The organism is Pullulanibacillus sp. KACC 23026 (assembly GCF_029094525.1).
Taxonomy (GTDB): domain Bacteria; phylum Bacillota; class Bacilli; order Bacillales; family Sporolactobacillaceae; genus KACC-23026.
In genome coordinates, this window is record NZ_CP119107.1 from 3,344,949 (window position 1) to 3,402,619 (window position 57,671).

Genomic DNA, 57,671 nt, shown 5'->3' on the forward strand with positions numbered 1-57,671 from the left:
TGATGAGTCTCATTTAGTTCATTTTGTCTTTTTATATAATTGTTATACCCTTCAAGATTACGCGTCCCGCTATGTGAAAAGAGCTCGTACCGGCGTTCCATCTCCGAAACCACTTTCTTGATCGCTTGTGCCGCTTTTCTTGGCTCCGTCACAACAGGTGTTAAAAGATGGGGGACACCGTTATAGACATTCAATTCCACCATTTTCGGGTCAACCATAAGCAGTTTGACTTCATGCGGCTTGGTTCGCATCAACAGACTCGTAATAATCCCGTTGATACACACACTCTTCCCGCTCCCAGTTGCCCCCGCCACTAAAAGGTGAGGCATCTTTCCGAGATCAGCGAGAACCGGTTCACCGGAAATATCACGGCCCAAACCAACTGAAAGCCTTGAAGCCTGTCTTTGAGCTTCTTCTGACTCTAAGATCTCCCGCAAATTAACCATCGCTACTTCTTGGTTAGGCACCTCAATACCAACTGCTGACTTTCCTGGGATCGGCGCCTCAATCCGGATTTCCTTAGCTGCTAACGCGAGAGCCAAATCATCATTCAAATTCACAATACGACTCACTTTTACCCCAACATCGGGATACACTTCATATTTTGTAACAGCGGGTCCTAAATGAACCTTCTTGACCTTTGCTTTAACCCCAAAGCTTTCAAACGTTTGCTCTAATTTTTTCACATTTGCTGAAATATGCTGACGTTCGTTTGATTGGGAATTTTTTTGCGGCTTATTCAATAACGAAATTGGCGGTAATTGATAATCCTCATTTTCTAGTTCTGGCTCGGTAAATTCAGGCTCAGGTCCCTCATCCGAATCAGTCCCTTTATTAGGATCTCCCTCCGGCTCGGCGGGTGGAGTCTCAGCTTGCGTCGATAAGCGATCACTAAAGTCATGGATAACCGGTTCGACAATCGGCTCATTGCTCTCCCCTTCAGCCTCTTGAAGGTCTAGCTGCTGTTGAATCTCTCTCTCCCTTTGGGCTGTCTGTTTGGCCTCTCGCTTTTCTCTCCGCTGTTCCTTAGCCTTTTCAACCTTATTCGACGCGGCTTGGTTTAGCGATCTTCCGGCTCTGCCAAAGCGATTGCCCCATTTTTTGAGATATTCACGAAGCGATTTCCCTGTTATTAGCATAAGTCCAATTATGATTAAAAAAATAGCCATGAACATGGCACCGGTCGCATCAAATAATTTAAAAAAGAAGGCAAATCCAACCGCACCGATCATGCCCCCGCCTATGGAGATCGGCTCGGTTCCATAAAATTGTTCACGATAAAGCTGCCAAGTATTCAAAATAACCGATCCATTAGGCCATTTGTTATAAGCCGATAACTTCTCAAATAAAACAATATGGTTTAATAGGAGGATGGCAAAACATAAAAGATAAACCCCTACTAGTCGTCTTGAAAAGAAAGCAGGCTGCTGCCTGGACCATATGTAATAAATCGATAACGCTAATGTTCCGATAAAAATGATAAAATTCCAATCTCCAGCAAAAAACTTGGTGATTTGGACGAGCATGTCGCCAACTACGCCCATTCTAGATATCCCGATACAAGTGAGAGCGAAGATAAGCAGGCCGACTATTTCAAAAATGACCGTCTGTTTCCAGCCCTTCCTTGTTTTCTGACGTTTTCTCCTCTTTCTTGTAGCCATTCTTGACACCTCTTTAAAGGCTTGGATTTCAGGTTCAAACAATCTGATAGATAAGGACAAGGTCCCGTCTGAATGGATGTTGCTCGTCCAAACAGATAAGGACCTCGTGATTTCCCTATAGTTATACTGTACCTTAACTTCCCATCTAGAGTAAAGGTCTTAATGAAAGGGTCTTTCCAGGTTGATAGTGATCATCCAGATAATGAGAAGGATTTGAACTGATGAGTTGTACGATCTCATAAGTGGAAGAATCTCTCTCCGCAACAATCAATTTGACCCCATTTATTTCGATTTCCCGTGTCTTTGAGGGAGCGGCTTCGTCTTCCTCAAATATCCATTCAATGGGGACGGCCGTGTAAAGCATTATTGCACCACCTGCTCTTGTTTAGCTGGCTTTTGGCCAATTAGCTCATTCAGCTTTTTCAGAGCCTCGCTGATTCCGCCGATCTCATTGATCAAACCGCTCTTCACCGCTTCCTCACTATTTAAACTTGTTCCGATATCGCGCGTTAAATCGCCTCGATTGAACATCAATTCTTTAAATTTATCTTCGGTCACTTTTGAGTGGGAAACGACAAACCGCACGATTCTTTCTTGAATTTTTTCAATGTAATCAAAGCTTTGCGGAACCCCGATTACTAGACCATTGAGACGGACAGGGTGAATGAGCATCGTGGCACTCTCGGCAATAAAAGAGTAACTGGATGAAACGGCAATGGGAACCCCGATTGAATGACCGCCTCCAATAACAAGTGTAACCGTCGGCTTCGATAAGGTCGCAATCATTTCAGCAATAGCGAGACCAGCTTCTACATCCCCACCGACAGTATTTAGCATGACAAGCAAGCCCTCGATTTGCTCATTCTGCTCAATCGCAATCAATTGAGGGATTAAGTGTTCGTATTTGGTCGTTTTATTTTTAGGCGGCAAGGCCATATGCCCTTCAATTTGACCAATGATCGTCAAGCAGTGAATATTGGAGACAGCAGCGGGAGCCGTGGTTTGACCCAGCTTCTGAATTTGATTTAAGATTGAATTCTGTGTGGAATTCTCCTCCATTTCCTCTTCCTCAAGCTCATGCTCTTCATTTGACATACAGATGTCTCTCCTTTCTTTTGTGAACAAATAAACAAGGTAAGAAACTATCCGTAGTATTCAACGAGAGGAAAGGTTTGATACAAAATGTATGTTTAAACAGAAATTTCTCCTTCGTTAACAGGAGCGCCAATAAAAAACTCCCGAGTGTACGGGACTCTCGGGAGTTGAACAGGTTGATTAAATTTCCATTAATATAGGTAAAATCATTGGACGGCGTTTTGTTTTATCATACAAATAACGGTTTAATGCATCGCGGATCCCATTCTTCAAGGCTGACCATTCTGAGATTTTCTGGGTTAACGCATTTGTCAGAACCTCTGTCACGATCTTGGCAGAATCCTCAATAAGCGCTTCAGATTCCCTCACATAAACAAACCCTCTTGTGATGATTTCTGGCCCTGCTAGAATCGCCTTCGTTTCCCGGGAGAGGGTGACCACAACAATGACCGTCCCATCTTCTGCCAACAAACGGCGATCTCTTAGCACAATATTTCCGACATCTCCCACGCCAAGACCATCCACGAGAATGTGACCAGCCGGAACACGTTCGGCTGAACGGGCTTGTTGATCGATAAATTCAACAACATCTCCTTTATCGACAAGGAAAACATTAGAAGCGGGAATCCCCATTGCCTTTGCGAGATCCATATGAGCTTTCTGCAGACGAAATTCTCCCCTAATTGGAATGAAATAGCGCGGCTTAGCGAGCTCTAAAACCAACTTCAAATCTTCCTGTGAGCCATGACCTGACACATGAACCGAATCTCCATAGACAACATTAACCCCAAGGCGCATTAAAGAATCAATAGCTCGAGTCACATTTCGCTCATCAGCAGGTGTTGCAGAGGAGGCATAGACAAATAAGTCCGTATCCTTTGGCTGGATTTTTTTATGGGCATATTGAGCTATTTTCGTAAATGGTGTCATTGGATCACCATCAGGACCCGATGTGATAATCGCCCATTCACGTTCTTTAACTTGATCCATTTTGTCGAGGGTGATTAACACATTCTTAGGGATGTCCAAATAGCCCAGCTTGACCGCAAGTCCCACGACCTTCTCCAAATAACGGCCATCCAAAGCCACTTTGCGATTCGTCTTAACAGCGGCATTTACGACCTGCTGAATTCTATGTATATTGGATGCATAGAGGGCCGTAATCACTCTTCCGTTGTTAAAGTAGAAAAGCTCTTCTAAATGATCTTGTATGTCTGATTCTGAAAGGGTTTTACCTCTGCGTTCAGCATTATAGCTATCTGACAGCAAGCAGAGGACGCCCTCATTTCCTAAGCGAGTCAGTTTATTCAGATCGAATTTTCTTCCATCGACAGGCGTATAGTCAATCTTAAAATCCCCTGTGTGAACAATGGCTCCTTGCGCCGTATGAATCGAGATGCCAATGGAATCAGGGATATCATGGGTCGTTCTAAAAAAGGTTAATCGATGCCTGCCTATTTTTAACGTGCGATCTGGGTCGATCACATTAAGCTTAACTTGTCGATTCAGACCATGCTCTTTTAATAAAAGCTCAAGCATGCCAATTGTAAAAGCGGAACCATAGATAGGGACTTTGATCGACTTGAGTAGATAAGGAATACCGCCGATCTGTTCTTGGTGGGCATGAGTTAAAAATAACCCTTTAATTCGCTCCTTACGATCGACCAAATAAGTGAAATCAGGAATCACTCGGTCAATTCCAAGCATATCATCTTTTGGAAGCATGACACCGGCATCGACCAAGAAAATAGCTTCGTCGATTTCGATTACCGTCATGTTCTTCCCGTTTTCACCAACGCCGCCCATCGCATAAATCTTAATTTTTTCGTCTCTCTCAGTTTGCAATGGACATTCCTCCTAAATTTTAAAAGCATAAAAGTCCGACAATACTTTCCCCCGTACCAACGCTTTCCTCCATTATACTCGAAGCAATGAACATTGAACAAGATGAGAGTCAAACAACTCTAATAGTCATAAAGACAAAAGCACTAAAGCCGGACTCTTGTTTCAAAATATAAACTTAACCCAAAAGTCTTTCTTGACACTGTTTTCTGTTTAAACGTTTAACAAATAGAGGTGATTGTCTAACCAATGTGGAAAATCGTCCCATTTTAACATAAGAAGCGTAACTAGGATAAGTTACTGGTCAACTTCCTGGGTAAAATGGGCCGTTCCGAGTTAAATAGAGAATGCTCGTTACGCCTAACGACTCAAATGGGCAATTGGGAGAGGGATAGCGTATTCTGGTTACGCTCAACCGAAATAGGCGTAACGACATTTCCTTATTTCGGCATTCCAGCCCCGTTTAGCGGCGGATAGCGTAGCCTCGTTACGCTCTACCGAAATAGGCGTAACGGCATTCCTTTATTTCCGCATTTCAGCCCATTTCGCGGAGGTTAGCGTAGCCTCGTTACACTCAATCAAAATAGGTGTAACGCCATTCCCTTATTTCGACATTCCAGCCCCATTTAGCGGCGGATAGCGAATCCTCGTTACGCTCTACCGAAATAGGCGTAACGGCATTCCTTTATTTCGGCATTCCGGCCCGTTTAGCGGCGGATAGCGAATCCATGTTACGCTCATCCGAATTAGGCGTAACGGCATTTCCTTATTTCGACATTCCAGCCCCGTTTAGCGGCGAATAACGTATTCTCGTTACGCTCAATCGAAATAGGCGTAACGCCATTTCCTTATTTCGGCATTCCAGCCCCGTTTAGCGGCGGATAGCGTAGCCTCGTTACGCTCTACCGAAATAGGCGTAACGGCATTCCTTTATTTCGGCATTCCGGCCCGTTTAGCGGCGGATAGCGAATCCTCGTTACGCTCAATCAAAATAGGCGTAACGGCATTCCTTTATTTCGGCATTCCAGCCGGATTCGCGGCGGATAGCGTAGCCTCGTTACGCTCAACAGAAATAGGCGTAACGGCATTCCTTTATTTCGGCATTCCGGCCGGATTCGCGGCGGATAGCGTGTTCTCGTTACGCTCAACTGAAATAGGCGTAACGGCATTCCCTTATTTCGGCATTCCGTCCCATTTCGCGGAGGTTAGGGTATCCTTGTTACGCTCAACCGAAATAGGCGTAACGTCAATCCGTTATTTCGGCATTCCGGCCGGATTCGCGGCGGATAGCGTGTTCTCGTTACGCTCAACTGAAATAGGCGTAACGGCATTCCTTTATTTCGGCATTCCGGCCGGATTCGCGGCGGATAGCGAATCCTCGTTACGCTCAATCAAAATAGGCGTAACGGCATTCCTTTATTTCGGCATTCCAGCCGGATTCGCGGCGGATAGCGAATCCATGTTACGCTCAACCGAAATAGGCGTAACGGCATTCCTTTATTTCGGCATTTCAGCCCCGTTTAGCGGCGGATAGCGTATTCTGGTTACGCCTAATCGTTTTACGTGTAACGACGATTCCCTCGCTTTGCGCGGACGTATTGCCGTGCCCGCGCAAAGCGAGGTTATTTTCGCACAAAAAACGACGTTTCAATGTCGATGTATCCAAAAGTCGGGATTTTTTAATTTCAAAAAAAAAAAAAGAGCCCATTAGTTGGCTCCTTCTACAACCTTATCATAAACACGCTGCAAATCGACGCGCGCTTCATCAGTTAATGGGACCAACGGCAAGCGGACACCACCAACTTTTATATCTAACCCATTTAAAAGGGTCTTAATTGGTACTGGACTTGGTTCAACAAATAACTGACGCATCAATGGCAAGAGACGTCTATGTTCAGCTGCTGCTTCACTTAAGCGGCCTTCTTGAAACGCTTGAATAAGCCCCGATAGTTCGCGACCGATAACGTGAGAGGCAACGGATACGACTCCATAGCCGCCAATCGCAAGGGTTGGCAGCGTCAACCCGTCATCTCCTGTATAGAGAATGAAATCATCAGGTGCCTTCTCAATGATTTGCGCCATTTGATCAAGGTCGCCGCTCGCTTCTTTAACACAAGTGATATTATCGATTTGGGCGAGTCTCACTATCGTATCAGTCGATATATTAACAGCGGAACGTCCTGGAATATTGTAAATCATAACAGGTAAATGAACAGACGTCGCGATCGCTTCAAAATGGCGATATAAGCCTTCTTGGTTAGGCTTACTGTAATAAGGCGCCACCAGCATAATCCCGTCCACCCCGAGTGTCTCCGCCTCTTTTGTGAGGTTAATCGAGGCATTCGTATTATTACTGCCTGTTCCAGCTATGACGGGAACACGTCCTTCTGCTGCGTCAATAACACGTTTAAAAAGCTCAATTTTCTCTTCATGAGAAAGGGTTGGTGATTCACCTGTCGTTCCTGCAACGACAAGTCCTTCTGTACCTGTATTAATTAAGTGATCTACTAAACCTTTAATTTTCGTAACATCCAGATGACCTTCTTGGTCAAATGGAGTTACCATAGCGGTCAACATACGACCAAAAGTCATGACGACTCCTCCTTAAGCTTTTCTCGAGCACTAAAACAACTGTTCTTTTTCTTGATCGGGTTTATCTAGTTCAAACACATCATGAAGGGCATTGACCGCTTCATTCAAATGCTGATTAGAGATTAAGACCCATATCGTTGTATGAGAATCGGCGGATTGAAGAATCTGAATGCCGAGATCTGTTAAACTTTGGACAATCTTGGATGTCACACCTGGAACGCCAGCAATGTTTGCTCCAACTGCTGAGACTTTTGCACATCCTCTTTTGACAGCCGGGTCAAACCCAAGCTCATTTAATAGCTGGATGGCAAGATTTGTGGCCGATTCGCTGACCGTATAAATGACAGACTTTGGACTTATGTTAATAAAATCAACACTAATTTGATGCTCAGCCATGGCTTTAAAGACGCGATTTTGAAATTCAAAGTCACCTTCAACTGCCGTTACCTCAATTTGCGTCACATTATCCACATAAGTGATTCCTGTAATCAGCCGTTCTTGTACATCATGCACTTCTTTAAGCTCTCGATTAGAGGTCACAAGTGTCCCTGGATCATCTGAGTAAGTCGACCGAATGCGAAGCGGTACTTTTGCGTGCATGGCAATTTCAACAGCGCGCGGATGAATCACTTTGGCACCCTGATAAGCGAGATTACAAATCTCTTGGTAAGTGAGAACACTTAATTGACGCGCGCCTTCTACGATTCTCGGATCGGCTGTCATAACCCCTTCAACGTCAGTAAAGATATCAATCCACTCAGCCTGAAGTGCCGCTCCAAGGGCTGCCGCTGAGGTATCACTGCCGCCCCGGCCAAGTGTCGTAATCTCCCCTGTTTCGGTCTGACCTTGAAAGCCTGCCACGACGATTACATTTAGAGAGTCGTCTTTGAACATCTCCCTAATTCGTTCCACACGCATTTCTGTAATTTTGGCAGAATTAAAATTGGCACTCGTTCTGAAACCAGCCTGCCCGCCAGTCAGGGCTTCTGCGTTCAACCCTTGTTGTTTAAGCAAATTCGAAAAAACAACAGACGAAATCGTTTCGCCGCAAGACATGAGAAGATCCAATTCTCTCTTAGAGGCTTCATCTTGTTTGATTAAGCTTAATAGTGTATCGGTCGCATACGGATCACCCATACGTCCCATTGCCGACACCACTGTAACGACTTTGTAGCCCTCTTGTGTTGCTTTTTTTATTTGTCTAATAGCTTGAAGGCGATCCTCAACATTCCGAACCGATGTTCCTCCAAATTTTTGTACAACGATCTTCATTAACCAAATCTCCTTAATCAATCAGCGCTTCATCTCGGATGATTGACATTACCCATTCGTTTTGATAAGTCCTAATTTGATAAGACTGTGTGCAATTTGAATTGAATTCCATGCCGCACCTTTTAATAAGTTATCCGAGACAATCCATAAATGATAGCCACTCGCAACATCAAGGTCTCTCCGAACTCTGCCGACAAAGACATCTGTCTTTCCAACACTATTAATTGGCATCGGGTAAGTTTGCGTAGCCGGATCATCTTCTACAATGACTCCTGGCGCCTCACTTAGCACATTTAGAATCTCTTCAACACTGAGATCAGCTTTGCCGAGTTCAACATAAACGGATTCAGCGTGCCCGGAATGAACCGGCAATCTGACACAAGTCGCCGCGACTTTAATCGATGCGTCGCCCATAATTTTGCGCGTTTCGTTTATCATTTTCATTTCTTCAAACGTATAGCGATTATCTTGAAATTTATCGATCTGAGGGATCGCATTAAAGGCAATTTGATAGTGCTTTTCACCACTCTTCACAGGAAGAAAGGATGGGTTAACCGGCTCTCCGTTTAAAGCGGCTTGTGATTCACGCTTCATCTCTTCAATCGCGGTCATTCCAGCACCTGAGACAGCCTGATAAGTTGAGACAATAATTCTTGACAGTCCGAATTTTTCACGGAGCGGTTGAAGCGCCGCTACCATTTGAATGGTTGAACAGTTTGGATTCGCAATAATGCCATTATGATCAAACAGTGCCTGTTCATTGACTTCAGGAACAACTAGCGGAACTTCAGGATCCATTCGAAAAGCACTCGTATTATCTATAACGATGGCACCGTGTTTGGCTGCTTCTGGAGCTAATTCTTTTGATACAGCTCCTCCAGCGCTAAACAACGCGATATCGACACCTTTAAAGGATTCTGGCAATGCCTCTTCTACAGTTACAGAGGTTCCTCTAAACTCAACCTGTTTTCCAGCAGACCTTTTGGAGGCTAAAACCTTCAATTGTTTAATAGGTAGCACTGTATCATTTTCAAGTAAATGAAGCATTTGTTGGCCAACAGCACCTGTTGCACCAACAACAGCTACCGTTATTCCGTCTTTTTCCGTCACGTCTGTTCCTCCTCCATGGCAAACCTCTTTAAAATTAAATGACTTTCTGTTTCACCCTAAACTATGAGCACTCGTTTCTAATAGAATCCATGCCCTACCCATCTATAAATAGACGAGTCGAATGACAACTAACGGGTATCCTTAAATAAGGAGAAACACATTGTTTCTCCTTTTTTGAAATTCCTTATTATTTTAGCATACTTCCAGTGAAGGGACATTACATTAAATCACGAAATTTTTCAATGAGCACTGGCTGGATCTGTTTTCCTTCAAGGGCGCACTCAACAGTTGCCTTCAGATCGTCCATTCGGGCAACAAGGGATTGCGGTTTGGTATCTGGCATATCTTGACCAAAAGGAATAAAATAAATGTTTTTCGCTGCCATAAGGGCCGCAATATTAGCCATATTCAGTCCTAAACCATCATTTGTTGATATCCCAAGAACGACTGGGCAAAGGTTACGCATCGTTGCTTTCGCAGCCATTAGCACAGGACTATCGGTTTGAGCTCTTGCAAATTTACTCATTGAATTACCGGTTAACGGAGCAATGACCATGCAATCCAAAGGTTTTTTGGGCCCGTAAGGCTCTGCCTCAACGATCGAGTCTACTACTTTATTTCCTGTTATTTCTTCCACTTTCTTGACCCAGTCACGGCCATCGCCAAACCGTGTGACGGTGTTTTTGACCGTATAGGTCACAAAGCACGTCACGTTTGCCCCTGCATCTACTAACTCTTGTACTTGCGGGACGACCTGACTATAGGTGCAATGTGAGCCGGTTATGCCAAAGCCAATATGTTTTCCTTTCAAATCCATTCAGAATACATCCTCCTTCTAATTGTCGGTCTTTTCAAACCGTTCGAGCAAAAGCTCTGAAAGAACATTCGCTATGATTCTTCCGGCCGTTTTCGGCGCGACAATTCCCGGAATCCCAGGAGCAAGAATGGCTTTAATGCCTCGCCTTTCTGCATAGCGGAAATCGGTTCCTCCTGGTTTAGAAGCCACGTCAACGACCAAAGCACGCGAAGGCATTTGGGAGAGGACTAAGCTTGTGATAATTTTAGCCGGAACCGTATTGATCACCACATCCACATCCGACACTTTATTTTCAAGATCCTTTATGTGAAAGGGCTCTAATCCCATTTCAGTTATACGAGCCATGTGTTCTGGCCGTCTTGCTCCCACTTTCACATGTGCCCCTAAGGCATCAAATGTGCGAGCGAGCGACATCCCTGTTCGACCGAGCCCTAGAATAATTACATTTGATCCATGGATGGTTATGTCCGTGTTTTGGATGACCATCATAATCGTGCCCTCAACGGTTGGAATCGAATTGTAAATGGCGACATCATCTCGTTCAAATAACTTGACGAGTGTGCATTTGCAGTCTCTCTCACATTCCAAAAGAAATGCGGTAGGAATACCTGAATAAATTACACAGTTTTCAGGTGTCTCGGAAAGCCATTCTTTCGTCAGTTGAATCTTCTTTTCTGTAAAAATAGATTCAACATAACCTTCGTTATTAGCCCCGCTGACTGGAAGAACGATCACATCAACGGTTGTTGGATCAATATCCTCCAAATCCATTTTGTTCACACCATGAAAATACTGATCCAGTCGATCAAACCCAACTAAATCAAGCTGTGCATCCAGGTTGTTTAACTTGTCAATGACCTCTAACTGCCGAGCATCGCCACCTATAATCACTATATGAATACCTGTTAACATGTCATCTTTTCTCTCCTTTCTAAGATGGATGACACGTGCATACACCTAGGCTTTCTTTGCCTAACGTATACTATGAGGAAAAAGAGAAAGTGGTGAAAAGGAATCCGAAAAGATTCTCCTCGGGCACCTCTATAAAGACGCTTAATCTAGTAAATAAGCAAAAGAAAAAAGCCCTACACAATTTGTGTAAGACTTAAAATAGCTTAATCAAATGATCTTAATGGACCTTTGATTTAGGAAGATCGCCGGTCGGACTAATGATTGAACAGGAAAAATCAGAGGTGAACAGGCGCTCTGCCATTTGTTTCACATCGCTTAGGCTGACCCGGTCAATGAGCTCTGTCAGCTCATCAAAAGGACGATGACGGCCTAACATCAACTCATTCTTGGCATTACGGCTCATGCGACTGGATGTGCTCTCTAAGCTTAGCATCATACTGCCTTTCATCTGTTCCTTACTGTTTCGTAATTCTTTCTCGCTTATCCCAGAGGCAACAAGCGTATCTAGTGTCATAAAAATGGTATCGTAAAGGGTTTGAATTTGCTCAGCACCTGTCCCTCCATATATAGTGAGAAGGCCGCTGTCTTTGTGAGCGGTATGAAAAGAGAAGATCGAATAAGCAAGGCCGCGCTCTTCACGTACTTCTTGGAATAAACGGCTGCTCATAGATCCGCCTAAAATATTGTTCATGACCGTTAAGGTGTAAAGGTCCTCATCACCAAGAGCCAGACCATTAAACCCAAGACACAGATGGGCCTGTTCCGTTTCTTTTTTTCGGCCGATCTTCCCAGTAAAAAACTTTGGAGTTTGTTCATCAAGAACCTTTTGATCGGCTTGGTAGCTGCTAAATATCTCATCCACTTGAGCAAGGATGCTTTCATCGACGTTTCCAGCAATTGAAACAACGATTTCACCTGGCAAATAGTGAGTGGACATATACTCCCTGAGGCTCTCTGGACTAAACTCAGAAAGTGTCGCTTCCGTCCCTAGAATCGGAAGTCCAAGCGGATGATGACCATAGCTTGCCTCGCTAAGCAAATCATGGACGCGATCATCAGGCGTATCTTCATACATCTTGATTTCCTCATAGACAACCTGTTTCTCACGATTTAATTCCTCTTTGTCAAACGTTGAGTGAAACAGCATATCCGATAAAACATCAATCGCATAAGGCGCGTGCTGATCTAGAACTTTAGCGTATAGGCAGGTATATTCCTTTGACGTAAAAGCATTGACCTGACCGCCTACTTGATCAAAAGCTTCGGCAATCTCACGGGCAGAGCGCGTCTCCGTCCCTTTAAAGAGCATGTGTTCAATAAAGTGAGAAATGCCATTTGTTTCTTTCGTTTCATTGCGCGAACCGGTGCCAATCCAAATTCCAATTGTCACGGAACGCACTGTTGGAATGGTTTCCAATACCACTCGAATACCATTTGCACATGTATGTTTTTTTATCAAAGAACTTCCTCCTATAGAACCTCTCAGTAGTTTCCTTGGAATCTTCTACCTATGGATTACTATAACATTTTAGGCAATTAAGGAACAAATTTTGTTAGACAGGTTGTCAACATTAATTATTATAATGAATTCCAGTTTTTAAACCTTTTTAACAGTTAATCCCCAATTCGTTCTTCACTTAATAGTTCTGGGACCGTTCCAAGGGTGTATCCTTTTTGTTCGATGGATTCGATCATTGATCCAATGCTCTCAGCGGTTCCTTTTGAAGCGCGCATCACGACCATGGAGCCCGATTCCACTTCTGTGTTCACAATCTCAAGCATATCATTGGGGTCTGGGTTCTTCCAATCAAGCGTATCCACTGACCACAAGACGGTTCTCATGCCTAGTTTATTCGTTGCTTCTAGTGTTTGTTCATTAAAAGAGCCTTGCGGCGGAAAAAAATAATGCGGCTTGATATCTAACACTGCTTCAAGGACGTCATTGGTTTTTTTGATTTGTGCCGTTTGCTTTGCCTTAGATAAAGTCTTCATATTTTCTTGGTTATAACCAAAATTACCGATCGCATGCCCTTCTTCACAAATGAGCATGGCAAGACGCGGATTATCCTTCACCCATTGGCCATCCAGAAAAAAGGTCGCACTTACACCGAATTGGTCAAGGGTCTTTAAAATCTGCGGCAAATACTCATTGCTGCCTGTTGAAACATTAATCAACAGCGCGACCATTGGTTTATTTGGGTTGCCATGATAAATCGGATGGGGGGCGAGATCCTTCAAGTGGACTTTTGGAGGGACTTCTTGATACACCACTTTGGAGGGATCAAAGGTCTTTGTGTCTTCCATATTGTGATACGAAGCCATTATATTAACTTCTCGCCCATTATAACCTGGAACAGCTTTCCAAACAGGATCGAGCTTTGCATCGATCGGCTTCACATTATGCGTACCTGCATACGTTTTAATTTTATTCAATAATGGATGATAAACCCCTGCAGCGGTTTGATCAAGGGCATTCAATTGAGGGATGAATTGTGATAAGAATAAGCCGCGATAAGAGCTAATCGAACCGAACGTCATCCAAACTAAGCATGCAAAGACGAGCCCGCTTAAAATCATGCGCTTCATCAGACCCATCACTCCTTTGTACCAACCTATGCGAGAGATTGTCCAAATTAGAACAGGATGTTAAAAAGGCAAAAATAAAAAAGGTTGCTTAATTGAGAGCCTCAACTAATAACCTTTTTAAATAGCTTATTTATTGGAAACAGGGTCTTTATCTTCGGCTTTCTCCATCGCTTGCTTGCGAGAGAGCTTAACCCGCCCTTGCTTATCAATATCAATTACTTTTACTAAAACCTCATCTCCAAGATTGACAACATCTTCAACCTTAGCAATGCGCTTTTGATCCAACTCAGAAATATGAACAAGACCATCTTTTCCGTTAAAGATTTCAACAAAGGCGCCGAATTTCTCAATGCGCTTAACCTTACCAAGGTAAACTTCGCCCACTTTAACTTCTCTAACAATATCTTCAATAATCTTCTTGGCTTTTTCGTTTCCTTGTTGGTCGGTCGATGAAATGTAAATCATTCCATCTTGCTCAATGTCGATCTTAACGCCTGTTTCATCAATAATCTTATTAATAATCTTACCGCCCGGTCCAATAACATCTCTGATTTTATCTGGATCAATAGACATGATAAGAATTTTTGGTGCATATTTGGAAAGTTCTTTTCTTGGCTCAGCAATCGTCGAAAGCATGTGATCCAATATCTTCATGCGGCCTTCGCGTGCTTGAGTTAAGGCAGTCTTCAGAATATCACGGGTAATACCCGAGATCTTGATGTCCATTTGAAGAGCCGTGACTCCCTTGTTCGTTCCTGCAACCTTAAAGTCCATGTCACCAAGAGCATCTTCCATACCTTGGATGTCTGTCAGTACACATACATCCTCACCGTGCTTGACAAGCCCCATTGCAATACCGGCAACTGGTGATTTAATTGGAACACCCGCGTGCATCATGGCCATTGTGCTGGCACAAATACTTGCCTGCGAAGTCGAACCGTTGGATTCAAGAACTTCAGAAACAAGGCGAATCGTATAAGGAAATGCTTTTTCATCAGGAATAACCGGCTCCAAAGCTCGTTCACCTAAGGCGCCATGTCCAATTTCACGACGGCCTGGCCCGCGCATAGGACGCGCTTCACCGACACTGAATGGAGGGAAGTTATAGTGATGCATAAACCGCTTGGACTCTTCCATATCGAGACCATCGAGAATTTGCACATCCCCAAGTGCTCCTAATGTACAAATACTTAAAGCTTGTGTTTGACCGCGTGTAAATAAAGCGGAGCCGTGCGTTCTTGGTAAAAGATCAACCGCAGATGAAAGCGGACGAATTTCATCAATGTCTCGGCCATCTGGACGTACATGATCCACAACGATCGAACGTCTCACTTCTTCTTTTACAATTTTGTAAAGGACTTCATTAATTTGACCGATTTTGTCTGCATAAGCTTCGTCGGATTCATAACGAGCGATGACTTCTGCTTTAACTTCGTCAATCGCCGCTTCACGCGCTTTCTTTTCTTCTATATGGATGGCTTCTTTTAATTTTTCGGTAGCTTCCTCGCGAATTTTAGCCTCTATTTCCGCTTCAGGCTTAAATAAAACAACCTCACGCTTAGGCTTACCAATTTCAGAAGCGATCTCTTCTTGGAAGGCCACTAATTTTTTGATGTAATCATGACCAAACATGATCGCATCAAGCATGACTTCTTCAGGAACCTCATCAGCACCCGCTTCAACCATGTTAATAGCATCCTTAGTTCCTGCAACGGTTAAGTGGAGATCACTCTTCTCAGCTTGTTCAACTGTCGGATTAATGATCAGTTCACCGTCGACTCTTCCCACGATAACGCCTGCAATAGGTCCTTCAAATGGAATATCCGAGATCGAAAGCGCTAAGGAAGAACCAAACATAGCGGCCATTTCAGAAGAACAATCCTGGTCGGCACTCATTACAATGCTGACAACTTGGACCTCATTTCGAAACCCATCTTCAAACAACGGTCGAATCGGGCGGTCAATTAAACGGCTAGCAAGAATCGCCTTTTCGCTTGGACGTCCTTCGCGTTTAATAAACCCGCCAGGAATTTTCCCAACCGCATAAAGTCGTTCTTCATAGTTTACTGTCAAAGGGAAGAAAGGAAGATCCTTTGGCTCTTGTGACGCTGTTACCGTCGAAAGAACCGCCGTCTCCCCGTATCTCACCATGACTGCACCGCTTGCCTGTTTCGCTAATTCGCCAATTTCAAGCGTTAGCGTACGGCCTGCCCAGTCCATGGTGTACACATGTTTTTTTTGTTGTTCCATGCAAGGGAACCCCTTCCATTAATTAAGATTCATTCCCACAAATTAGGGAACATAGAAATAAGTCGATCCTATTGTTTACCTATCTTGTCATCAATGACAACACATGTCTAAAGAGGCGATTGCTTGGACCATATGTATGTAGAAGGTCTCTTAAGTCTAGGATATCCGCCTAAGAGCCCATTAAACAAAAAAATCTCTTTATAGTACAAAAAAGCGGGAAGAGTCTTCCCGCTTCGCTTGTTCTTATCGACGTAAACCAAGTTTATTAATCAACTCGCGATAACGTTGAACATCACTGTTACGTAGGTAAGCAAGAAGATTACGACGTTTCCCAACCATTTTCAACAAACCGCGACGTGAAGCATGATCCTTCTTATGATCGCGTAAATGCTCGTTTAACGTGTTAATTTGCTCAGTTAGGATAGCAACCTGTACTTCTGGAGAACCTGTATCGCCTTCATGAGTGCGGAATTCGTTCACAAGTTCCGTTTTGCGTTCTTTTGTCAAAGCCATCCTTTTCACCTCCTTCATAAAATCCCCTTCAGCCCAGCAAACGATGGTGAGCCGTTATGCCACGCTGAGGTTCGCGTACATTCACTAGCATACAACTATTTCTATTAAATATCAAGTCCATGTCCAATTGTTGATCTATTTCCAACCATTAAACCGTAAGTTGAGTATTAAAAAAAGCAATGGCTTCTCGTTTATCTTTTTCTAATTGGGCTTTTAATTCTTCTGTTTCCGTGATTGCTCGCTCATCGCGAAGCTTTTTGTACCAAAAAACGGTGACGGTCTCTCCATAACTATCTCCATTAAAATCAAAAAGATAGATTTCAATTAGAGGCTTGATCTCCTGTTCATTGAAGGCTGTACGTTCGCTAACGGTAGACACACCTTGGCGACGTCCGATCTTTGTCTCAACCTCGACCGCATAGACTCCGCTTTGTGGATAAACATACGGCTCATCCGTGTTGACGTTCGCGATTGGAAAGCCAATTGTTCTTCCCTTAGGGTCACCTTCTATCACTTTGCCTTTAATACTATAAGGTCTGCCAAGCATTGGGATAACACGGTCAACCTGTCCTTCTAAAATATGGTCGCGGATAAGCGTGGTACTTACCTTTACCTCCGTCAGTTCCACCTTAGGAACGACAGTCACTTTAAACATATTTCTTGATTCTTCTAATAGTGTTGTCATATTTCCTTTTGCCATCCGGCCATAGGTAAAATCAAAACCAGCAACGACATGCTTCACATCGAGCATAATCAGGTAAGTATCCACAAATTCCTGTGGTGTCAGCTGACTGAACGCTTGACTGAATGTGACAATATAAAGTTCGTCCACACCTAAGTCTGCAATTAACCTTGCTTTTTCCTCTACCGGCGTTAAATAATCATCCCGTTTCTTCAATTGTTTCAAAACAACGGAAGGGTGAGGATGAAACGTCATAACTGCGGCTTTTTGCCCCTTCTCACGTGCACTTTCAACCGCCGTTTGGATCACCTTTTGATGCCCAATATGCACACCGTCAAAGTAACCTAGCGCCATCACTTTTTCGCCAGAGGTTTTAAGTCGATGATCGATCGGATGCGTTAAGTGTATAATTTCCATTTAAAGACACCTTCTTCTAATGTTCGAATCCCAAAAGGACTTTTGATCCCATGTGTAAAATTTCACTAGAAAGACTTAAGCTTACCGAATAACCTCTCGATGTGACTTTCAAACGTGTCACAAAAAAAATGAGGGTCGCTCAAGTCCTTATTGGCAAAAAGCTTAGTCTTTCTTATCCAATCATCTATAAATCAGCATGAGTGAAATTCTTTTTAATAAGATCAGTCGGCCGATGAAAAAACCTTCATCGGCTTTATAAAGCCCTCTTTTTGCGGATGTAATTGATAGAGCGCTAAACAATGACCTTTTCTATTATAAACTGCAATAGGCTCATTGTTAAAGTTTAAGTCTTCTGAAAGAGGAAGAACAGCCCCATTTTGAATTTTCGACTCTTCCTCATTGGAAACGATCCATTTCTGGAAGTCTTGAAGAGCCTTTTCAATAGGGGCTAGCAAGTCTTGCAGCTTCTCCGTCTCTACGGCCTTTTCAATGTCAGAAAACGTGTAACAATCCTCTAATGAATAGCCTCCTGAAACGGTCCGTGTCAGGCTTTCCAAATGGGCGGGATATCCTAGCTGTTCACCAATTTCAACGGCCAATGTTCGAACATAGGTTCCTTTACCGCACACAACTTCAAATGGAATTTTATTCATATAAGAAGACGCCTCATCCCTTAATTGCAAGGTATAAATGATAATTTGTCTTGTCGGACGTTCGACTGGAATGCCTTCACGTGCGTACTCATAAAGCCTTTTCCCTCTTACTTTAACGGCAGAATACATCGGCGGGGTTTGCTGTCTTTCCCCAAGGAAGCCTTGAAGAACGGTCAAAACCTTTTCCCGAGGTATAGGCTTTTCCACTTCCTTTTCGCTAACAATTTCACCAGAAGCATCTTCGGTGGTGGTGGAAGTTCCTAAAGCAACGGTCCCCTCATAGGCCTTTATCCCATTTGTAATGTATTCGGCAACACGTGTTGCTCGCCCTAAGCAAATCGGTAACACACCGTCCACATCCGGGTCAAGCGTCCCCGTATGCCCGATACGCTTCATGTGGAGCAGTTTTCTAAGTTTATATATGGCATCATGGGAGGTCATCCCTCTTGGTTTGTATAATGGTAAAATACCGTCGTACATGACCCTGCCCCCTTATCTATCATTCATGCTCATTCTCTCAAGCTTATGGCTCTCGGGTCAAATGAGTTCATTCACCTTACTCGAACCTCTAAATCGCCCGTTTTTGTGCTTTTAGCGCATCCTCTTGATACACCTGTTTATTAACTCGTTACGCGTTAACATTTGGCTCCTTGAAGCAACCGTCGAATGGCTACGTTTTCCAATGTACATACAGAAAGGATAGACCGTTGTCTATCCTTTCTGTACTCAAATCTTAAAAATCGCGTTCGAGGTCGTGAAGCAGTTTATTTATACGGTTGCCATATTCCGTTGATTCATCAATCATAAAACGAATCTCTGGTGTTTTGCGGAGGCGAATTCGCTGACCAATTTCAGATCTTATAAATCCCTTCGCCTTATTTAGCCCGTCTAACGAGTCCGATTTATTTTTTTCGTCACCTAACACCGTGACATAGACGGTAGCCTGCTGCAAATCGCCCGTTACGTCAACTCCTGTAACTGTAACGAAACCCACTCTCGGATCTTTTATTCGGTTAGAAATAATATCCGTCATTTCTTTCTTCATTTGCTCAGCTACTCGATTGGCACGAACATTTGCCATTCTCTACACCTCAATCCATTTTTCCCTTGACTTCTTTAATACGTCTTTCTGACAGGCTTTCATAAGCTGGAAGCACTTAAATGAAGTCGAATCTTCTTAGAGCCATTCATACAACGTTTCTGCTCTTTCTATTTCGGGGCGTTGGTCGATCAGGGCTAAGGCTGCTTGCAGTTCGTTTTCGACGACTTTGCGTGAAGAAGAGACGGCTATAAAAGCCATTTTGGTACGCTGCCACTGATCTTGAAAGCCAATCTCACTTGCAGATACGTTAAACCTTTGCCTAGCGCGAGTTAAAATACTTTGCAATATAGTACGTTTTTCTTTTAAAGAGTGTGTTTCATAAAGCAAGCATTCACACGTTACTAGGCCAATGATCAACGTTTAATCTCTTCCATCACATAGGCTTCCATTATGTCGCCTTCTTTAACGTCATTAAAGTTTTCTAGCGTGATCCCACATTCGTAACCCGCAGCCACTTCTCTTGCATCATCTTTGAAGCGTTTAAGTGTATCGACTTTCCCTTCATAAATGACAATGCCGTCACGAATTAGACGAATCCCTGCATCACGAGAGACTTTCCCCTCTGTAACATAGCAGCCGGCAATGGTTCCCACTTTTGAAACCTTAAAGATCGTTCTCACTTCGACTTGACCAATCACTTTTTCACGGAATTCAGGGTCAAGCATCCCTTTCATTGCCGCTTCCATTTCGTTGATCGCATCATAGATAACGCGATAAAGGCGAATGTCTACCTTTTCAGCTTCGGCTGTCCGCTTAGCATTGACATCAGGGCGAACGTTAAATCCAATAATAATCGCGTTCGAGGCAGAAGCAAGAATAACATCTGATTCAGTAATTCCGCCCGCTCCTGTATGGATAATGTTGACGCGAGCCCCTTCCACATCAATCTTCTGAAGAGAACCGGCCAATGCTTCTACTGAACCTTGAACGTCTGCTTTTACAATGACATTAAGATCTTTAATGTTGCCTTCTTTAATCTTATCGAAGAGGTCATCTAAGCTGACTTTCGTGTTCGCATTTCGGTCTGCGACAATCTGCTTTTCAGCCCGTGCTTCACCAACAGAACGCGCGGTTTTCTCGTCCTCAAAGACGACGAATTGGTCGCCTGCATTCGGCACTTCATTCAATCCCGTAATTTCTACAGGCGTGGATGGACCAGCTGTTTTAACCCGTCTTCCTAAATCATTGACCATGGCACGAATACGGCCGAAGGAATTACCGACGACAATCGGGTCGCCCACCTTAAGTGTTCCGTTTTGAACAAGTAATGTGGCAACAGGACCACGGCCTTTGTCAAGCTCAGCCTCAACGACTGAACCCGTTGCTAATTGATCCGGATTGGCTTTATATTCTTCGACTTCAGAAACGAGTGTAATCATTTCTAGAAGATCGTCAATTCCTTCTCCATTAATAGCAGAAAGCTTTACAAAAATCGTGTCGCCGCCCCAATCTTCAGGAATGAGACCATGTTCAGTTAATTCCTGCATCACGCGGTCAGGGTTTGCCCCTTCTTTGTCCATTTTATTGACAGCTACAATAATTGGTACCCCAGCTGCTTTAGCATGGTTAATCGCTTCAACCGTTTGCGGCATCACGCCATCATCAGCTGCCACGACAAGAACTGTAATGTCAGTGATTTGAGCTCCTCTGGCACGCATGGTTGTAAAAGCAGCATGTCCTGGTGTATCTAGGAAAGTGATTTTTTTACCATTGTGCGTGACTTGGTATGCCCCAATATGTTGAGTGATACCACCCGCTTCTCCTTCTGTTACCTTCGTATTCCGGATGGAATCAAGCAGTGTGGTTTTCCCATGGTCGACGTGACCCATGATCGTAACAACAGGCGGTCTTACCACTGCTGTTTTCTCATTGACATCCATCTTGTACTCATCAAGAGATGTTTTATCAACAAAGACTTCTTCTTCGACTTCAACACCATAGTCGGTCGCAATTAATTCAATGGTGTCTTTGTCAATTTCTTGGTTCTTAGTAGCCATAATCCCAAGCAAGAAGAGCTTTTTGATAATTTCTGAGGATTCTCTTCCTAATTTTTCAGCTAAACCACTGACAAGAAGAGGGCCGTTAATTGTAATTTTCTGTGGAAGCGGCTTTTGCTGTTTTTGCTGAGGCTGATTCGAACGACCGCCTCTTTTGCGTTTTCCATTTCCGCGGCGTTCGTTGTTACCTTGATTAAAGCGTTTCCCCCCGCGACCATCTTCCTGGTCACTGCGGCCGCGCACATGTTCATTGGTCGTCTTGTTCTTCGGATTAGCTTTTCTATTCTGTTGCGGTTGTATAGGTGAACTTGTAGTTGTTGTTTTTTTCTCTACCACTTGTTTTTGTCCTTTATTGTGTATTGGTGTCTTATCTCGATCAGTTTGTTGATGTCTCGGATTCCCCTGCCCAGACACTGGTCTAGAATGACCCTGTTGATGTTGACCGGAACGCGTATTGTTCGGTCTCTGTTGGTGTTGAGGTCTTGATGAGGTTGAATGTGGCCTTTTTGAATCGTTCTGTCCGCCTCTTGACTCATTCGTCCCTCTTGGTGAAGAGTGTCCTGTGCGTTCGGTCATCTTTTGATTCAATTTCTTTATGGACTCTTCCTCTATAACCGCCATGTGACTGGAGACGGTTTCGCCCATATCTTCTAACATTTTGATAACGTCTTTACTCGATAGTTTCTTTTCTTTAGCGTATTCATATACACGCATTTTACTCATATAGTCACCCCCGAATGGTTTAATCGATCATTGCGATTAACTTGTCACCGAAACCTTTTTCTGTGATGGCGACACAAACCCGTTCTGCTTTTCCAATGGCATGACCTAAAGTAGCTCGATCAACGACTTCCTTATACGGAACCTTATAATAGGTACACTTATCTGCGATGGTTTTCTTGGTGCGCGCGGAAGCATCATTTGATAAAAGCACTAAAAACGCTTTATTTTGCCGTATGGCTTGTATGACCATCTCTTCTCCCGTGATCACTTTTCTTGCCCGAGCAGCAAGGCCTAGAAAGGAAATCCATTGCTTTCGTTTTTGATCCATTTATCGATCCCCTGCCATTTCCCTTAGAGATGTATAAACAGAGGAATCAACTGTTGCTTTTAATTGTTTCCCTAAAAGATTTTTTGACTCAGAGAGGTCGATACATGACAGGTCCAAACAGAGATAAGCACCGCGCCCATTGGCTCTTCCTGTCGGATCAACAGAAACGATACCTTCGGGAGAGCGAACGACTCGAATAAGTGCTTTTTTTTCCTTATTTTCCTGACAAGCCACGCATTTTCGCATGGGAATTTTTCGCTGTTTCATGTCACCAATCCCCTTCTCTTAGCCCCTCATCTTATTCTTCATCCAAATCTAGAAGAACTCTTGATTCAGTCTGTGCCTCTTCTTCATAGATTTCATCGCGATCGGTATCCGCCTGTGCTTGACTTTGAATAGCGCCTGCCTCATCCAGCAAACCAAGCTCATTCGCTTCTGTCTCACTCTTTATATCAATCTTCCAGCCTGTTAATTTGGCAGCTAGTCGTGCGTTCTGTCCGCGTTTTCCAATTGCCAATGATAATTGATAATCAGGAACAATCACGGTTGTTGCCTTATCAGCTTCATTGACTAAGACATCGACCACTTTTGATGGGCTTAAAGAATTCGCCACATATTCAACCGGATCCTCAGACCAGCGTACGATATCAATTTTCTCACCCTTTAATTCATCGACAATCGCCTGAACCCGTGTTCCTTTTTGTCCGACACAGGACCCAACCGGATCGACTTCAGGATCTTCGGCATAAACGGCAATTTTGGAACGCTCGCCTGCTTCTCTAGAAATGGACTTAATCTCTACCGTTCCGTCATAAATTTCAGGAACCTCTAATTCAAAAAGACGTTTTAAAAGACCAGGATGAGTTCGAGAAACCATAACAGATGGGCCCTTAGAAGTGTTTTCAACCTTCGTAATATATACTTTAATTCTATCATGTGTGTGATACGTTTCATTCGGCATTTGTTCGGTTGTTGGAAGCAAGGCTTCGACCCGGCCTAAGTCCACATAAATAAAACGGTGATCTTGGCGCTGAACAATCCCCGTCATGATATCTTCTTCACGATCAATAAATTCATTATAAATGACACCACGCTCGGCTTCTCTTACACGTTGGGTCACCACTTGCTTAGCGGTTTGGGCTGCAATGCGGCCAAAGTTGCGAGGCGTTACTTCTTCCTCAAACACATCACCAAGCTCATATTGCGGATTGATTTTCTTTGCATCTTCAAGCGATAATTGAAGTCGAGGATCCTGAACTTCTTCGACTATCTCTTTTTGAGCCAGCACTTTAAACTGACCGGTTGTTTCATTCATATCAACACGAACATTCTGTGCTTGATTAAAATTCCGCTTATAAGCAGAAATAAGAGCTGCTTCTAGCGCTTCGATAATAATTTCCTTCTTTATACCCTTGTCTCTTTCAAGTGCCACTAAGGCTTCTAAGAGATCATTGCTCATGAGTTATCTCCCCTTTCAAATCCGGCTTGAAACCTGCTGCGGCGTGCACTATTAAAGTCACATTTTCATAGAGCCTTTTGCAAGTCAAGTCATTGCTTCCTATTCATTAAGCTGCCGCTTTAGCCGAAAAGCTCCACACTTTGTTATTTTAAAAAATAACAGCAAGGCGAGCACTCGCGATCTTTTCAAATGGAATGGTGACGTCCTTGGTTTGTGTCTTAATCCTGACCGTCACAACTAAAAAATCTTCCGCCACTTCCTTTAAAATGCCTTCAAAGACCTTTGCTTTGTCAATCATCTCGTAGGTTGTGATACGTACATTTTTACCTTTAGCCTTTTGATAATCCTGCACATTCTTAAGCGGCCGCTCAGCGCCTGGTGAAGAGACCTCCAAAAAGTATGGATCTTTAATAGGGTCGTGTTCATCTAGTGCCTCGCTTAATTGTTCACTTACCCTTGAACACATATCAAGATCGACGCCGATAGGTGAGTCAATAAAGACGCGCAAGAACATATTCTTGCCTTCTTTTACATACTCGACATCCACTAATTCTAAATCTAAGCTGTCCAATATAGGCTTGCAAATCTCGGTTGTTAATTCAACTATTCGACCGGCCAAAGTACCGTCCTCCTTTCTAGCACATGTCTAGTTCGTTCGTACAGGGAACCGTGTCTTAGCTATGTAGGTGTGTTCAAATTAACACGAATATGAAAACGAAAGAGTGGGAATCTCCCACTCTTTTGTCAAAGCTATTCAACAGTATTTCCAAAACTAATATATCATACCCCTTACAAACTGGCAACTTACACCTTTTTTCTAGCTGGGATCCTTGGCTCTCTTTTTCCTTTCACGAGAAGGATGGAACCATTAGAAAAGGGATAATTGATTCGATTCTGGCAAGCCTGCCAAGCAGCCATGCTGATCGAGATAATCCACAACCGTCCGTGATAGCTTCGCACGTTTTTGCAAATCTTCTTTTGATAAAAATTCACCATCTTCACGGGCCTTCACGATGTTAATCGCTGCATTAGTTCCCACCCCTGATAAGGCATTAAAAGGAGGGATGAGGCGATTGCCATCAATGACAAATTCAGTTGCTTTCGACCGGTAAAGGTCAATCGATGAAAAGGAAAATCCACGTTGACACATCTCTAAAGCAATTTCTAATACAGTTAACAAGTTCTTCTCTTTAGTAGAAGCATCCAGACCTTTTCCTTCAATCTCTTCTATCTTGGCAAGAATGCCTGTTGCGCCGCGCTTCATAATGTCAATGTCAAGGTCGTCTGCGCGTACAGAGAAATACGTCGCATAAAAAAGGATCGGATGATGAACTTTGAAATAGGCAATCCGAATCGCCATCAACACATAAGCGGTCGCATGGGCTTTCGGGAACATGTATTTTATTTTCAAACATGAATCAATGTACCACTGCGGCACTCCATGTTCTTTCATTATGCCAATCCATTCATCATTGAGCCCTTTCCCCTTACGAACGGATTCCATGATTTTAAACGCCATCGAAGGGTCTAAGCCTTTATGCATCAAATAGACCATAATATCATCACGACAGCCGATAACTTCTTTCAGTACACAAGTCCCGTTATTAACAAGCTCTTGCGCATTTCCTAACCACACATCCGTTCCATGAGAAAGCCCCGAAATTTGCACCAATTCGGCAAACGTCGTCGGACGAGTGTCCTCAAGCATTTGGCGGACAAATCGTGTCCCAAACTCAGGGATCCCTAAGGTACCTGTTTTTGAACGGATCTGCTCTTCGGTGACACCAAGGCTTTCGGTCGTGCTGAATATCTTCATCACTTCTGGGTCCGATGTCGGGATTTCTTTCGGATCAATCCCGCTCAAGTCTTGAAGCATTCGGATAGCGGTCGGATCGTCGTGTCCCAGAATATCAAGCTTAAGCAAATTGTCATGAATCGAGTGGAAATCAAAGTGCGTCGTCCGCCACTCGGATGACTGATCATCTGCCGGATATTGGATCGGTGAAAAGTCATAAATGTCCATATAATCCGGGACAACTATGATCCCGCCCGGATGCTGACCAGTGGTTCGTTTAACACCGGTAAAGCCTGACGCTAACCGATCAATCTCTGCACCGCGCAAATGCAAATTAAAATCACTTTCGTAGCCTTTTACGTACCCATAAGCCGTCTTATCTGCCACCGTACCGATTGTTCCAGCACGATAGACATAATCCTCTCCGAAAAGCTCTTTAGTGTAGTTATGAGCAACCGGCTGATATTCACCCGAAAAGTTCAAATCGATATCGGGAACCTTATCTCCTTTAAAGCCTAAGAAGGTTTCAAATGGAATATCATGACCATCCCGCGTATAGACTGTCCCACATTCTGAACACGTTTTTTCAGGAAGGTCAAAGCCGCAGGCCACACTACCGTCTAAGAAGAATTCGGAGTGCTTACAATTTGGACACACATAGTGCGGCGGCAACGGATTAACCTCTGTAATAGACATCATGGTGGCAACAAGCGAGGAACCAACTGAACCCCTTGAACCGACCAGGTACCCATCGTTAAGGGATTTGACCACGAGTTTATGTGAAATCAAATAAATGACCGCAAAGCCGTGGCCAATAATACTATTCAGTTCCTTCTCAAGCCGTTTTTCAACAACCTCTGGCAGCGTCTCTCCATAACGGCGATGGGCTTCGCGATAGCTCATATCCCGAACTTCTTCGTCTGCCCCTTCAATTTTCGGTGTAAAGAGTTCATCCTGCACAGGCCTGATTTCTTCGATAAGCTCAGCAATATGATGTGTATTCGTCACCACAATTTGCTTAGCTCGTTCTTCGCCTAAGAAAGAAAATTCCTCAAGCATCTCATCCGTTGTTCGAAAATGAACAGGCGGCTGTTTCTGTCTGTTCAATGGATTTCCGGATTGTGAAGCAATCAAGATTTTACGATAAAGAAAATCGTTCTCATCTAGATAATGGACATTACCTGTTGCGACAACCGGTTTATCCATTTTATCGCCTAAGTCGACTAATTTGCGGATGATATCTCTTAAAGCGAGCTCATCATTGACTAGTTCGCGTTCAATTAAATGCTGTAAGATAGCAGGAGGCTGAACTTCAATATAATCATAAAATTCAGCTGCCTTTTCGGCCTCCTCAGCCGATTTTTGCATCATCGCCTCAAAGACGTCCCCTTGGGAACATCCAGAGCCAATGATTAGACCTTCCCGATATTTTCCCAATAACGACCGCGGGATCCGGGGAACTCGGTAAAAATGATCAATATGAGAAAAAGACACAAGTTTGTACAAATTTTTCAGCCCTGTTTGATTTTGGGCGAGAATCGTGCAATGGCTTGGTCGAATCCGTTTCATGTTTCCTTTACCCATATTATCGTTTAACTGGGAGTGTAAAACAATCCCGCGTTCAATCACATCTTTTACCATCTTCCATAGTAAATACCCGGTCGCTTCCGTATCATAGATCGCTCGGTGATGCTGGGTTAAATCAATATTAAAGGCTTTACATAAAGTATTCAGCCGGTGGTTCTTCATATCAGGATAGAGAAAACGAGCCAATTCTAATGTGTCAATTACAGGATTAGGTGATTTGTCTAACCCCATCTTGATATAGCCCGTATTTAAGAAGCCCATATCAAATTGAGCGTTGTGCGCAACAAGAATCGCATCGCCGACGAACTCATGAAAATCCCTCAGTACCTCATCAATTTCCGGGGCGTTCGCGATCATGTCATCGGTTATCCCGGTTAAGTCGATAATGGTTTGCGAAAGTGGTTCATGGGGATTGGAAAACCTTTCAAATCGTTCAATGATATCCCCATTTTTTATTTTGACAGCCGCAAGTTCTATGATTTTATTATAAACCGCTGATAGACCTGTTGTCTCAACGTCAAAAACAACATAGGTTGCCTCTGCCAATTCAATCGGTTGTTCATTAAAAGCAATCGGAACACCATCATCCACAAGGTTGGCCTCAAGCCCATAGAGAATCTTAACCCCGTGTTTCTTGCCTGCTGAGTAGGCTTCTGGAAAAGATTGAACGACACCATGATCGGTAATCGCAATCGCACTATGTCCATAGGATTTAGCCCGCTGAACAAGATCTGAAGCTGTCGCAATCGCATCCATTTGGCTCATGGTCGTATGAGCGTGAAGCTCGACACGTTTTTCGCCTTCAGGAGCTAGATCTTTCTTAATTAGCGGATTGACTTCTTCAATATCACGAGCCATTAGAACTAAATCTCTGACAAAGGTATCATTTTGGACTCCGCCTCTTACTTTCAGCCACATGCCTTTTTTCAGATGTGAAAAACGCTCAGCTTCTTCTTTATCTTTTAAGAACACCTTACAAAGAATGGAATCCGTATAATCCGTGATTTTAAATAAAGCTAGTGTTCGCCCACTGCGCAGCTCACGAATTTCCACATCAAAAACAAGACCTTGAATGGTGATCCGGCGTTCTTCTTCCTGAATACTTTTAATGATCACAGGGTCTTCAGGGATATCGTAACCGATCTTAAGAGGACCAACTGGTTGAGTCGTCTGTGTTTGCTGCTCAGCCTTTTTCTTAAGCTCCTCCATCGCTTGAAGGGCCTTGGTCTCCGATTCCTCATCTCTTTGCTTAATAAAATCGTTAAGTTCCTCCTCAATATCGCGGTGCTGATAAGTCAACTCAGGACACGCAAGCCCTAACTGAGGAACGATATCTTGCAAGAGTGCAGGAAGCTTCCGTTTTAATGCCGTCGCTTCCGTTTCATTCGCCACTTCTAAAACAAGGCGGTTATCCATGAGTTTCAGAGATTGGGACCTTAGTCTTTGCGATAAGGCAGGTGAATGATCTTCAAGCCGTCTAACAATCTCCGGCCAGTAAGACACAAACAATTCGGGATCGGGTGACTGCCTTTGAGTTAATATCGTAAAAGTAACCGAGGCAATCTGTTGAAACGCCGCGGTTAATTGATCATGAAACCATTTATAGACATGAAAAGGAAGCGGCGTCTCGAGTTGAAAATGAAAATGCCATTTCTTCTCTTTTTGGTGGACCACAAGGCGCTCAATATTCCCGTTCTTTAAATAATTTTCAACAACTTCTTCAGGGGCATTTAATTGGTTGAGAAGAATTCTGAATCGATCCTGCTTTGTTTTTCCTTCCACAACTCTTCTCCTTTCTTTCATTTACTTTTTCCCGTTCATTAACTTAAGATAAAAGTCGAATGAGGTCAGTTTATGACTAAATGAACTCGTCTTTTTATAGTTTAACAGTCTCCTAGTGAAAATGTAAGCCAAAAAATATTGTAAAAAAAAGACCGGCCTATTCGTAATCGTAGGACGAACAGGACCGGTCTTTGTATAAGGCTGTTTTCGTAAACTTTGTTGTTTTCTTAGCTCCAATAAGCTCGCTTTTCGCGGGCAAACCGTGAGTTTCCTCGGCAAAATACGCCTGCGGTTTCTCACCTGGCTTGCTATTCCAGCAGGCGTCTCGCCTATTTCCACCTATTTTTTATTAAATAGCAACAATCTCAATCTTTTAGAAAAGAGCCTTGTATAAAGCTTACTTTAAATGTTCTTTAATAAATTCAGGAAGCTGTTCGATCGATACTTCTTCCTTGTCACCTTTTGACCGAAGAGAGACCTCGACAATTCCTTCAGATGCTCTTTTTCCAACCGTTATGCGAACGGGACAGCCGATTAACTCAGCTTCGGCAAACTTCACACCGGCTCGTTCGTCACGGTCATCAAGGAGTACCTCATATTGGCCGGATAACGTGTTATATAAGGAAACCGCTAATTGCTTTTGTTCCTCATTTTTCACATTAACAGGCACAATGTGAACTTGAAAAGGCGCAATAGAAGCTGGCCAAATCAAACCGCGATCATCATGGTACTGCTCGGCAACAGCGGATAAAGTCCGAGAAATGCCAATTCCATAACAGCCCATAATCATTGGATGGCTCCGTCCGTTCTCATCTAAGAAATTTGCTCCCATAGATTCACTGTACTTGGTGCCTAATTTGAAGACTTGTCCGATTTCAATGCCTTCTGTGAAGTGAATGGTACCTTCGCCATCAGGAGAAGGATCACCTTCTTTAATAAAACGGAAATCTCCAAACGTAACAGCCTTTAAGTCGCGGTCAGCATTCACGTTAAAGTGTGCAACCTGTTCGCCCTCTTTTATGACGCCATTAACAACGTTTTGGACACCGTTGTCTGCTAGAAGGATGACATCCTTATTTTTCAGTTCACTCAAATTAAAAGCAGGATGTCCTTCAAAAGCGTCGACCATCGTCGCATTAAGATGATTCTTTACTTTGACGTCATTAATTTCATCACCTGCTCGATGAAGCACCGCTGCAGCTTGGTCATTGACTTTAAACCATTGCACCATGATCAATCGGTCATCACCAGAGATCGCCTGACCTTTATCCAAAGGAAGCTCATCTTCATCGGATTGAGTCGGAATATGTTTAACCTCTGCCATCTCAATGTTTGCCGCATAGTTCGAAACATCTGAATAAGCGATCGTATCTTCACCAATATCCGCAAACGCCATAAATTCATGTGTATCCTTTCCGCCGATCGCCCCTGAATCAGCGATGACCGGACGGAAATTCAAGCCGCAGCGGCTAAAGACACGCGTATACGCATCATACATAATCTGATAACGCTCATCTAACCCTTCCTGAGTCGCGTGAAAAGAATAAGCATCCTTCATGATGAATTCTCTTCCACGAAGCAAACCAAAGCGAGGACGTCGTTCATCGCGGTATTTGGTTTGAATTTGGTAAAGCGTCATTGGCAACTTTTTATAGCTGTTCAATTCATCACGCACGAGACTGGTTATGATCTCCTCATGGGTTGCCCCAAGAGCAAAATCGCGGCCATGGCGATCTTTTAAACGCATGAGCTCAGGCCCATAGACTTCCCAGCGCCCCGATTGCTGCCAAAGTTCTGCCGGCTGAATCGCTGGCATTAACAACTCGACAGCACCGGCTCGCTCCATCTCTTCTCTGACTATCTCTTCTATTTTCCGTAACACACGGTAGCCTAATGGAAGGTAAGAATAGATGCCCGCCGCGTTTTGCCGAATGAAGCCCGCCCTTAGAAGCAGTTTGTGACTAATCGATTCAGCATCAGCCGGCGTTTCTTTCATTGTTGGAATCAATAATTGACTTTGTTTCATTTAAAACACCCTCTCCGCAGGACTATTGGAGGAAGATTTTTTGAATATCGTTCCACGTCACCACGATCATTAATAACATTAAAAAAGCAAATCCAATAAAATGTACGAGTGTTTCCCGTTTCGGATCCACTGGTTTTCCCCTGAGTCCTTCAACGAATAGGAAGATCAACCGTCCTCCATCCAGAGCTGGCAGGGGCAATAGATTAACAATTCCAAGATTAATACTTAAAACGGCGGTCCAATTCATCACCCATAAAAAGCCATGTTTGACAACTTGACCTGTCAGATCATAAATACCAACTGGACCTGCTAATTGATTCAATCCAACCTGACCCGTCACAAGCATTTTAAAACCAATGACCTCTTGCTTAATCCAATAATAGGTTTGGGTAAATCCGCCCTTCAATGAACCGACAACACTCTTATCAGTCGGACCATAGACACCTATATACCCGCTCTTATGCCCTTTTGTTTCCTCACGAGAGCCGGTTTTAACCGCGACCTTCATTATCTTTCCATCTCTCGAAATCATAAAAGCAAGCGATTTATTTGGATTTTTGCTGACAATCTTCGTAATATCATCCCAGCTCGTGACGGATTGGTCACCAATTTTAAGGATTTCGTCGCCTTGTTTGAGTCCATATGAATAAGCCGGTTCACCTTTAATAAGCTCTCCAAGGACAGGCTTTTCAGACGGCACACCTTGGAACATGAAATAGAGTACAAAGACGATAAAAGCCAATAAGAAATTCATGAAAGGACCTGCAAAAATGGTAAGTATCCGATCAAGAAGCGGTTTAGAACCAAATTGGCGATCAATAGGTGCAATCTGATAGGCAACCCCGTCCATCACATAATTAGCGGTACGATTGATAGGGTATGTGTGAGACTGCCCCTCTTCATCGACAGCCCGAATAAAAAGTTCTCGTTCGAGGTCGCAAGCTTCAGCTGTCAGGATTATCGCGTCGTGATGCTTATCTGTCTGATTAACAATAAGCGTATCAACTTCTCCTGCTTGATTAAATCGCAGACCAATGGGTTGTCCTGGCTTAATCTCAACAATTTCAGGGTCTTCACCCGCCATCCGAACAAAGCCGCCAATGGGCAATAAACGAAGGGTGTAGACCGTCTCTCCTTTTTTAAACGAGAAAATTTTCGGACCAAATCCAATAGCGTATTCACGGCATAGGATTCCCGCTCTTTTCGCTAATAAGAGATGGCCAAGTTCATGAAATGATATGAGCAACCCAAAAATAATGACTACAGCTATAAAGGTTTGCATCTCATCACCATCCTTTGATCAGGGTTGATTGAAACTTATCTTCTCATCACTCAGGGTCTAAAGTACAGCTTGCTTTCAATCATTACTCTTCTAGCATTGAAGAAGCTGTCTATCTTCTAGCTTATGCAAGTCCACACGCCTTATTTCAAAACGTCTTATACGCTCATTTTGTTAATAAAGGCAAGCGTCCAGTCACGAGTCTCTCTGTCAACGGATTGAATGGTCTCCAAATCTGGCATTTGGATCACTTGATGGTGATCCAGGGCGGCTTTAACCACTTCTTCAATTTCTAAAAAAGCAAGCTTCCCCTTCAGAAAAGCATCGACCGCTACTTCATTAGCTGCATTTAAAACCGTCGGCATGGTGCCAGATGCTCGTCCCGCTTCATAGGCCAATTTAAGACAGCCATACCGCTCTTCATCCCACGCCTCAAAATGAAGCGCGCCAATTTCCCATAAGTTGAGCCGTTTTGGAGGATGGAATTCAAGGCGTTCTGGATAACTGAGGGCGTGCTGAATTGGCCCCCGCATATCTGGCAATCCCAGTTCAGCGATCACACTATAATCGATAAATTCAACCATCGAATGCACAATGCTTTCTCTGTGAATCACCACATCAATTTGGTCATAAGGCACATCAAACAACCATCTTGCCTCGATCACTTCAAGCCCCTTATTCATCATCGTTGCAGAATCAATCGTAATCTTAGCGCCCATTGACCAATTGGGATGCTTTAAAGCCTCCTCAACCGTTACGTCAACAAGCTCCGATTTCGTGCGATCGCGGAAGCTTCCGCCCGATGCGGTAATAATGAGACGGTTGACCGCTTTTTTCGGCTCATTTTTCAAACACTGAAAAATAGCAGCATGTTCACTATCAACCGGTAAAATATCAACACCATGCCTTTTGGCCAAATCCATAACTAAATGGCCGGCAGTCACTAAGGTTTCCTTATTAGCAAGAGCAATTGTTTTTCCGGTCTTGATTGCTTCTAAAGTCGGTAACAGCCCCCTGCTCCCAAGAATGGCATTTAATACAAGGCTTGTATCCGGATAGGTACTGACCGCAATCAGCCCTTCCATTCCTGTCAAAACCTCAATTGAAGAAGGAATGACTTGTTCAATCGCTGTTTTAACCGTTTCATCTGCCACTGCAACAAGTTTTGGCTGAACTTGTCGGATGATCTCAATCCCCTTTTGAACATTCCGCCCGAACGCAAGGGCTGCAATGTTAAATTGATCGGGATGTGCCATAACAACATCTATGGTTTGAGTGCCGATCGATCCGGTCGCTCCTAAAAGACTAATCTGTTTCAGAAGTTAAACCTCCTTATGAAAAACCACGAAATAGCTCATGTGTAATTGAAAATCAACTAACTAAAGCATATGCAGCATATGTAAGACAGGAAGAACAAAAATAAGACTATCAAACCGGTCCAAGATTCCCCCATGTCCTGGTAAGATCCGACCCGAATCTTTAACATTATAATGACGTTTGAGCGCTGACTCCGCCAAATCCCCTAATTGACCAAACACACTGATTAATAAGGTGATCAAGATGAGATGCGTGGTAGTTCCAAGAGCATGCTCTCCCACCACAAATTGATAGATAAAAGCAGCAACAAGAGCAAGGCCAATCCCACCAAAAGTCCCTTCAATAGTCTTATTCGGACTGATCGCTGGTGCGAGCTTATGTTTGCCGAATTGACGTCCAACAAAATAAGCACCTGAGTCGGTTGCCCAAATCATGATTTGAACAAAGAGAACTAGGACAAGTCCGTTAAACCGGAGTGACACCAAATATTCAAATCCATATCCGACGTACAAAACGGCAAACACAATATAAGTAGCCTGATCTATATTGACCCGATTCTTTGAAAAAACCGTCATTAAGAGAAGCAGTAAAACAAGGCCCATGAACAGTTCGGTAGGATGTACCCAATTCATCCAAGGGGTTTTCCATCCCTTAAGAACGAGTAAGAAGACGACAATCACACCTAAAATACTTTCAATAGATGTCGGCTTAATTTTCTTCATGGAAATTAATTCTAAAAACGCTATAACGGAAAGAGCTCCAATAAATAGAGCAAATGGCCATCCTCCAATTAATAAAAAGAATAAGAAGAGGAATCCTGCCCAGATACCGGTTAGAATACGTAAAAGCATGAGGACCCTCCTTATCCTTTAAACGCCTCCAAATCTTCTGGAACGACGATTATAATGTTGAATGGCTTGTTGAAGATGACTTTCTGAAAAATCCGGCCAATAGACATCTGTAAAAATCAACTCTGTATAGGCAAGCTGCCAAAGCATAAAATTACTGAGACGCAATTCACCGCTTGTTCGGATGAGCAGATCCGGATCGGGATAGGCATGGGATAACAAGGCGCCCGAAATCTTGCTTTCATCGATTTCTTCAGGCTTCAGTTCACCAATTTGCACCTCTGCGGCAAGGGTTCTCATTGCCATTGTCAATTCATGCCGGCTTCCATAATTCAAAGCAAAATTAAGGATCAGTCCCGTATTATTGGCCGTCTGTTCTTTTGCTTGATTCACGGCAGCCCTTGTATGCTCAGGCAGTCGGCTTTCATCTCCCATAACTCTAACTTGCACATTTTTTTCAATCAGTTCTTTTAGATAGCTTGTAAGAAACTGTCCAGGCAGTTTCATCAGAAAATCAACTTCATCCTTAGGCCTTTTCCAATTTTCTGTAGAAAATGCATATAACGTTAGAATCTCAATGCCGAGTCGGTCTGCTTCACGAACAATTTTCTTGACCACTTTCATGCCTTCATGATGGCCAGCAACGCGAGGTAAATTTTTGTTTTTGGCCCACCGCCCGTTTCCATCCATAATAATGGCGACATGCGACGGGATTTCCAGATTATCTTCTATATTGAATTGGTCTGTTGCTTTTGTTTTTCTAAATCCTAATTTATCAAGCATTGGAGATCCTCCAAAGTAGTGCTTATACTCCGATAATAATCTTCTTCTCAAGGCAATGAAAGACTTCCTATTACTTCTGCAATTAATCAGGAAGTATAGGTCATCTAATTCAAGGATGCGAAGTCACAGATCAAAGCCACTGTAATGTTGTATAAGATTGATTCCCATTCATCTTATTAGAATTCCCATATCGAAACTTGTTTAGACGATTATTAGTAGATTCTCTTAAACGAATGCTTATCTCTCTTACTCCTATAATACATGATATGCGCAAACTTACATAGTTTTAATTCAACTTTTAAATATAACAAAAGAACCCCTTAAAAGGGGTTGTTTTTGTTAATGATTAAACCTCCATGATTTCCTTTTCTTTATTCGCAGCCACTTCGTCAATTTTAGAAATGGTTTGATCGGTTACTTTTTGAACCTCATCCGTCCAGCCTCTTAAATCATCTTCTGTTATAGTTCCTTCTTTTTCAGCTTTCTTTAATGAATCATTCGCGTCACGGCGTACATTTCGAACGGCAACTTTAGCCTCTTCCGCCGACTTCTTCACTTGTTTCACTAAATCTTTGCGGCGTTCTTCCGTTAATGGCGGGATCGCCAATCGAATCACGGATCCATCATTAGAAGGGGTGAGTCCAAGATCTGCTTTTAAAATGGCGCGTTCAATATCACTCATGATTGATTTATCAAAAGGCTGAATGATGAGCATCCGTGCTTCTGGGGTTGTAATACCCGCCAACTGATTCAATGGGGTAGGCGCCCCGTAGTAATCTACTTGAACACGATTTAAAAGCGATGGATTGGCACGACCAGCTCGAATGGCCATCAAATCATTAGCCAGTACATCAATCGCTTTATTCATTCTTTGTTTAGCATCATTAATAATCTCTTGTGTCATTTTTATTTCCCCCTGACAATTGTTCCGATTTCCTCACCAAGAACAACGCGTTTAATATTACCTGGTTCTGTAATCGAAAAGACGATAAGCGGAATATTATTATCCATACATAAAGAAGAGGCGGTTGAATCCATAACAGCTAACCCTTCGTTTAATACTTCAAGGTATGAAAGTTTTTCATATTTGGTCGCTGATTTATCCACTTTTGGATCGGCTGTATAGACGCCGTCCACGTTATTTTTCGCCATTAAAATGACATCGGCTTCAATTTCTGCTGCCCGAAGCGCTGCTGTCGTATCTGTTGAAAAATATGGATTCCCAGTACCTGCTGCAAAGATCACGACTCGTTTTTTCTCTAAGTGGCGAATAGCTCGACGACGTATGTACGGTTCAGCGACTTGGCGCATTTCAATGGACGTTTGAACACGTGTCCCTACATCAAGCTTTTCTAAGCCATCCTGTAAGGCGAGTGCGTTCATGACGGTTGCGAGCATTCCCATGTAATCAGCCGTTGCACGATCCATTCCCATCTCACTGCCCGTTTTGCCGCGCCAAATATTTCCTGCGCCGACGACGACCGCTACTTCTACGTCTAATTCTACTATTTCCTTAATCTGTCTGGCAATGGAATCGATAATTTTCGGATCAATACCAAAACCATTTTCTCCCGCTAGCGCTTCGCCGCTTAGTTTGAGAACAACTCGTTTATAACTGGATTCTCCTGCCATGATTCAATCGACGCTCCTTTATTTTGCTTTACAACTCGATCGGAAGTTAATCACACTGTCTAACTCGAGTCATTAAGAAGGCTGACCATTCAGATGATGGAGTCAGCTTCTAATAAGAATTCGATCATTCTAAGTATAACCGAATTCGCTTAGAAACACGTCATCTAACGTGAGTCAGCCTTATTATGCTTATTAATTAATTTTTCAATTGAGCTTGAACTTCTTCTGCAAAGTTCTCAGAGCGTTTTTCCATTCCTTCGCCGACTTCATAGCGAACGAATGTTTGAATGGCAAGCCCTTTGTCGCTCAAGAATTTCTTCACTTTTTGATCTGGATCTTTTACAAATGGCTGCTCGACAAGGCAAATTTCTTGCAAGAATTTGTTAAGACGGCCTTCAACCATTTTCTCAACAATATTAGCAGGTTTTCCTTCGTTAAGAGCTTGCTGAGTTAAAACTTCTTTCTCATGAGCAATCTCTTCTTGTGACACTTGGTCAGTTGTTGCATAACGAGGGTTAACAGCGGCAACGTGCATAGCAATGTCTTTTGCTGCTTCTTCATCTTGACCAGCAAGTTTAGTTAGAACCGCAATGCGTCCACCCATATGAAGATAAGCGCCAAATACTTCATTGTCGGCTTTTTCAACAATTTGGAAACGACGCAATGAAATTTTTTCACCAATTTTAGCGATGGCTTCGTTGATTGTTTCACCCAATGTTTGACCTGCCCCTTGAAGCGGTTGGTCAAGAGACTCTTCAACTGAAGCTGGTTTAGCCTCAATTAAATGATTTAAAATGGTATCAATCAAATTGGTAAACAGTTCATTTTTTGCAACAAAGTCCGTTTCAGAGTTAACCTCTGCAATAACCGCTGCATTCCCTGCTACTTTAATTTGAGCAAGCCCTTCAGCTGCAATACGATCTGATTTTTTAGCTGCTTTTGCAATCCCTTTTTCTCTCAAAAGGTCAATGGCTTTATCAATATTACCATCCGTTTCAGTTAAAGCTTTTTTACAATCCATCATCCCTGCACCCGTTTTTTCACGGAGCTCTTTTACTAACTTAGCATCAATTGCCATTTGAATGGCCTCCTTGTATGTTATGTATAGTGAGAACCTTCATTCATTCTGTTTATCTCGTATTCATTCTGTAAGGATTTCCAAAATAGAAAGGAAACATCCTTTTTAAAAAAGGGCGATAAGGGTTATCCGCCCTTTATCACCCTTTAAGCATGAATTATTCAGCTGCTACTTCTTCCTCTTCCACAACCGCTTCTGCTTGTGGTTCTTCAACAACAGCAGCGCCTTCGGATTCACCTTGGTTGGCTTCGATAATCGCATCAGCAATTTTGCCTGTTAAAAGTTTAACAGCGCGGATGGCATCATCGTTACCAGGAATAAGTACGTCAATTTCATCAGGGTCACAGTTCGTGTCAACGATTGAAATGACGGGAATATTTAATTTATGAGCTTCAGCAATCGCAATGCGCTCTTTTCTTGGGTCAACGATGAAGAGGGCATCTGGAAGAGTTTCCATATCCTTAATACCGCCCAAGAATTTTTCAAGACGCTCTTGCTCTTTTTTCAAGCCGATTACTTCTTTTTTAGGTAGAACATCAAATGTTCCGTTCTCTTCCATTTTTTCGATTTCTTTCAAACGCGCAATACGTTGACGAATCGTTTGGAAGTTCGTTAAAGTACCGCCTAACCAACGTTGGTTAACGAAGTACATTCCGCAACGAATAGCTTCGGACTGAACGGATTCTTGTGCTTGCTTTTTAGTTCCTACAAAAAGGATTTTCCCGCCTTCTTGAGCGAGATTGCGAACATAGTTATAAGCCTCTTCGACTTTCTTCACTGTCTTTTGAAGATCAATGATGTAGATCCCGTTTCTTTCAGTAAAGATATAAGGCTTCATTTTTGGGTTCCAACGGCGAGTTTGATGACCGAAGTGAACACCGGATTCAAGCAATTGTTTCATAGAGATAACTGCCATGTGTGTTAATCCTCCTAATATGGTTTTAATGCCTCCGCTCAACATCATCTACTAACATGACTTAAATGTCTTTAAGCACCCATGAAAAGTATCCGTTAAACGTGTGTGATGACACCAATGGATAATATAACATACCCTTTCTTAAATGGCAAGAGGGCAATGCGAAAAAACTGTTTTTATGCCGAAACATATATTCTCTCGAAACAAAAACAAGCGCCCACAAAAGTGAGCGCCTGTCTATTGATCAATTGCCTTATCGGCTCGAATTTGATTAATTCTTTAAGCGTTCAAGCTCAACAAGGAATTTATCATTTAATACTTTAATGTAAGTCCCTTTCATACCGAGTGAACGAGATTCAATAACACCAGCACTTTCAAGCTTTCTAAGTGCATTTACAATCACTGAACGAGTGATTCCAACGCGGTCAGCAATTTTACTTGCAACTAAAAGACCTTCTTTACCTTCAAGCTCATTGAAAATGTGCTCAATGGCTTCAAGCTCACTGTAAGACAGACTGCTGATTGCCATTTGTACAACTGCTTTTTCGCGTGCTTCTTCTTCGATTTCTTCCGTTTTCTCACGAAGGATTTCCATTCCGACAACGGTTGCTCCATACTCTGCAAGAATGAGATCCCCTTCATCAAAGGATTGAGTCATACGGGATAGAACTAACGTACCGAGACGTTCGCCGCCGCCAACAATTGGAACGATCGTTGTGAGACCGCTTTGGAACAAATCTTTGTTTTCTTCTGGGAAGGCTGTGAAAGGACTATTAACGTCTAAGTTAGCCGATGTTTCAGAAATGCTGAACAGGCTCTGAGTGTACTCCTCAGGAAATTGACGTTTTTCAAACATCTCTTTCATTCTTTCGTTTTCAATTTCAAGATTCAATGCCATCCCTAATAATTTACCGCGTCTGCTTAACACAAATGTGTTGCAACCAATGACTTCGCTCAGTGTGTTCGCCATGTCGTTAAAATTAACGGGAGTTACGGTCCTTTGCAGCATGTTATTGATTCGTCTAGTCTTGTCTAATAGCGTCATTGAGTATTTCCTCCTAATGATTATAAAATATATTGGCTTAAATCACGATTTTTTGCAATTGTGGATAGCTTTTCATCCACATATTGCGAGGTGATTTGAATTTTCTCCATGGTGATATCCGGTGCTTCGAATAGCAGATCTTCTAAAAGTTTCTCAAGAATTGTATGGAGGCGTCTTGCCCCAATATTATCAGTCTCTTGATTCACTTCATGAGCTATGTTAGCCAATCTATGGATAGCATCGTCAGAAAATTCAACATCTATACCTTCCGTTTTTAATAATGCTTGATATTGTTTAAGTAAAGCATTGTTTGGCTTCACTAAGATGTTAACAAAATCGTCAACCGATAGGCTGCTTAGCTCGACCCGAATTGGGAAGCGGCCTTGGAGCTCTGGTATAAGATCAGATGGTTTTGACATGTGAAAGGCACCCGCTGCTATGAAGAGAATATGATCTGTTTTAACCGAACCATACTTGGTCATTACTGTTGAACCTTCTACAATCGGCAAGATATCACGCTGAACCCCTTCTCTCGAAACATCTGCAGAGTTTTGGCTTTTTCCAGCGATCTTATCAATTTCATCTAAAAAGATAATTCCTGATTGCTCGGCTCGAGTAACAGCCTCTTGAGTCACCTCATCCATATCAATTAATTTCTGGGCTTCATCTTGAATCAACACCTTTCGAGCTTCTCTAACGGTTAGTTTTCTCTTTTTCCGTCGTTTAGGCATCACACTGCCGAGCATATCCTGCATATTCATTCCGAATTGCTCCATGCCGGCTCCTTGGAGAAGATCGAACATTCCAGATTGCGTTTGTTCTTCTACCTCAACAGTCACCATATGATCCTCCAGCTCACCTAACTGCAGGAGTTTCTTCGTTTGGGCACGTTTATCTTTTAACGACTGATCAGAGTCCTCATAGTCATCCAACACATCATCGTCATTTTGATTTTGGCCGCCAAAGATTAATTCAAATGGGTTTTTCTGAGGAGAAGTTCGTTTGCGTGAAGGAACTAACAGCTCCACTAAACGATCATTGGCGAGTTGTTCCGCTTTTGATTGAACGGTAGCCATTTTTTCTTCACGCACAAGACGAATCGAGGTTTCAACCAAGTCTCTGACCATTGACTCGACGTCACGCCCCACATAACCGACTTCCGTGAATTTAGTGGCTTCCAACTTGACGAATGGCGCCCCAACTAGTTTGGCTAATCGCCGAGCAATTTCGGTTTTCCCAACACCTGTTGGTCCAATCATTAAAATATTCTTAGGGACAATCTCCTCACGCAACTTCTCATCGAGCTGCATGCGTCGATAACGATTTCTTAATGCAATGGCAACAGACCTCTTGGCATCCTTTTGCCCAATGATGTATTGATCGAGCTTTTCAACAATCTCACGTGGCGTCAGTGCTTTTTCCATTAAAGTAGCCCCCTTGTTGTCTTCCCGTTCAATAAAATGTTGGTCAATCTATTTCTTCCCTTAAAGCTCTTCTAAAATGATGTTGTCATTAGTAAACACACAAATTTCGCTTGCAATGGTCAACGCATTCTTGGCAATTTCTCCGGCAGTGAGTTCACCGCCATATCGCTTCATGGCACGGCCCGCCGACAACGCATAATTCCCGCCAGAACCGATGGCAAGAATGCCATCATCCGGTTCGATCACTTCACCAGTTCCCGATACGAGCAGCAATTCCTCGGCGTTCATAACGATGAGCATCGCCTCAAGTTGTCTTAGGACTTTATCACTTCGCCATTCTTTTGCAAGTTCTACAGCGGCTCGTTTTAAATTCCCATTATACTCTTCAAGGCGTCCCTCAAATTTCTCAAATAGCGTAAAAGCATCCGCAACAGATCCAGCGAAACCTGCAATAACCTTTCCGCCGAATAAACGCCGAACCTTTCGAGCAGTTTGTTTCATAATGACAGACTGACCTAAAGTGACCTGCCCATCTCCTGCCATAGCACTTCTTCCATTGTGTTGAACAGCAAATATTGTAGTTGCATGAAACGTATTCTGTGAAGTCAATTCGGTCGCCCCTTTTTCTCAATATTAAGTGGGTATCTCATCTAAATAAACTTGTTTTATGTATATTCACTCGACTCTATGCCATGAAAAAAAGTTTTTAGCGTACATCCCCCGAACGATAATATAGAAGTATTAATTCGAGCGAACTGACTTTAGTGTCAATTAACCCAGACCATTTCGCCATTATAAGGTTTTAGTCAGTGAAACCAAAATAAAGCGACAGAAAACGACAAAATTATCACATGAGCCATTACACCTGCTTCTAAGGATAAGAACCAGAACATTAGAGTGCCTTAGTCTAAGTATGCACATTTTATTCATTCTTGATCGAAGCCTCTTACACTCTATCTTCTCAGGACCAGCCTATTGGCCCAACCAATCGGCGGCATGAAGACTTCATAAGAAAGCCCCCTAAATAGTAACACAATTTAGGGGCCTAAGCAAGAAAATTCGCATTTTTGTAACAAATTCTGAATTGTATAAGATGGCCGCTATTAGTATGCGCCACTTTTACTTAGATGTCAAGCAAAAGTCTACAAACTCGGGATTCATTGCGCCTCTTCTTTATAATCACACTCAGAACATTGAACAACCATGCCTTTTTTCTGTTTCTTTTCTACTAAATAAGATTGACATTTTGGACAGTTGCGTGCGAGCGGTTTATCCCATGAAATAAAATCGCATTCCGGATAGTGGTCGCAACCATAAAACTTCCGGCGTTTTTTGCTTTTTCGTTCAACAATATTGCCCTCTTTACATTTTGGACAGGTGACCCCAACTTCTTTCAAAATCGGTTTGGTATTGCGACAGTCTGGAAAATTGGAGCAGGCCAGGAATTTGCCATAACGCCCCATCTTATAGACCATTTCATGTCCACACTTCTCACAGTCGATCCCAGCCGGTTCATCTTTAATTTCAACGGCTTGCATTTCCTTTTCCGCTTTCTCCAAGCGTTTCTCAAACTCTTCATAGAAAGATGAAATAATCTTAATCCAATCCGTCTTCCCGTCCTCTATTGCATCGAGATCATCTTCCATTTTGGCGGTAAAGGCTACATCGATAATTTCTGGAAAAAACTCTTCCATTATTTGATGAACCACTTCACCAAGTTCGGTCGGAACAAATTTCTTATCCTCCAAAACGACATAATTACGACGCTGAATGGTATCGATCGTTGGCGCATACGTAGAAGGACGACCAATGCCGATCTCTTCCATCGTCCGAACAAGACGCGCTTCTGTATAGCGTGGCGGCGGCTGTGTAAAATGTTGTTTCGGCTCTGCCTCATCCATCTTTACGGACTCATTTTCAACGAGCTCAGGCAAATAGTTTTCTTTCTCTTCCGTATTATCATCATTTCCCTCGATATAGACTTTCATAAATCCAGGAAACTTAATTTTGGATCCTGTTGCTCTAAAAAAGACACCGTTATTGACAAGGTCAGCACGCACTGTATCCATCACAGCCGGTGCCATAAGGCTCGCGACAAACCGTTCCCAAATCAATTTATACAAACGGAACTGATCTTTTGATAAAAACTCTTTCACTTCATCAGGATGATAGTGAACCGATGTCGGACGAATCGCTTCGTGCGCATCCTGGGCATTCTCATTCTTACTCTTCTGCCCACCTTTACCAACATACGCCTTTCCATATTTCTCTTCTATAAAGGCATGCGTTTCTGTACGAGCCACTTCGGAAATCCGGGTTGAGTCAGTACGCATATAAGTGATTAAACCGGTTGTCCCTTGTCTCCCCATATCAACACCTTCATATAACTGTTGGGCGACCATCATCGTCTTCCTGGCTCTAAAATTAAGTTTGCGTGCAGCCTCTTGCTGTAAGGAAGAAGTAATAAACGGAGCAACCGGATTCCGGAGGCGTTCCTTTTTCGTAACCGATTCAATGTTAAAAGCGGTTCCTTTAATTTGTTCGAGAACTTGTTTAACCTCTTCTTCTGTTTTGAGTTCCAGCTTCTTCCCATTAATTCCATAAAAAGCCGCCTCAAATGTTTCACCGTCTCCAGAAAACTGACTTGTAATCGTCCAATACTCTTCCGGAATAAACGACTGAATTTCTTTCTCGCGTTCAATGATCAATTTTAGAGCGACAGATTGAACACGTCCGGCACTCAAACCTTTTTTAACTTTTTTCCATAAAAGCGGGCTGATGTTATAGCCGACTAAGCGGTCAAGAACACGGCGCGCTTGTTGGGCATCAACCAAATCCATATTAATGGGACGCGGTTTTTTAAACGCATCTTTTATCGCTTGCTTCGTAATCTCGTTAAAGACAACGCGGCAATCTGAAGCTTCATCAATCTCTAAACTGTGTGCCAAGTGCCAAGCAATGGCCTCTCCTTCACGGTCAGGGTCAGCTGCAAGATACACTTTCTTAACTTTTTTGGCCGCTTGTTTCAGTTCTTTAAGAACGGGTCCTTTACCCCGAATGGTTATATAACTCGGATTGAAATCACCCTCTATATCGACTCCCATTTTACTCTTTGGGAGATCACGTACATGCCCCATTGAGGCTTTGACTTCATATTTATTTCCAAGATAACGCTTAATTGTTTTAGCTTTTGCTGGTGATTCAACGATGACCAGATAATCTTCCATAAAGAGGTGACTCCTCTCTTGATTTAATTTCCGTATATATGAAGGCATCTCTACAAAATGGTCCACCCATGTTTGCTAATGGTAATTTTACAATAAATTACCATTTATAGGGTGTGATTACCATCCTATTTTACAGAGAATCATAACCTTAGCTAACAGATAGAATATAAAATAAAATCTTCACTTATCGTAATGATTGAAATCGTGTTTGTCAAACTATACTCATTAGTATTTCAACAATCCACACTCTTCTAAACACGCATGAGCCACTTTTTTTCTTATAAGAGAAAGGATTTATCCTTATTTTTAAGACTATATTACATCTGTTTAAAGTTTAGAATTTTTTTATAATGAAATGGAGAGCGAGAGGAGACAGGAGGCTTTCATTTTAGAAGGTTTATATCTAATAAATCTTGATAGGACGCAACAAGGCTCGCTCCTTGTTTGATCAGCCCGTTTGTCCCATTTGCATTTTCATTTAATAGGCTGCCTGGAACAGCCAACACATCTCTTCCTTGTTCAAGAGCTTGGTCTGCGGTAATCAGCGACCCGCTTTTTTCTTTGGCCTCCACAACAAGTGTAGCCGGAGTTAAACCGCTTATAAGACGATTTCGTTCCGGAAATTGCCACCTTTGCGGCGGAATAGATGGGGGATACTCAGAGAGGGCTAAATGATCGCGGGCAATTGTCTTAAATAAAACTTGATGAACGCGCGGATACACATGATAAAACCCAGAACCTAAGACAGCAATCGTCTGAGAGGCAAGGCCAAGCTTATGTGCATGTCCATCCACTCCTGTGGCAAGACCGCTTACTAAGGTCCACCCTCTTTCAACAAGCGGTCTAAGTAACCGAGTCATAACTTCGAGCCCCTCTGAAGTTGGCGTCCTGGTCCCGACAACACTCAATGATTGGGGAAAGTGGCTAATTTCAAGATGTCCCATATAGTAAAGGAAAAGCGGCGGATCCGGAATGGTTTTCAGCAAAGGGGGAAATTCGGGGTCTTCTGAGGTAATAAAACCTACTGCCTGTTGACTATAGGATTCCAAGGCTTTTTTTTCATCAAACCGACACCAATCTTTAAGAAAAAGTTCGATTTTCTTTTCTGGAACACGAAGCCATGACTGAAGCTCATAGATCGATAAACTCGTCAATTCGACATTTTCTTCTATTAAATATGACATCAGCCGTCTAATCGATCGCCTGCCAAGTCCCCGGCAATGTGAACACCGAAAAAGCCACGCCTTATAATCCATTTTAACGTCACCATCCTTTTTTTCATCTATCCACTATAATTCACCTTATTTCCGCAAAAATCCTCCATTTTAAAAAAACCTCCACTACATCAAGTAATGGAGGTTTTATCATCTATTATTTAATCAAGCATTTTTCGTAGATGCCTTTTTCCTTTAAGACACCAATTAAGGTTTCACCGATGACGGCTGGTGTTTCGGCAACTTTAATGCCATTTTCATTAAGCGTTTTAATTTTGGCAGCAGCTGTCCCTTGACCGCCGGATACAATGGCACCAGCGTGTCCCATACGTTTTCCTGGAGGTGCTGATTGACCGCCGATAAAGCCGATCACTGGCTTTGTCATGTTAGCTTTGACCCATGCAGCTGCTTGCTCCTCTGCATCTCCGCCAATTTCACCAATCATGATTACAGCATAAGTGTCTTCATCTTCATTGAACGCCTTAAGCACATCGATGAAGTTCGTTCCATTGACCGGGTCTCCGCCGATACCTACCGCAGTCGATTGGCCGATGCCAGCTTGAGTCAATTGATGAACAGCTTCATAAGTCAATGTACCAGAGCGGGAGACAATCCCAACATGACCTTTTTCATGAATATAACCAGGCATAATCCCGATTTTGGTTTCACCAGGAGTGATGACACCAGGGCAGTTCGGTCCGATTAAACGCGTTTTCTTGCCTTCCATGTAGCGCTTAACTTTAACCATGTCCATGATCGGAATACCTTCAGTGATACAAATGACTAGATCAAGATCAGCATCAACCGCTTCAACAATAGCGTCCGCTGCAAAAGCAGGTGGAACGTAGATGATGGAAACGTTTGCCCCTGTCTTTTCAACACACTCAGCAAGTGTATTAAATACAGGTACGCCTTCTACCTCAGTTCCGCCTTTACCAGGAGTAACGCCACCGACAACTTGTGTTCCATAAGCTAACATTTGAGTTGTATGAAAAAGGCCTTGGGAGCCGGTAATCCCTTGTACAACTACTTTTGTATCCTTATTAACAAAGACACTCATTCCGAATTCCCACCTTTCTTATTTAACTAATGCAACGATTTTTTGAGCACCATCAGCCATTGAATCAGCTGCAGTAATATCTAATCCGGATTCATTAAGAAGCTTCTTCCCAAGCTCAACGTTGGTTCCTTCAAGACGAACAACAAGCGGTAAAGAAAGACCGACTTGTTTCGAGGCTTCGATAACACCTGTAGCAATATCATCACACTTCATAATACCGCCAAAAATGTTAACAAAGATCCCTTTAACGTTTGGATCTGAAAGAATAATCTTAAATGCTGCCGCTACCTTCTCAGCCGTTGCACCGCCCCCAACGTCAAGGAAGTTAGCGGGATCGCCGCCATAGTGTTTGATGATATCCATAGTGGCCATAGCAAGACCAGCCCCGTTGACCATCATCCCAATGTTACCGTCAAGAGCTGTATAGTTAAGATCATATTTAGATGCTTCGATTTCTTTCTCGTCTTCTTCACTCAAGTCGCGAAGTTCTTGGATGTCTTTGTGACGATAGAGAGCGTTATCATCAAAGTTCATTTTGGCGTCAAGAGCCATAACTTGTCCATCACCTGTCGTAACAAGCGGGTTAATTTCAGCAATCGAACAATCTTTTTCAACGAATACTGTATAAAGACCAAGCATGAACTTAACAGCTTTGTTAACCAATTCTTTAGGAATGTTCATGTTAAACGCAAGACGACGTGCTTGGAACGGTTGAAGACCAATAGCTGGGTCAACGGTTTCACGGAAGATTTTTTCCGGTGTATTCGCTGCCACTTCTTCAATTTCCATACCGCCTTCTTCAGAACCCATTACCACAATGCGTGATTTGGCACGGTCAAGAACAAGACCAACATAGTACTCTTTTAAAATATTGCTGCCTTCTTCAATATAAAGGCGCTTAACTTCTTTACCTTCTGGACCAGTTTGGTGTGTGACCAAAACTTTTCCAAGAATTTCTTCAGCGTATGTACGCACTTCATCGAGGTTCTTTGCAATCTTAACACCGCCTGCTTTACCGCGGCCCCCAGCATGAATTTGCGCCTTGACTACTTTGACTTCGGTGCTCAATGATTTTGCTGCTTCAACGGCTTCTTCAACTGTAAAAGCAACTTTACCATTAGGTACTGCCACACCGTATTGTCTCAAGAGTTCTTTGCCTTGATACTCATGAATATTCACGATTACAAACCTCCTATCGTCTTAGGTGAAGCCCATTACTCTCTAATTGTAAAAAAGTGAAACGATTTTGTCTACTATTTCACAAACTAATTCATTTTGGGTTGATATTATTAGAATTATTGTAAAATTTAACTAATTAGCAAGGGTTTGTCTTTAAAACATTTTACCCTACTTTAAATGGGGCAAAACTTAAGCGATGCTCCGGACACGGGCCAAATTTTCCAACCGCCTCCAGGTGAGCTTTTGTGCCATATCCAGCATGGTCTGCAAAATGATAGCCTGGGTATATGTCATCAAGCTTTGCCATGAGATCATCGCGGAATTCCTTTGCCAAAATAGAGGCAGCGGCAATACTCAGACTTCGGGCATCCCCTTTTATAAGGGGTGTTTGAGCCACCTCTATTGGTAAATTAAGGGCATCAATGAGCAAATGATCTGGCTTCACATTCAACCTTTCAATGGCACGAGTCATCGCAAGCTTAGTAGCTTGATAAATATTGACTTCATCAATCTCTTTTGCGGTAGCAATCCCTATTCCGTACGCTAATGCATTGCTTTTGATCAGCGAGACAAAATGAGCACGCTTTTCATGGGAAAGCTGTTTGGAATCATTCAATCCCACTAAACCAGACTCCGGTAAAAAGGCCTCCCGTGTTAAAATGACCGCCCCTGCAACAACTGGGCCGGCGAGCGGTCCTCTCCCCACTTCATCCACCCCGGCGATCGCTTCAAACCCCGCCTCATGGAGATGTTTTTCAAACTCTTGTAATTCAAAAAAATGGGAAACCTCTGCGTCACGCTTTGCCTTTTGGCGTTCCCATTTTTCTAAGGCAAGAATGACCCCTTTTCGTTTATCTGCCTTGAGAAGATTTATTTCATTAGCGGACAGCGTTTCCTGCTCTTTAAGATAGAGCGTAATTTTCTGAATCGACCAATCCTTCATCCCCGACCATCCTTTATGTATGACTCACATAACTTCCATCCTCTTAGTGTAACGAAACCCTTAAACACTTGTAAATGTTAAATGATGGAGCAAACCTACGACTTGAAGTAACTTCATGATTAGCTCCATGAGGTATATCGAGTTGCTTTACCTAAAATCCGTTGTTTTGGATAAGGATTTTAGGTAATGTTCAAACTGCAAGCCACAAATCTGAATACCAAAAATAGTCTAGCCAATGTGGTTTACCTAAAATCCGTTGTTTTGGATAAGGATTTTAGGGCGATTTTCAAAATGCAGAGTCCACTCCTCCAAATTAAGACATACAGGCCTTATTTAACCATCACTTATCCTCGCAAAATTCGGTAGAAGGTTCAATAATTGTCCTAAAAGTGTTATAATAGTTTTAATCTTTTGATCCCCCCCTCTCCCTCCCCTTTTTTATTTAACAATGAACACCTCCCGTATTCTACCTTTTCAGAAACACTTTTCTCTCAAATTCCAAGATTTACTGGCCAAACAAATTTTCCATTAAGAAAGGAAGTGCTCTATGATATTGAAGCACCGAACAGAATCGAACGAATTACTTACCCTGCGATCTTTAAACTGGAGATCGGAATTGTCTGAAAAGGATAAAGGTTATTATATAAACCTTGAACGAGGTTATGAAGGGGAGGTTAAATTTGATGAACTGATTGAGGACCTTAAAGAAGAGCATTACATAATTAATGACCTGTTACTTGAAGTTAATCACTCACTCTTTCAAATTGATTCAGTGATTATTTCACAAAGGATGATTAACCTTGTTGATGTGAAGAACTTTCAAGGCGACTATTACTTGGATTCAGATAACCTTTATACCGTTTTAACCAAACGAGAGTATAAAAACCCCGTTATACAGCTCAAAAGAAGCCATTCCCTCTTTCGACAGCTTCTCCAATCCTTAAGACTCCATTACCTTATTGATGCCACTATCATTTTTATTAACCCTGAGTTCACCCTTTATCAAGCCCCTATAGACCAACCTCTTATCTTACCAACTCAAGTCAATAAATTTATAAAGAATTTAAACGAGACACCCTCCCAGCTGAACGATGGTCATAAACAGCTTGCTCAAAAATTAATGACCTTGCACTTACCTAAAAATCCCTATAGTTCTTTGCCTAAGTATAATTATGAACAATTGCGAAAGGGAATCCTGTGTAAAAAGTGTCTGTTAAATTCAATTACTGTTGACGGAAATAAGTGCATCTGCCAAGAATGCGGCTTTGTTGAGCCCCTCACATCTGCAGTCTTACGCAGCGTAGATGAATTTAAGCTTCTTTTTCCCGACAAAAAAATTACCACTACTAATATTTTCGACTGGTGCAAGGTGGTTTCAAAAGAAAGAATTGGTAAAATACTTAGAGCTAACTTTAATATTGTTGGCTCTCATCAATGGGCATATTACGAGTAAAACTACCTTTTTTTGCCGGCTCATCTATTTATTTTTGCATCATCCCCTCGATGAACGCCTTTCCAGCTGCCTCACCCACGCATTTTGGCGTTCATACCCTCAATGAACGCCCTTACAGCTGCCCCACTCCCTCTTTTCGGCGTTCATCCCCTTGATGAACGCCTTTCCAGCAGCCTCACCCACTCATTTTGGCGTTCGCCCCCTCGATGAACGCCTTTCCAGCTGCCTCACCCACGCATTTTGGCGTTCATCCCCTCGATGAACGCCTTTCCGGATGCCTATTCCACGCATTTTGGCGTTCATTCCCTTGATGAACGCCCTTACAGCTGCCTCTTCCACGCATTTTGGCGTTCATCCCCTCGATGAACGCCTTTCCGGCTGCCTCACTCCCTCTTTTTGGCGTTCATCCCCCCGATGAACGCCCTTACAGCTGCCTCTTCCACGCATTTTGGCGTTCATCCCCTCGATGAACGGCTTTCCAGATGCCTCACCCACGCATTTTGGCATTCATCCCCTCGATGAACGCCTTTCCGGATGCCTATTCCACGCATTTTGGCGTTCATCCCCTCGATGAACGCCTTTCCAGCTGCCTCACTCCCTCTTTTTGGCGTTCATCCCCTCGATGAACGCCTTTCCGGATGCCTATTCCACGCATTTTGGCGTTCATCCCCTCGATGAACGCCTTTCCAGCTGCCTCACCCACTCATTTTGGCGTTCATCCCCTCAATGAACGCCCTTACAGCTGCCTCACCCACTCATTTTGGCGTTCATCCCCTCGATGAACGCCTTTCCAGCTGCCTCACTCCCTCTTTTTGGCGTTCATCCCCTCAATGAACGCCCTTACAGCTGCCTCACTCCCTCTTTTTGGCGTTCATCCCCTCGATGAACGCCCTTACAGCTGCCTCACTCCCTCTTTTTGGCGTTCATCCCCTCGATGAACGCCTTTTCAACTGCCTCACCCACGCATTTTGGCGTTCATCCCCTCAATGAACGCCCTTACAGCTGCCTCACCCACGCATTTTGGCGTTCATCCCCTCGATGAACGCCCTTTCAGCTGCCTCACCCACGCATTTTGGCGTTCATCCCCTCGATGAACGCCTTTCCGGATGCCTCACTCCCTCTTTTTGGCGTTCATCCCCCCGATGAACGCCCTTACAGTTGCCTCTTCCACGCATTTTGGCGTTCATCCCCCCGATGAACGCCCTTACAGCTGCCCCACTCCCTCTTTTTGGCGTTCATTCCCTCGATGAACGCCTTTCCAGATGCCTCACCCACGCATTTTGGCATTCATCCCCTCGATGAACGCCTTTCCGGATGCCTCACTCCCTCTTTTTGGCGTTCATTCCCTTGATGAACGCCTTTCCAGCTGCCTCACTCCCTCTTTTTGGCGTTCATCCCCTCGATGAACGCCTTTCCAGCTGCCTCACCCACGCATTTTGGCGTTCATTCCCTCGATGAACGCCCTTACAGCTGCCCCACCCACGCATTTTGGCGTTCATCCCCTCGATGAACGCCCTTACAGTTGCCTCACCCACTCTTTTTGGCGTTCATCCCCTCGATGAACGCCTTTCCAACTGCCTCACCCACGCATTTTGGCGTTCATCCCCTCGATGAACGCCTTTCCGGATGCCTATTCCACGCATTTTGGCGTTCATCCCCTCGATGAACGCCTTTCCAGCTGCCTCACTCCCTCTTTTTGGCGTTCATCCCCCCGATGAACGCCCTTACAGTTGCCTCTTCCACGCATTTTAGCGTTCATCCCTCTCTCGCTTTAGTATAAAAAAACAGGCTCCTATCGTCACCCACAATGGGTGCAGATAAGAGCCTCTCTTCTGTTGATTTTTTAAATTTAGCTGTTAGTTACTCTGGTGTCTCCAAAGTAACATGGCCAATTTTTAAGGAGCGGAATTCTCGAACAATCATTTCAGAAGTTCGGTCCATATCGATGTGTCCACCGCTTCGTACCATTCCGCGGGAGCGGCCGATGCCTTCAAGCAAATTCCATAGGTCATCATCTAATGGTGCCTCGAGCTTATAGCGGTCCATTAAAAGGTCAGGATATCGCTCGCTTAAGACACGAACAATAAAGCCCGCTACCTCTGTCAAATCGATAATTTCATCCTTTATCGCCCCTGTTGCTGCAAGCTTCAGTCCAACGGTTTCATCTTCAAACTTTGGCCAGAGAATTCCTGGTGTATCAAGCAGCTCCATTGTTTTACCGACTTTAATCCATTGCTGCTGCTTGGTGATTCCAGGACGATCGCCAATTTTGGCAATCCGCTTATTTGCCAGACGATTGATCAAAGTCGATTTCCCAACATTGGGAATACCCAAAATCAAGGCGCGATCAGCCCTTGGATTCATTCCTTTTGCCTCTGCCCGCTGCCGCTTTTCTTCTGTCAATTCACGCACTGCCTTAGGGATCAATGACGTGCCATCACCATCCTGTGAATTGACCGCCAGCACCCTTTGATTCTCACCGCTCAGAGCCTTCTGCCAGGCACGTGTTTGTTCAGGGTCTGCCATATCACTTTTATTTAATATGAGTACCCGCGGCTTATTGCCAACGATCTCATCAATCATCGGGTTACGTGAAGCCATTGGGGCACGTGCATCAAGAAGTTCAATGACCACATCGATCAGCTTCATCTTTTCAATCATTTGCCGCTTCGCTTTGGCCATATGTCCAGGATACCATTGTATCGTTGCCACAGGCTCACCTCCTTTTCTAAAAACAATATGTATACTTCTCTTAATGTGAGCAAAAAAGGAGCTTGGTAACCAAGCTCCTTTTGCTTTACATCATGTTTAATTAAACGAGACGTTAAGTATGGACTATAAGGCCAACTATTAACGGCTTTTAATACGAGCGGCTTTTCCGCGAAGATTGCGCAAGTAGTAAAGCTTCGCACGACGAACTTTACCACGACGAATCACTTCAAGCTTCTCGATTTTTGGCGTATGAACTGGGAATGTACGCTCAACACCCACACTGTAAGAAATCTTACGAACTGTGAAAGTTTCGCTAATTCCACCACCACGACGCTTAATAACTACACCTTCGAACAATTGGATACGTTCGCGTGAGCCTTCGACAACCTTAACGTGAACACGTACAGTGTCCCCAGGGCGAAATTCAGGGAGATCAGTTCTGAGTTGTTCTTTTGTGATCTCATCAATAATATGCTGCATGAATGCCCCTCCTTCCACAGAATGCTCTTACAAGGGATCAAAAGATTCGCTCAAGCTCATCTTCTCGCACTTGCAGCGGAACATCGTAATCAAATGGCCGTAAGCCACTTAAATAGTTTATATGATTTGCATAGAGAAATCAAGTTGAATCTTGATTATATATGAATAGTTAGGCCACTTTTTTAATGAAGCAGCTTAGATTATTTCTTAATTTTAGGTGCTAATTGATAAATTTCAGCTTATATTTGTTTCTTAAGCTCCCACTTTAACCATTAGATGGAAATTACTGCTTCTAAATTCTCATGAAAAAACTTAGAAAAAACACTCCCTAACCAATTTGTGTCGGGCAAGGTGTTTGTCACTTACTTTTATTCAGGCTTCTCTTTATACGCCTCTAATAAGTCCGGCCTTCGTTCGCGTGTTCGCCGCAAGGATTCAGCCTTCCGCCATTCCTCGATTTTCGCATGATTGCCTGATAGGAGGACGTCTGGAACTTTAAACCCGCGGAAGTTCGCAGGCCTCGTATATTGCGGGTGCTCTAACAACCCGCTTGAGAAGGAATCTGTAACAGCTGAAACGTCGTTGCCGAGTGCTCCAGGAAGCAGACGAACCACACTATCAATGATCACCATCGCTGCAAGCTCACCGCCTGTTAACACGTAGTCGCCAATCGACAGCTCGTCCGTGACAAGCTGCTCGCGAATGCGCTCATCATAGCCTTCATAATGTCCGCATAGAAAAATAAGATGATCTTCCTTTGCAAGCTCCTCAGCATGTCGCTGCGTGTAGCGGTCGCCCTGTGGTGTCATCAGAATGATACGCGGCGGCTTTGCTTCTGGGGCGACTTGTTGTTTGAGGGAATCAACAGCATCAAAGATCGGCTGCGGCATGAGTACCATGCCGGCGCCACCGCCATATGGATAATCATCCACTTTATTATGCTTGTTATCAGCAAAATCACGAAAATTGGTGACCTTGTAGCTGGCAACTCCTTTTTCCTTCGCCTTTTTTAAAATGGACTGTTCAAACACCCCTGTAAACATGTCTGGAAATAAGGACAGAACATCAATTTTCATCGTCGATAAGACCTTCCATCACATGAATGATAACCTTCTTGGTCTCAAGATCAACGTCTTTAACCACATCCTCAATATAAGGAATGAGAAGGTCCTTCTTCTTAGGACGCTGGATCACCCAGACATCGTTCGCCCCTGTCGATAAAATCTCTTTAATTTTCCCGAGAACTTTCCCTTCTTCCGTCTCGACAACACAGCCAATAATCTCGTGATAATAATATTCATTCTCCTCAAGTTCGCGAAGCAAATCCTCTGACACGAACAGATATTGGCCTTTAAATCCTTGGACCTCATTAATCGTTGGATATCCCTCAAAAGTAAGGAGATCAAAGTTCTTATGACGGCGGTGACTCGCGACCGTGACTTCAGTCATTGGAGCATTCGGAGAGTCGGCAATCGCTAAACGGCTCCCCTTTTGGTAACGTTCATCAGCGAAATCCGTCTGACTAATCACACGCACCTCTCCGCGGATACCATGTGTATTCACAATTTTCCCTACTTGATACCATTCTTTCATCTTGTTCACCCTTAACTAGTGACTAAATTTTGTATTTACCCCGCCTGAATCGTCCATTACTTTTGGGCCATCTCAACCCTTTTAAAGCTCTGATACGGGGTTTAAATGCCTTTTACATTTGAATTAATGTATGTATGAGTTTGTTAATAGTTTTGACGAAAAAAAGCTGAAACATCCTTAGTGCTTTTAATGACGATTCATACCGGCACATTAAAATCTAAGTAAGAAAAAAGAGAGGCGGATCCCCGCCCCCCTCTTAATCTCTGATTGTAAGACTTGCTTGTTCGTGATGAGCCAAACCCGCTGCATGAATGATATGGCGGATAGCTTGAGCGGTACGGCCGCGCTTACCAATCACTTTTCCCATATCTTCTTTGTTGACCGACAAGATGTAAATGGTACGCTCACCGCTTTGTTCCTTGATAACCTGAATGTCTTCAGGGTGGTCGACGAACGGGGTCACGATGATCCGAATGAGCTCATCCATATATGTGATCCCTTACTTGGAAAGCTTTGAGTTGTGGAATTTTTCCATTAAGCCTTCTTTTGAGAACAAGTTGCGAACTGTGTCAGATGGCTTCGCACCTTTAGTTAACCACTCAAGAGCTTTTGACTCGTCAAGGTTGACAACGGCTGGCTCAGCAACTGGATTGTAAGTACCAATTTGCTCGATGATACGGCCATCACGAGGTGAACGAGAATCTGCCACTACTACACGGTAAAATGGGCGTTTTTTATTACCCATGCGCTTTAAACGAATTTTTACTGCCATTGTTAAAACATCTCCTTAATATCTGTTGTTAGATTGATTTATGGTTGGCTCTGTTAAGTAATGCTTTTGATTCTAGACAGGTGAACTGATTGCTTTCGAGCTGCCGGTTCACCGAAGATTCATCTTATCACTAATTAACAACGCCTATTTATATGTGAAAGATACAACCTGCTGGCGACCTTTACATAACGCTATTACATAAAAGGTAATCCAAATGGATTTTTCTTCTTCTTACCTTTTCCACCCATGCCGCCCATCATTTGCTTCATCATCTTCTTCATATCCTTGAATTGATTCAGCAGACGGTTAATATCTTGGACGGAAGTGCCGCTCCCATTAGCAATGCGCTTCTTACGACTTGGGTTAATAATCTCAGGATTCGTCTTCTCAGCAGGGGTCATCGAGCGAATGATCGCTTCAACATGACTGATCTGCTTTTCATCGACTTGAAGGTTCTTCATGCCCTTCATTTTGTTCATGCCTGGGATCATCCCAAGGAGTTCATCAAGCGGGCCCATTTTTCTTACTTGTGCCAGTTGCTCGAGGAAATCATCAAGTGTGAAGCTTGCATTCCGCATTTTTTCCTGCATCTCGCGGGCTTTCGTTTCATCTACATCTTGTTGAGCCTTTTCAATAAGAGAGAGAACATCACCCATTCCGAGTATTCGGGAAGCCATACGATCCGGGTGGAATGGCTCTAAAGCATCGAGTTTTTCGCCCATCCCGACGAATTTAATCGGTTTACCCGTCACCGACTTAACTGATAAAGCGGCCCCGCCTCGAGTATCCCCATCCATTTTGGTTAGGATGACACCCGTCAAATCAAGGCGTTCGTTAAAGCTTTCAGCAACATTAACGGCATCTTGACCTGTCATCGCATCGACAACGAGGAAGATTTCATCAGGGTTGACTGCTGCTTTAATTTCTTCGAGCTCACCCATTAAGTCATCATCCACATGAAGCCGGCCAGCTGTATCAATGAACACCACATCGTGATGCTCTTCTTTCGCCTTCTCCACGGCTTTTGCCGCGATCGTAACAGGACTTACCTGGTCACCCATTGAAAAAACAGGCATACTGAGTTGCTTACCCAGAGTTTCGAGCTGTTTAATCGCCGCTGGGCGATAGATATCAGCCGCAACAAGCAAAGGCTTTTTATTAAATTGCTTGCGTACATAATTGGCGAGCTTTCCTGAAGAGGTTGTTTTCCCTGCCCCTTGAAGACCGACCATCATGATAACCGTTGGCGGTTTAGAAGCGAGGTTCAGCTTGCTCTGTTCTCCGCCCATTAATGCCGTGAGCTCATCTTGAACCACTTTGATGACCTGCTGGCCTGGCGTCAAACTCTTCATAACCTCTTGGCCAATCGCACGCTCTTTAATTTTATTAATAAATTCTTTGACAACTTTGAAGTTAACGTCTGCTTCTAGTAAAGCAAGGCGAACCTCACGCGTCATTTCTTTTACATCTGCCTCAGAGACTTTACCTTTGCCGCGAATGCGTTTGATCGTCTCT

General features: G+C 43.3%; 52 protein-coding genes (2 of these 52 cut by a window edge). 3 read left to right on the forward strand and 49 right to left on the reverse strand.

The features are described 5' to 3' along the window. From PU629_RS15565 to PU629_RS15580, 4 genes are all read right to left on the reverse strand, one after another. Positions 1–1,661, reverse strand: partial view of a DNA translocase FtsK gene (locus PU629_RS15565; protein WP_275280975.1) — the 5' portion only. Its footprint begins 658 nt before the window's first position; 1,661 of the gene's 2,319 nt are visible here — the first part of the coding sequence; its start codon is at positions 1,659–1,661; the stop codon falls past the left edge of the window. Positions 1,662–1,806: 145 nt separating this feature from the next. After that, positions 1,807–2,025, reverse strand: coding sequence for a YlzJ-like family protein (locus PU629_RS15570; protein ID WP_275280976.1), 219 nt, complete (start codon positions 2,023–2,025; stop codon positions 1,807–1,809). Next, on the reverse strand, positions 2,025–2,756 hold the full coding sequence (locus PU629_RS15575) for a ClpP family protease (protein WP_275280977.1): 732 nt from the start codon (positions 2,754–2,756) through the stop codon (positions 2,025–2,027). Before PU629_RS15575 ends, PU629_RS15570 begins: the two co-directional genes overlap by 1 nt. A 180-nt stretch (positions 2,757–2,936) precedes the next feature. After that, a complete protein-coding gene (locus PU629_RS15580) occupies positions 2,937–4,601 on the reverse strand; it encodes a ribonuclease J (RefSeq protein WP_481900441.1) in 1,665 nt (554 codons plus the stop codon). 318 nt (positions 4,602–4,919) lie between these two features. Here PU629_RS15580 and PU629_RS15585 point away from each other — a divergent pair, with 318 nt between their 5' ends. Together PU629_RS15585 and PU629_RS15590 are read left to right on the forward strand one after the other, a co-directional pair. Continuing rightward, positions 4,920–5,075: a hypothetical protein gene (locus PU629_RS15585; protein WP_275280978.1), complete on the forward strand. Its 156-nt coding sequence runs from the start codon at positions 4,920–4,922 to the stop codon at positions 5,073–5,075. 652 nt (positions 5,076–5,727) lie between these two features. Then, entirely contained in the window at positions 5,728–6,132 is a 405-nt protein-coding gene (locus tag PU629_RS15590; protein ID WP_275280979.1) for a hypothetical protein, read from the forward strand. Positions 6,133–6,305: 173 nt separating this feature from the next. On the opposite strand, the gene dapA is transcribed toward PU629_RS15590, so the two are convergent. The 36 genes from dapA to PU629_RS15770 all read right to left on the reverse strand — a co-directional run bounded on the left by dapA (position 6,306) and on the right by PU629_RS15770 (position 49,146). Next, positions 6,306–7,190 (reverse strand): 4-hydroxy-tetrahydrodipicolinate synthase, encoded by an 885-nt coding sequence (gene dapA, locus PU629_RS15595; protein ID WP_275280980.1) that lies wholly within the window; start codon positions 7,188–7,190, stop codon positions 6,306–6,308. A 30-nt stretch (positions 7,191–7,220) separates the two neighbouring features. Next, a complete protein-coding gene (dapG, locus tag PU629_RS15600; protein WP_275280981.1) occupies positions 7,221–8,462 on the reverse strand; it encodes an aspartate kinase in 1,242 nt (413 codons plus the stop codon). Positions 8,463–8,510: 48 nt separating this feature from the next. Further along, positions 8,511–9,572, reverse strand: a complete 1,062-nt coding sequence (gene asd, locus PU629_RS15605; RefSeq protein WP_481900442.1) for an aspartate-semialdehyde dehydrogenase — start codon at positions 9,570–9,572, stop codon at positions 8,511–8,513. A 217-nt stretch (positions 9,573–9,789) separates the two neighbouring features. Then, complete coding sequence (locus tag PU629_RS15610) at positions 9,790–10,389, reverse strand: dipicolinate synthase subunit B (protein ID WP_275280982.1); 600 nt, start codon at positions 10,387–10,389, stop codon at positions 9,790–9,792. 18 nt (positions 10,390–10,407) lie between these two features. Beyond that, entirely contained in the window at positions 10,408–11,301 is an 894-nt protein-coding gene (gene dpaA / locus PU629_RS15615; RefSeq protein WP_275280983.1) for a dipicolinic acid synthetase subunit A, read from the reverse strand. Between the two features lie 217 nt (positions 11,302–11,518). Further along, positions 11,519–12,760: a M16 family metallopeptidase gene (locus tag PU629_RS15620; RefSeq protein WP_275280984.1), complete on the reverse strand. Its 1,242-nt coding sequence runs from the start codon at positions 12,758–12,760 to the stop codon at positions 11,519–11,521. Positions 12,761–12,915: 155 nt separating this feature from the next. Further along, on the reverse strand, positions 12,916–13,887 hold the full coding sequence (locus tag PU629_RS15625) for a polysaccharide deacetylase family protein (RefSeq protein WP_275280985.1): 972 nt from the start codon (positions 13,885–13,887) through the stop codon (positions 12,916–12,918). A 126-nt stretch (positions 13,888–14,013) separates the two neighbouring features. After that, positions 14,014–16,137: a polyribonucleotide nucleotidyltransferase gene (gene pnp / locus PU629_RS15630; RefSeq protein WP_275280986.1), complete on the reverse strand. Its 2,124-nt coding sequence runs from the start codon at positions 16,135–16,137 to the stop codon at positions 14,014–14,016. Positions 16,138–16,380: 243 nt separating this feature from the next. Further along, entirely contained in the window at positions 16,381–16,650 is a 270-nt protein-coding gene (gene rpsO, locus PU629_RS15635) for a 30S ribosomal protein S15 (RefSeq protein ID WP_275280987.1), read from the reverse strand. A 148-nt stretch (positions 16,651–16,798) separates the two neighbouring features. Beyond that, a complete protein-coding gene (gene ribF, locus PU629_RS15640) occupies positions 16,799–17,749 on the reverse strand; it encodes a riboflavin biosynthesis protein RibF (RefSeq protein WP_275280988.1) in 951 nt (316 codons plus the stop codon). Between the two features lie 221 nt (positions 17,750–17,970). Further along, the gene (gene truB / locus PU629_RS15645) at positions 17,971–18,882 is read right to left on the reverse strand and encodes a tRNA pseudouridine(55) synthase TruB (protein WP_275280989.1); all 912 of its coding nucleotides are present in this window, start codon (positions 18,880–18,882) and stop codon (positions 17,971–17,973) included. Between the two features lie 253 nt (positions 18,883–19,135). Further along, positions 19,136–19,483: a 30S ribosome-binding factor RbfA gene (gene rbfA / locus PU629_RS15650; RefSeq protein ID WP_275280990.1), complete on the reverse strand. Its 348-nt coding sequence runs from the start codon at positions 19,481–19,483 to the stop codon at positions 19,136–19,138. 96 nt (positions 19,484–19,579) lie between these two features. Further along, complete coding sequence (locus PU629_RS15655; RefSeq protein WP_275280991.1) at positions 19,580–19,861, reverse strand: DUF503 domain-containing protein; 282 nt, start codon at positions 19,859–19,861, stop codon at positions 19,580–19,582. Then, a complete protein-coding gene (gene infB / locus PU629_RS15660; protein ID WP_275280992.1) occupies positions 19,858–22,224 on the reverse strand; it encodes a translation initiation factor IF-2 in 2,367 nt (788 codons plus the stop codon). The genes PU629_RS15655 and infB overlap by 4 nt, the downstream gene beginning before the upstream one ends. A 19-nt stretch (positions 22,225–22,243) precedes the next feature. Then, positions 22,244–22,552: a YlxQ family RNA-binding protein gene (locus PU629_RS15665; RefSeq protein ID WP_275280993.1), complete on the reverse strand. Its 309-nt coding sequence runs from the start codon at positions 22,550–22,552 to the stop codon at positions 22,244–22,246. Further along, entirely contained in the window at positions 22,553–22,819 is a 267-nt protein-coding gene (rnpM, locus tag PU629_RS15670) for an RNase P modulator RnpM (protein ID WP_275280994.1), read from the reverse strand. Between the two features lie 31 nt (positions 22,820–22,850). Further along, a complete protein-coding gene (gene nusA / locus PU629_RS15675) occupies positions 22,851–24,011 on the reverse strand; it encodes a transcription termination factor NusA (protein WP_275280995.1) in 1,161 nt (386 codons plus the stop codon). A gap of 148 nt (positions 24,012–24,159) precedes the next feature. Further along, on the reverse strand, positions 24,160–24,630 hold the full coding sequence (gene rimP / locus PU629_RS15680; protein WP_275280996.1) for a ribosome maturation factor RimP: 471 nt from the start codon (positions 24,628–24,630) through the stop codon (positions 24,160–24,162). A gap of 249 nt (positions 24,631–24,879) precedes the next feature. Further along, positions 24,880–29,196, reverse strand: a complete 4,317-nt coding sequence (locus PU629_RS15685; RefSeq protein WP_275280997.1) for a PolC-type DNA polymerase III — start codon at positions 29,194–29,196, stop codon at positions 24,880–24,882. Between the two features lie 376 nt (positions 29,197–29,572). Beyond that, on the reverse strand, positions 29,573–31,201 hold the full coding sequence (locus tag PU629_RS15690) for a proline--tRNA ligase (protein ID WP_275280998.1): 1,629 nt from the start codon (positions 31,199–31,201) through the stop codon (positions 29,573–29,575). Positions 31,202–31,223: 22 nt separating this feature from the next. After that, a complete protein-coding gene (rseP, locus tag PU629_RS15695) occupies positions 31,224–32,483 on the reverse strand; it encodes an RIP metalloprotease RseP (protein ID WP_275280999.1) in 1,260 nt (419 codons plus the stop codon). A gap of 155 nt (positions 32,484–32,638) precedes the next feature. Further along, positions 32,639–33,799, reverse strand: coding sequence for a 1-deoxy-D-xylulose-5-phosphate reductoisomerase (locus PU629_RS15700; RefSeq protein WP_275284452.1), 1,161 nt, complete (start codon positions 33,797–33,799; stop codon positions 32,639–32,641). 60 nt (positions 33,800–33,859) lie between these two features. After that, a complete protein-coding gene (locus PU629_RS15705; RefSeq protein ID WP_275281000.1) occupies positions 33,860–34,648 on the reverse strand; it encodes a phosphatidate cytidylyltransferase in 789 nt (262 codons plus the stop codon). An 18-nt stretch (positions 34,649–34,666) separates the two neighbouring features. After that, the gene (locus tag PU629_RS15710; RefSeq protein ID WP_275281001.1) at positions 34,667–35,428 is read right to left on the reverse strand and encodes an undecaprenyl pyrophosphate synthase; all 762 of its coding nucleotides are present in this window, start codon (positions 35,426–35,428) and stop codon (positions 34,667–34,669) included. Between the two features lie 346 nt (positions 35,429–35,774). Continuing rightward, positions 35,775–36,296 carry a ribosome recycling factor gene (frr, locus tag PU629_RS15715; protein WP_481900518.1) on the reverse strand — a complete coding sequence of 174 codons (522 nt, stop codon included), beginning with the start codon at positions 36,294–36,296 and terminating at the stop codon, positions 35,775–35,777. Between the two features lie 38 nt (positions 36,297–36,334). Next, positions 36,335–37,060, reverse strand: a complete 726-nt coding sequence (pyrH, locus tag PU629_RS15720) for a UMP kinase (protein WP_275281003.1) — start codon at positions 37,058–37,060, stop codon at positions 36,335–36,337. Between the two features lie 196 nt (positions 37,061–37,256). Further along, positions 37,257–38,138, reverse strand: coding sequence for a translation elongation factor Ts (gene tsf, locus PU629_RS15725; RefSeq protein WP_275281004.1), 882 nt, complete (start codon positions 38,136–38,138; stop codon positions 37,257–37,259). 157 nt (positions 38,139–38,295) lie between these two features. Continuing rightward, on the reverse strand, positions 38,296–39,054 hold the full coding sequence (gene rpsB / locus PU629_RS15730; RefSeq protein ID WP_275281005.1) for a 30S ribosomal protein S2: 759 nt from the start codon (positions 39,052–39,054) through the stop codon (positions 38,296–38,298). 271 nt (positions 39,055–39,325) lie between these two features. Beyond that, positions 39,326–40,099, reverse strand: a complete 774-nt coding sequence (codY, locus tag PU629_RS15735) for a GTP-sensing pleiotropic transcriptional regulator CodY (RefSeq protein ID WP_275281006.1) — start codon at positions 40,097–40,099, stop codon at positions 39,326–39,328. Positions 40,100–40,119: 20 nt separating this feature from the next. Next, positions 40,120–41,523 (reverse strand): ATP-dependent protease ATPase subunit HslU, encoded by a 1,404-nt coding sequence (hslU, locus tag PU629_RS15740; RefSeq protein WP_275281007.1) that lies wholly within the window; start codon positions 41,521–41,523, stop codon positions 40,120–40,122. 60 nt (positions 41,524–41,583) lie between these two features. Next, on the reverse strand, positions 41,584–42,066 hold the full coding sequence (gene hslV / locus PU629_RS15745; RefSeq protein WP_275284453.1) for an HslVU peptidase proteolytic subunit: 483 nt from the start codon (positions 42,064–42,066) through the stop codon (positions 41,584–41,586). A gap of 614 nt (positions 42,067–42,680) precedes the next feature. After that, positions 42,681–44,750 (reverse strand): type I DNA topoisomerase, encoded by a 2,070-nt coding sequence (topA, locus tag PU629_RS15750; RefSeq protein WP_275281008.1) that lies wholly within the window; start codon positions 44,748–44,750, stop codon positions 42,681–42,683. 383 nt (positions 44,751–45,133) lie between these two features. Further along, positions 45,134–46,006 (reverse strand): DNA-processing protein DprA, encoded by an 873-nt coding sequence (gene dprA, locus PU629_RS15755; RefSeq protein ID WP_275281009.1) that lies wholly within the window; start codon positions 46,004–46,006, stop codon positions 45,134–45,136. Positions 46,007–46,121: 115 nt separating this feature from the next. Then, positions 46,122–47,024 (reverse strand): succinate--CoA ligase subunit alpha, encoded by a 903-nt coding sequence (gene sucD / locus PU629_RS15760; RefSeq protein WP_275281010.1) that lies wholly within the window; start codon positions 47,022–47,024, stop codon positions 46,122–46,124. Between the two features lie 18 nt (positions 47,025–47,042). Next, the gene (gene sucC / locus PU629_RS15765) at positions 47,043–48,203 is read right to left on the reverse strand and encodes an ADP-forming succinate--CoA ligase subunit beta (protein WP_275281011.1); all 1,161 of its coding nucleotides are present in this window, start codon (positions 48,201–48,203) and stop codon (positions 47,043–47,045) included. A 163-nt stretch (positions 48,204–48,366) separates the two neighbouring features. Continuing rightward, entirely contained in the window at positions 48,367–49,146 is a 780-nt protein-coding gene (locus PU629_RS15770) for a ribonuclease HII (protein ID WP_275281012.1), read from the reverse strand. Positions 49,147–49,762: 616 nt separating this feature from the next. On the opposite strand from PU629_RS15770, the gene PU629_RS15775 reads away from it, so the two are divergent. Further along, positions 49,763–50,599 carry a nuclease-related domain-containing protein gene (locus PU629_RS15775; protein ID WP_343076290.1) on the forward strand — a complete coding sequence of 279 codons (837 nt, stop codon included), beginning with the start codon at positions 49,763–49,765 and terminating at the stop codon, positions 50,597–50,599. Between the two features lie 351 nt (positions 50,600–50,950). Here PU629_RS15775 and PU629_RS15780 read toward each other — a convergent pair whose 3' ends face one another. The 9 genes from PU629_RS15780 to ffh all read right to left on the reverse strand — a co-directional run. Continuing rightward, positions 50,951–51,106 (reverse strand): hypothetical protein, encoded by a 156-nt coding sequence (locus PU629_RS15780; RefSeq protein ID WP_275281014.1) that lies wholly within the window; start codon positions 51,104–51,106, stop codon positions 50,951–50,953. A 645-nt stretch (positions 51,107–51,751) separates the two neighbouring features. Next, positions 51,752–51,886 (reverse strand): hypothetical protein, encoded by a 135-nt coding sequence (locus PU629_RS15785; protein ID WP_275281015.1) that lies wholly within the window; start codon positions 51,884–51,886, stop codon positions 51,752–51,754. A 573-nt stretch (positions 51,887–52,459) separates the two neighbouring features. After that, complete coding sequence (gene ylqF / locus PU629_RS15790; protein WP_275284454.1) at positions 52,460–53,281, reverse strand: ribosome biogenesis GTPase YlqF; 822 nt, start codon at positions 53,279–53,281, stop codon at positions 52,460–52,462. 168 nt (positions 53,282–53,449) lie between these two features. Continuing rightward, positions 53,450–53,791: a 50S ribosomal protein L19 gene (rplS, locus tag PU629_RS15795; protein ID WP_275281016.1), complete on the reverse strand. Its 342-nt coding sequence runs from the start codon at positions 53,789–53,791 to the stop codon at positions 53,450–53,452. Between the two features lie 368 nt (positions 53,792–54,159). After that, the gene (trmD, locus tag PU629_RS15800) at positions 54,160–54,867 is read right to left on the reverse strand and encodes a tRNA (guanosine(37)-N1)-methyltransferase TrmD (RefSeq protein ID WP_275281017.1); all 708 of its coding nucleotides are present in this window, start codon (positions 54,865–54,867) and stop codon (positions 54,160–54,162) included. Then, positions 54,857–55,384: a ribosome maturation factor RimM gene (gene rimM, locus PU629_RS15805; RefSeq protein WP_275281018.1), complete on the reverse strand. Its 528-nt coding sequence runs from the start codon at positions 55,382–55,384 to the stop codon at positions 54,857–54,859. Before rimM ends, trmD begins: the two co-directional genes overlap by 11 nt. Before the next feature lie 256 nt (positions 55,385–55,640). Then, a complete protein-coding gene (locus PU629_RS15810; RefSeq protein ID WP_481900443.1) occupies positions 55,641–55,871 on the reverse strand; it encodes a KH domain-containing protein in 231 nt (76 codons plus the stop codon). 12 nt (positions 55,872–55,883) lie between these two features. Next, the gene (gene rpsP / locus PU629_RS15815) at positions 55,884–56,156 is read right to left on the reverse strand and encodes a 30S ribosomal protein S16 (RefSeq protein WP_275281019.1); all 273 of its coding nucleotides are present in this window, start codon (positions 56,154–56,156) and stop codon (positions 55,884–55,886) included. Positions 56,157–56,350: 194 nt separating this feature from the next. Then, positions 56,351–57,671, reverse strand: partial view of a signal recognition particle protein gene (gene ffh, locus PU629_RS15820; protein ID WP_275281020.1) — the 3' portion only. The gene runs 32 nt beyond the window's last position; the window shows 1,321 of its 1,353 coding nt (coding positions 33–1,353); its start codon lies off the right edge, out of view; it ends in the stop codon at positions 56,351–56,353.

Coding starts and splice junctions, on each gene's coding strand:
- nusA (WP_275280995.1), bottom strand. CDS start 24,011: ATGAGCAATGATCTCTTAGAAGCCTTAGTGGCACTTGAAAGAGACAAG.
- PU629_RS15705 (WP_275281000.1), bottom strand. CDS start 34,648: ATGCTTTTACGTATTCTAACCGGTATCTGGGCAGGATTCCTCTTCTTA.
- rnpM (WP_275280994.1), bottom strand. CDS start 22,819: ATGAAACAGCGAAAAATTCCCATGCGAAAATGCGTGGCTTGTCAGGAA.
- ribF (WP_275280988.1), bottom strand. CDS start 17,749: ATGGAAATTATACACTTAACGCATCCGATCGATCATCGACTTAAAACC.
- rbfA (WP_275280990.1), bottom strand. CDS start 19,483: ATGGCAAATGTTCGTGCCAATCGAGTAGCTGAGCAAATGAAGAAAGAA.
- PU629_RS15785 (WP_275281015.1), bottom strand. CDS start 51,886: ATGCCAAAATGCGTGGGTGAGGCATCTGGAAAGGCGTTCATCGAGGGA.
- PU629_RS15575 (WP_275280977.1), bottom strand. CDS start 2,756: ATGTCAAATGAAGAGCATGAGCTTGAGGAAGAGGAAATGGAGGAGAAT.
- rpsP (WP_275281019.1), bottom strand. CDS start 56,156: ATGGCAGTAAAAATTCGTTTAAAGCGCATGGGTAATAAAAAACGCCCA.
- PU629_RS15770 (WP_275281012.1), bottom strand. CDS start 49,146: ATGAAGGATTGGTCGATTCAGAAAATTACGCTCTATCTTAAAGAGCAG.
- PU629_RS15710 (WP_275281001.1), bottom strand. CDS start 35,428: ATGCTTGATAAATTAGGATTTAGAAAAACAAAAGCAACAGACCAATTC.
- hslU (WP_275281007.1), bottom strand. CDS start 41,523: ATGGAAAAAGCACTGACGCCACGTGAGATTGTTGAAAAGCTCGATCAA.
- infB (WP_275280992.1), bottom strand. CDS start 22,224: ATGAGTAAAATGCGTGTATATGAATACGCTAAAGAAAAGAAACTATCG.
- rplS (WP_275281016.1), bottom strand. CDS start 53,791: ATGCAGCATATTATTGATGAGATCACAAAAGAACAACTCAGAACTGAT.
- pyrH (WP_275281003.1), bottom strand. CDS start 37,060: ATGGCAGGAGAATCCAGTTATAAACGAGTTGTTCTCAAACTAAGCGGC.
- hslV (WP_275284453.1), bottom strand. CDS start 42,066: ATGGCAGGAGATGGGCAGGTCACTTTAGGTCAGTCTGTCATTATGAAA.
- dapG (WP_275280981.1), bottom strand. CDS start 8,462: ATGAAGATCGTTGTACAAAAATTTGGAGGAACATCGGTTCGGAATGTT.
- dpaA (WP_275280983.1), bottom strand. CDS start 11,301: ATGTTAACAGGTATTCATATAGTGATTATAGGTGGCGATGCTCGGCAG.
- pnp (WP_275280986.1), bottom strand. CDS start 16,137: ATGGAACAACAAAAAAAACATGTGTACACCATGGACTGGGCAGGCCGT.
- topA (WP_275281008.1), bottom strand. CDS start 44,750: ATGGAAGATTATCTGGTCATCGTTGAATCACCAGCAAAAGCTAAAACA.
- PU629_RS15690 (WP_275280998.1), bottom strand. CDS start 31,201: ATGAAACAAAGTCAATTATTGATTCCAACAATGAAAGAAACGCCGGCT.
- trmD (WP_275281017.1), bottom strand. CDS start 54,867: ATGAAAATTGATGTTCTGTCCTTATTTCCAGACATGTTTACAGGGGTG.
- PU629_RS15570 (WP_275280976.1), bottom strand. CDS start 2,025: ATGCTTTACACGGCCGTCCCCATTGAATGGATATTTGAGGAAGACGAA.
- rseP (WP_275280999.1), bottom strand. CDS start 32,483: ATGCAAACCTTTATAGCTGTAGTCATTATTTTTGGGTTGCTCATATCA.
- frr (WP_481900518.1), bottom strand. CDS start 36,296: ATGAATAAAGCGATTGATGTACTGGCTAATGATTTGATGGCCATTCGA.
- sucD (WP_275281010.1), bottom strand. CDS start 47,024: ATGAGTGTCTTTGTTAATAAGGATACAAAAGTAGTTGTACAAGGGATT.
- PU629_RS15610 (WP_275280982.1), bottom strand. CDS start 10,389: ATGGATTTGAAAGGAAAACATATTGGCTTTGGCATAACCGGCTCACAT.
- tsf (WP_275281004.1), bottom strand. CDS start 38,138: ATGGCAATTGATGCTAAGTTAGTAAAAGAGCTCCGTGAAAAAACGGGT.
- PU629_RS15685 (WP_275280997.1), bottom strand. CDS start 29,196: ATGAAAGAAAGGAGAAGAGTTGTGGAAGGAAAAACAAAGCAGGATCGA.
- dprA (WP_275281009.1), bottom strand. CDS start 46,006: ATGGATTATAAGGCGTGGCTTTTTCGGTGTTCACATTGCCGGGGACTT.
- ylqF (WP_275284454.1), bottom strand. CDS start 53,281: ATGGCCAAAGCGAAGCGGCAAATGATTGAAAAGATGAAGCTGATCGAT.
- PU629_RS15585 (WP_275280978.1), top strand. CDS start 4,920: ATGGGCCGTTCCGAGTTAAATAGAGAATGCTCGTTACGCCTAACGACT.
- PU629_RS15780 (WP_275281014.1), bottom strand. CDS start 51,106: ATGCCAAAATGCGTGGGTGAGGCATCTGGAAAGCCGTTCATCGAGGGG.
- rpsB (WP_275281005.1), bottom strand. CDS start 39,054: ATGGCAGTTATCTCTATGAAACAATTGCTTGAATCCGGTGTTCACTTC.
- rimM (WP_275281018.1), bottom strand. CDS start 55,384: ATGAAAGAATGGTATCAAGTAGGGAAAATTGTGAATACACATGGTATC.
- codY (WP_275281006.1), bottom strand. CDS start 40,099: ATGACGCTATTAGACAAGACTAGACGAATCAATAACATGCTGCAAAGG.
- truB (WP_275280989.1), bottom strand. CDS start 18,882: ATGTACGACGGTATTTTACCATTATACAAACCAAGAGGGATGACCTCC.
- dapA (WP_275280980.1), bottom strand. CDS start 7,190: ATGACTTTTGGTCGTATGTTGACCGCTATGGTAACTCCATTTGACCAA.
- PU629_RS15625 (WP_275280985.1), bottom strand. CDS start 13,887: ATGAAGCGCATGATTTTAAGCGGGCTCGTCTTTGCATGCTTAGTTTGG.
- PU629_RS15665 (WP_275280993.1), bottom strand. CDS start 22,552: ATGGATCAAAAACGAAAGCAATGGATTTCCTTTCTAGGCCTTGCTGCT.
- PU629_RS15810 (WP_481900443.1), bottom strand. CDS start 55,871: ATGGATGAGCTCATTCGGATCATCGTGACCCCGTTCGTCGACCACCCT.
- rpsO (WP_275280987.1), bottom strand. CDS start 16,650: ATGGCTTTGACAAAAGAACGCAAAACGGAACTTGTGAACGAATTCCGC.